Here is a 56,823-nt window from a genome sequence, read left to right as displayed (position 1 = left end):
GACCGTCACCGGCTGAACCGGGGCGTGAGGAAAGATAAAGCGCACGCCGATCTCACGAACCTTGGGGAGTTGATCGACAATCGGCACGAAATCGCTGCCGTCGGCTCCCAACCCGTGAAGCCAGATCACACTGGCGGTAACGGCCCCAGTTGCACTGGTCCGTTCGATATGCTCAAGAGGTTGCTCGCTCATAGTCTCTCCTTCAGCACTCTGTCAGTGCGTACACCCAACGCCAAAATGCGACCGGCCCCGGACCTCAGGCAGCATTTGCTCGCCTAGAGCCCCGGGGCCGACGCTGCGGCCGGTGCCGCTACCCTCTACACACCGAGCAGTGCGGAAGACACACTGCACAGGGCCGACCGTTAGGCGGCGTTTTGGTTCGGTGCGCGAAAGGGGACAAAGTTGCCGAGCTGATCGCGGACCGCCTTCTGCATCTCCTCGTTCATGGCTTGGCCCATCTCGGTCAACGTCCGGGCGTCCTTAACGAGACGATCACTGGTCTCACGCAGCAGCTCGCTGCTGTTGCGCATGTAGCTCTGCACCTGCTCCGGCGTTTGCAGCGTCGCCGCCTCACGCAGCTGCCCCACCGCGACGTCGGCGTAACGGCGCGCCATATCGATCTGGTACTCGGCCATCTTCTCCCAGTGCTCCAGGGCTTTGCCGTTGAGCTGGCGAGCCGGCTCCAGATAGTTGCCCCACTGGTTCGTCATCTGCTTCAGCATCTCTTCGTTCATCATGGCACGACTCCTCTGACTGCATATCCACTTGAATGTGTTGCGCTAGATCCTGTGCTCATCGAACACGAATCCTTTTGTGTTGCGGTGCATCATAGCAACCCGTATCGTGCAATGCAACATCGAGCGAAGAAAAAAAATTGTCGCATCCGGGTTCTTTTCGTCGCGGTTTGTGTCACTATGTCGGTGCGGGCTTGATGAGGCCCCTGAAGATGGGGATGAGCGCCGCACGTTAGCAAATGAAACATTAGAGGTTGTTCGAGATGTCAGAGCGTCAACAAGGTACGGTCAAGTGGTTCGATAACGCGAAAGGTTACGGCTTCATCAGCCGTGAGGGTGGTGAGGACGTCTTCGTCCACTTCCGTGCCATCCGGGGTGACGGCTTTCGCTCACTCGACGAGGGGCAAGCGGCCGAGTTCAGCGTAACCCGTAGTGCTAAAGGCCTGCAGGCCGAGGACGTCGCGGCCCTGTAGGTCGAAGTCGCCACGGCCAAATTCCGGACCATTCACCGAGTATGGTGAATGGTCCTTTTTTTTCCCCACCCCCCACCCAGATCAGCCCTCACCAGTCGACTGTGTTCCTGACTCCCTGTCGAACGGTCCCTACACCCTCGTAGAGCCACCCGCTCTCTCTTCCACAAGTGGCCAGTATACCGGTAAGCGGCGGCACACCTGCCGAGGTGAGGATAGCGCATGCTCACGCGTACCATGCATTTTTTCTTAATCTATGTTAGAATAAGCGCTACTTGTTGATTCTACTTCACCCCTTCTCATTCAAGCCACTGGACCCACCCGCTCCGTCCATGACCTTTGTCACCCACGTCCTATTTGGTGTTACCTGCTACATTCCGATCAGTGCACTCCTCGGCTACCCCCCCACCCTCAGCGGGGCCGCGCTCGCCGCGTTCGGTGCCCTGTTGCCGGATATCGATGAGCCGCGGTCGTGGATCGGCCGTCGCTTCCTCTTTCTGTCGCAACCATTGCGAACCTTCTTCGGCCACCGCGGCATCACCCACTCCTTGGCCTTCTGTATCTTGATCGGCGCGCTGCTGGGCTTATTAAGCCACAGCTACGCTCTCCCTGAAGGGTTGGCCTTGGCGATCCTCATCGGCTACGCCTCGCACCTGATCGCTGATGCCGTAACACCAGGCGGCATCCCCTTGATGTGGCCCTTTAAGGGGCGCTACTCAACACCCTGTACGGTGCGCACGGGTGGAGCCGGCGAGATGGTCATCTTCTTCGTGCTGCTCGTCGGCCTGGTTCTGGCGATCGCCGAGTTCACGGCCTTCAACCCAGACCAGTTCCAGCACTCCCTACGGTGATTGAGGCCTGGTGGCCATCGGCAGTTCCAGTCGTTTCAGCCCTCCTCTCGCCAGTCTACGACTGCAAGCGACCTAGCGCGTCAGGGCACGATCAAGGCGCGTCCACTCGAAGCTCGGTCCCGGATCGGCCTTACGCTGCGGAGCGATGTCACGATGCCCGACGACGCGCTCGCGCACGAGCAGCGGATAGATCGCGTAGAGCTTTTCAATCAGGCGGATCAGCGCCGCGTATTGAGCCTCTGTATACGGCAAGAAACCGTCGCCGACCAATTCGATACCGATAGAGAAAGCGTTGCACTCAAAACGCCCGCGAAACGAGGAACGACCTGCATGCCACGCTTGCCGATGCAGCGAGACATACTGCGTCAATGCGCCGGCACGATCGATTAGGAAGTGAGCGGAGACCCGCAGCTGAGCCGCGTTGACAAAGTAGGGGTGAACGGTGGAGTCGAGATGGTTGGTGAAAAGCCGATCAATCCAGAGGGTATCCAGGTGCCCTGGCGGCAAGCTGATGGCGTGGATGACCAGCAACTCGACCGCACCCTGGGCTGGGCGTTGACTGTGGTTCGGCGAGAAGACCTGCCGCAGCGGCCGCATCCAGCCGCTCGCCGCATCGAAATGGAGCGCGGCGGCGTGAGCCTCATCAAGGGGCCCGCCGCGAGGCCATACGAACGACTTACCCACACCGCTGCGCTCCGCGATCTGCGCCGCCCGCCACTCGGACCGAGACCTCCACAAAAAACGGTCACAGGGCGATCGGCTAGGGCGGCGTTACGACTCGCTAACGACCGATCGCCACTTCAAGCGGCGCACCAAAGGCCGATTGATAGCGCTGCTTGATCTCCTCACCGGTTACCGAGTGATTCTGCGTACCACTCTGTTCGACCTTGATCGCCCCCATCAAGGAGGCAATCCGCCCCGTCGTCTCCCAGTCGAGACCACGCAGCAGGCCGAAGAGCAGCCCGGCGCGGAAAGCATCGCCGCAGCCCGTTGGATCGGCAACTTGGCTGATCGGGGCCGCCGGAATATGCAGGGTTTTGCCCTGCGTATAGATCTGCGAGCCTTCGGCACCGCGGGTGACAATCAGCGCCTCAACCCGCTCGGCAATCTGCTCAAGCTCCAAGTTGGTCCGCTCCATGAGCATGCGCGACTCGTAGTCGTTGACCGCAACCCAAGCAGCTCCGTCGATGAACTCACGCAGCTGATCGCCATCGAACGCCGGCATCGCCTGACCCGGATCAAAGATATAAGGGATGCCGGCCTCGACCATTTGTCGGGCGTGCTTGACCATACCCTCGGGGCCGTTAGGCGCCACTACACCGATCTGTGCTCCGGCATCGGTCGGCACGTCGACCTTGTGGGCATCGCCCATCGCCCCCGGGTGGAACGCCGTGATCTGGTTATCGTCCATATCGGTGGTGATGTAGGCCTGCGCCGTATAGTGCTCATTGAGCGTATAGACGTACTTTTGGTCGATGCCTTGGCTGGTCATCCAATCGCTGTAGCTACCGATATCGGCACCCACGGTAGCGAGGGTCTTCGGCTCTTCGCCCAGCATCTTGAGGTTATAGGCGATATTGCCGGCGCAGCCGCCATACTCGCGGCGCAGCTGCGGCACCAGGAAGGAGACGTTCAGGATGTGTACTTGCTCGGGTAAGATGTGGTTCCGAAACCGATCCGGAAAGACCATGATCGTATCAAAGGCTACAGAACCGCTGATGATTGCGGACATAGAATCCTCCTTTATGAGTGTTCTTCCCAACGCAGATCGAGATCACGAGCGGCACGGACATCGTCGAGACGGCGGACCGGTAAACGATACGGGGCCCCCTTAACGGCGTCGGGATCCTCCTCGGCCTCTTTACGAATGCGCACCATCGCTTCGACGAAACCATCGAGTTCGCGTTTTGATTCGGTCTCCGTTGGCTCGATGAGCAGGGCCTCGGGAATCAGCAACGGGAAGTAAGTCGTCGGTGCGTGGTAGCCGAGATCGAGGAGGCGCTTGGCAAAATCCATCGCGTTGACACCGAGTTCCTTAGCCTCCTTCTTAAGACTGACGATGAACTCGTGACTCGCACGACGCTCTGGATAGGCGACCGTAAAGCCTTCGGCTTGGAGACGTTTCATCAGGTAGTTCGCGCTGAGCGTCGAGTAGTCGGCAACCCGCACCATACCGTCACGCCCCAACATCCGCAGATAAGCATAGGCACGCAGCAAGATGCCGATGTTGCCGCCGAACGTACCGAGACGCCCAATCGACTCTGGGCAATCGGCCTCGGTAAGCCAGCGGTAACGATCCCCCTTCTCCTGGCCGACGCGCGGCAACGGCAAATAGGGCAGCAAGCGCTGATTGACGCCGACAGCACCCGCCCCAGGACCACCACCGCCGTGCGGGGTGGAGAAGGTCTTGTGCAGATTAAGATGGATGACGTCGAAGCCCATATCGCCCGGGCGGGCCTTACCGAGGATGGCGTTCAGGTTGGCGCCGTCGTAGTAGAGCAGTCCACCAGCCTCGTGGACTCGCGCTGCAATCTCTTGGATGCGACGCTCGAAGACGCCCACGGTCGACGGATTGGTCAGCATGATTCCGGCCGTTTGCGGACCGAGTGCAGTATCGAGTGCCGCCATGTCGACATCGCCGTCGGCACCAGTCGGGATCTCACGCACCTTATAGCCACACATCGTCGCGGTCGCTGGATTGGTGCCGTGCGCCGCATCGGGCACAAGGATCTCGGTTCGCGCCGTGTCGCCCCGCGCCTCATGGTATGCGCGGATCATCGCCACGCCGGCCAACTCGCCTTGCGCACCGGCCATGACCGAGAGGGCGACCTCATCCATGCCAGTGACAACCGCCAGCTCTTGTTGCAACTCGTAGAGGCAGGCCAACACCCCCTGTCCATGAGTATCGGGCGCGAGCGGGTGGCGCCCGAGAAACTGCGGCAACATAGCCAGCTGATTGGCCCCGCGCGGGTTGTACTTCATGGTGCACGACCCGAGCGGATAGAAGTGCGTATCGATCGAGAAATTTTTCTGCGACAGACGCGTATAGTGCCGAACAACCTCCAGCTCAGAGACCTGCGGCAGGCGCGGCGGAGATTGGCGCCGAAACCGCCGCGGCAGGCTATCGGCGCTCGGCTCCCGGTAGGGCGCCTGCGCAAAGGCGCGCCGTCCGGGACGGCTGATATCGTATATAAGCACGGCTTCTGACTCCTTAGACATCGCAGAAGACCTGGAGCAATCACCCGATCTTGATCATCTGGTGGTAGCACGGGCACGGGCTGCCGGGGCGGCCTCGCGACACCGATCCCAGGCCACCCCACACGGGCGCGACCGCCCGTGCTCGCGTACAGACACGTCAGAGGTAACGCTAGCCCGAACTGCGCGCTACCGCAGCATCGCCATGAAGGATCTCTTGCAGGAGCGCTGCATAATGATCGATCTCGGCGCTGGTGCGCATCTCGGTGGCGCAGACCAGTAGCACCGACCCCAACTCGGCGTAGTCACGGCCGAGATCGTAACCACCCAGCACACCGTGTGCCGCTAGCTGCTTGAGCACTTCGGCAGCCGGCCGTGGCAGGCGCAACGGCACTTCGTGGAAAAACGGGCCGTCGTAAAGCCGCTCGACGCCATCAATGGCAGTGAGTCGCTGCACGAGTTCGCGCGTCCGCTCATGGCACATCGCGGCAACGCGCGCTAGACCCTCGCTACCGAGCAGCGCCATGTAGATGGTTGCCGCAGTCGCCATCAGGCCCTGGTTCGTACAGATGTTCGAGGTCGCCTTGGAGCGCCGGATATGTTGCTCGCGCGCCTGCAAGGTTAGCGTGAACCCGGTACGGCCATCGAGATCGACGGTGCGCCCCACCACCCGTCCCGGCAGCTGCCGGACGTGCTCTTTGCGGGTTGCCATGTAGCCGAAGTAGGGGCCTCCGGAGGCCAGCGGGATACCGAGCGGTTGTCCCTCGCCACAGACGATATCGACCCCGGCGCTGCCCCATTCGCCCGGCGGGCTCAGCACAGCGAGGGCAACCGGGTTGCACACGCCGATCGCCAAAGCGCCAAGCCCGTGCGCCCAGTCGGTCAGACGATCGACCTCTTCCAGAGCGCCAAAAAAGTTCGGCTGTGGGATCACCACAGCGGCAAAGGGCTGATCTTCGAAACGCCCCAGCGCTTCGGCATCGACGCGACCGACCGTATCATCGAGCGGTGCATCGATCAGCTCAATGCCCTGCGCGGTGACTACAGTCTCGACTACTTGCCGATAACGCGGGTGTACGCTACGCGGGATCAGCACCCGCTTACTCTTAACCTTGCGATTGGCGCGCACCGCCATCAGCACAGCCTCGGCCAGCGCCGTTGCCCCATCATACAAAGAGGCATTCGCGGCGTAGAGACCGGTCAGCTCCGAGATCATCGTCTGGAACTCGTAGATCTGCTGCAGCGTACCTTGCGAGGCCTCGGCCTGATACGGCGTATAGGCGCTGTAGAACTCGCCTCGGGTCGTCACCTCCCAAACGGCGGCGGGGATATGGTGCTCGTACGCTCCAGCGCCAGCGAAACAAGTCAGCGGTACATCTTGTGCCGCGCGCGCGCGCATCAGCTGAGCGACCTCCATCTCGCCCATCCCCTCGGGAATGGCGTCGAGCTGTGCACCCAGCAACGCGGACGGAATCTCATCGAAGAGCTCATCGAGTCGCTCGACACCGATGGTATCGAGCATCTCTTGAATCTCTTCCGGTGTATGCGGTACGAAAGGCATGGCAGGTGTCCCGTTGGGGTCAGTGACTCTTAACCCTCGTCAGCAATCAACTCCTGGTAGGCGGCAGCATCGAGCAGTGTATCGAGTTCGCTGGCATCGGCCAGTTGGATGCGCATGATCCAACCCTCCCCATAGGGGTCGGTGTTGATCAGCTCCGGGCTGTCGGCCAGCGTCTCATTGATCTCGACCACTTCCCCAGAGACCGGGGTATAGACGTCGGAGGCTGCCTTAACCGACTCGACCACCGCGCACGCCTCTTCAGCGCGAACGATCGCACCGGCCTCGGGCGGCTCGACAAAGACAAGATCGCCAAGGGACTCTTGCGCATGGTCGGTAACACCGATGGTGACTTGTCCATCCCCTTCGAGACGAACCCACTCGTGGTTTTGCGTATATTTCAGATCGTTAGGAACCTGGGTCATCAGAAGTGCTCCTCGCGGTTCAAAGTGGATGTCGGCTGGCCCTCAATACCCTCTGCAGCGCAGTGCGGGCATTCCGTCAGACACGCACCCTACCGTGGCGAACAAAAGGGGGACGAACAATGCGGGCACTCACCGGGCGGCCGCGGATCACGACTTGACACGTCTCCTCGTCAGCTTGACGCGGTATGCGGGCAAGCGCGATAGGACCACCGAGGGTGGGGGCGTAACCACCACTGGTCACCACCCCATCGCCGGCCTCGGTCTGCACGAGGTAACCAGCACGGGCCGGAGCACGCCCGTCGAGAACCAAGCCGACCAGACGGCATGCCAACCCCTGGGCCCGCTGCTGCTCCAGCGCTGCGCGTCCGGTAAAGTCGCGCTCGCTCGGCTCCCACGCCACGGTCCAGCCCAGACCGGCTTCGAGCGGAGAGATCGTCTCATCCATCTCGTTGCCGTTGAGGTTTAGCCCAGCCTCCAGTCGTAAACTGTCGCGCGCGCCCAAACCACACGGCGCAGCCCCCAGCTCTTGGAGGCGTTGCCACAGTTCGCTGGCCTGCTCCGCCGGCAAGGCGATCTCAAAACCGTCCTCTCCGGTGTAGCCGGTACGGCCACAAAAGAGCGCCCCGAGTTGGTGGCAACCGAAGGGTTTGAGGGCCAGCAGCGGAGCCGCCGCATCGCCGTAGCAGCGCTCAAGCAGACCGACCGCCTGCGGGCCTTGTACCGCGATCAGGGCTAGATCGTCGCGCACCTGACAGGCAATCCCCGCCCGCGCGGCCGCTACAGACAGTTGCTCGGCGACCGTCTCGCGCGTTGCCGCATTGGAGACGATCCGGTAGCCGCCCTCCTCACGGTGATAGACGATCAAATCGTCAATCACCCCGCCCTGCGGGTTGAGCAGGCAACTGTAGAGGGCATGCCCGGGGCGCTCGTCGAGCTTGGCTACATCGTTGGCCAGCAGAGTGCGCAGCATACCGCGCGCTGCCGCTGGCAGATCGGTGACCAGCATGTGCGAGACATCGAAGAGCCCACACCCGGTGCGCACGCGCTCATGCTCGGCGAGCTGCGAACCGTAGTGCAGCGGCATCGCCCAACCGGCGAAGTCGACCATGCGGGCACCGGCTGCTACGTGCTGGTCATAAAGTGGGGTCTTTTGCGACATGTGCAACTATGTAGCTAACAGGGGTAAGCGCGATACTATACGCACAAAGGGGCGCCGATCACAAATCGCCGCCGCCACCAGCCCCCTCTGCGAAGCCCGCGTGCGCGCACCGGGGCCTAACACCCCCTCGGCTTACTGCCCTCGCGCTGAGCCACGAACGAGCAAAATGACCGGCAACAGACCCACTGCTACCAGCGCGATCGCCGGCAGGGCAGCACGCTCCCACTGCCCCTCGACGGTCATCTCAAAGATACGGACCGCTAAGGTGTCCCAGCCGAACGGGCGCAGCAGGAGGGTCGCCGGCATCTCCTTCATAACATCGACACCGACGAGCAGCAATGCGGTCAACAGCCCCGGGGTGAGGATCGGCACATAGACGCGCCGAACGACTTCGCGCTCGCTCGCCCCGAGGCTGCGCGCCGCATCGCGCAGCGCTGGCCGAATACGCTCCAGGCTGCTATCGACCGTACCGTAGGCAACGGCCATGAAACGCACAATGTAGGCCATGATCAGAGCCACGACGCTGCCGGCAAGAAAGGTCGTGCCAAGCCCATCCCAAGCGGGCAGCCCAGCCGCCAGCGCATGATCGAGCCAGGTCAACGAAAGCATGATGCCGACCGCCAGCACGGAGCCGGGCAGGGCGTAACCGAGGGTCGCCGCCGTCACCGCACGCTGCGTCCAAGGATCGGTGTGCACGCGTCGCGCATACGCCAACAGCAACGCGATGGTCACCGTCAGCAGCGCCGCAATCCCCCCGAGTATCAGAGTATTGCGAATTAATCCGAAATAGGCCGAATCGATACTGGAGACGTCGCCAAAGGCCCAAATCAGCAGCTGAGCAACCGGCAGGATAAAGCCCAGCGCCAGCACCGTACCCGCCGCCGCGGTGGCGGCCCAACGCCGCCAACCGCGCAGCTGAATTCGTTCGAGGCGTCGCGCCGTCTCTTGCCCAAACCGCGCCCGACCGCGAGCACGTCGTTCCAGCCACAGCCCCAACAAGATAATCAACAAGAGGATGGAAGCCAGCTGAGCAGCCGCCTCAATACTGAAAAAGCCAAACCAAGCCCGGTAGATCGCGGTAGTGAAGGTCTGGAAACCGAAAACCGATACGGCACCGAAATCGGCCAGCGTCTCCATCAGTGCCAGGGCGGTCCCGGCGGCAATCGCCGGACGCGCCATCGGCAATCCCACCCGGAAAAAGGCCCGCCACGGCCCTAACCCATGGATGCGTGCCGCCTCTAAAGAAGTCCGCCCCTGGGTCAGAAAGGCGGCCCGTGTCAGCATGTAGACGTAGGGGTAAAAGACCAGCCCCATAACCAGCACGATACCGGGGGCCGAACGGATCGACGGCAGTTGGAAATCACCGCCGAAGAGATCGCGTAGAGAGGACTGCAACGGTCCGGCGTACTCGAAAAAGCCGACCACGACGAAGGCCAAGACGTAGGCCGGCATCGCCAGGGGAAGCATCAGCGCCCAGTCAAAGAAACGCCGCCCCGGGAAGTCACAGACCGCGGTCAGCCACGCCAAACCGACGCCAAGGCAGATGACCAGTGCGCCAACCCCGAGGATCAGGATCAGTGTATTGCGCAGGATCTCCACCAACAGGGTATCGACGAGATGCTGCCAGACCTCGTGATCAGGGCTCAACCAGCCGGCCAAAGTCACCAGGATGGGTGCAAAGAGCAAGCCCCCGGCGACCACTGCAAAGAGCCGCCAGGGACCGATCTGTTGCCAGATCCGAGCCATCGGGGGCCAGCGTAGCCGGGGGGGCAGCGTACGCAGACTCAAGATCAGCGCCTAACGATAGCCAGCCCGGTCCATCAACATACTGGCCTCACGCTGCAAACGGCCCGCCTCGCTAACATTGATGGTATCGGCCTTGAACGTCCCCCACTCCGCCACGATCGAATCGGGCTCCAACTCTTCGACGACTGGGTACTCCCGATTGAGTGCGGCAAACTGCTGCTGTGCCTCGTCACCCACTAGCCACTCGAGCAGCTGCTGCGCCTGTTCGGGATTATTGGCGTGGCGGGTAATCCCCGCTCCCGAGACGTTCACATGCGCCCCACGATCCTCCTGGTTGGGCCAGAAGACGGTGACTGGAAAGTCGGGCTTATCCGCCAGGATTCGTCCCAGATAGTAGGTGTTGGTAATGCCGACATCGCACTGCCCAGCGGCGATCGCCTCAAGCACCGCAGTATCGTTGGAGAAGGGCGCCGTTGCCAAATTGGCGACCCATCCTTCGACCACCTCGGTGGTCTGCTCCGTACCCAAATGGTAGAGCAGCATCGCGACAAGCGACTGATTGTAGACCATCTGCGAGGTGCGCAGACAAAGCCGCCCCTCCCACTTCTCATCAGCAAGCGCTTCGTAAGTCGACAGCTCCTCGGGATCGACCCGCTCGGTACTATAGAGAATGGGGCGTGCCCGCACTGAGAGACCGTACCAGTGCCCCTCTGGATCGCGGAGGTGCTCGGGGATACGCTCTTGCAATCTCGCCGACTCCAGCGGTGCGAGCAGCCCGTTGACCGTTGCTTGGTGAAGGTTGCCGGCATCGACCGTCATCAATACGTCTGCAGGCGTGCGCTCTCCTTCCGCCCTGAGCCGCTCCATCAGCGGTCCGGCCTGATCGGTGACGTAGCGCACCGAGATCCCGGTCTCTTCACTGAATCGCTCGAAGATAGGCTTGATCAGGTGCTCTTGGCGTGCCGAATAGACCGTAATCTCGTCCTCACGCTGTACTTCGGCACAGCCGAGCAGGCTACCCGCCGTGGCAACGGCGGCGCAGCAAACCAGTGCCACGCGTAAACCCTGGGTCATCGTCTTCGACCTCGTAGTGGCTATTTTTAAAAGGAGGAATGATGATAATGATTCTTGTTAGCTGCTGACAAGCCCTGCCACTCTGTTGCTCCCTTCAGACCGACCGTTCGTCAGCAGCCATCCACGCCTCGATCTCGGCAACCCCCTTCGGGGCCTCCGCCGTTAAGATTTGTGGGCCGCCATCGCCCATCCAGACATCATCTTCAATACGAACCCCAATACCGTGCCAACGTCGGTCGACGCCTTTGCTGCGCGGCGGGCAATAGAGGCCCGGTTCGACGGTCAACACCATACCGGGAGCCAATACACGCCACTGCTCGGCGCAGGCAGCCTGGCCGACGTCGTGAACATCCATACCCAGCCAATGTCCGGTGTGATGGGGATAGAAGCGTCGCTGCTCGCCTTGCTCGATCAAACCATCGACCTCGCCGTGCAACCACCCGAGATCGATCATGCCCTGCACCAACACCCGCGTAGCAGCGTCGTGGAAGGCCGTAAAGGGAGAGCCGACGTCAAGCTGCTCAAGCGCGGCTCGCTGAGCGGCCAGTACGATCTCGTAGACCGCTCGCTGCTCGCCGCTGAAGGCACCGTTGACTGGAAACGTTCGCGTAATGTCGGCAGCATAGCCGTTAAGCTCGGCGCCTGCATCAATCAGCAGCAGATCACCGTTGCGCAACACGCGCTGGTTGCTGACGTAGTGCAAGGTACAGGCGTTCGCTCCGCTGGCGACAATCGGTGGATAGGCCGCCTCACCGCCGCAGCGCTGAAACAGACCGAGCATCTCACCCGCGATGCGGTACTCCGGCACCCCCGCTGCAGCACTCTGCATCGCCTGGCGATGGGCCAGCGCCGAGACGCTCGCGGCGTGTTGGATGGCTTCAATTTCAGCGGGCTCTTTATGCAAGCGCAACTCGTGAAGGGTGCCATCGAGCAATTCAATTTGCTGCGGCTTACGGGCGGTACCGCGGGCCACGCGGCGCGCCGCGTGCAGCCAAGCGATCAAACGCTCATCCCAGAACCGATCGCGACCGAGGGGGGCGAGCAACCGTTCACGCCCAACCAACAGGTGCGGCAAACGGCGCTCGAGTTCGCTCAGCGGATAGGCCTCAGCGGCGGCGAATCGCTGCTTAGCGCCCCGGGTGCCGTAACGCGAACCGGCCCAACGCTCCTGCTCACGATCACGCTCGCGCACGAAAAGAACCAGCTCGCCATCCGCCCGCCCGGGCAGAAAGAGCGCGACTGCTTCAGGCTCTGGGAAGGCCGTAAGGTAGAGAAAATCGCTATCTTGCCGGAAAGGAAAAGTGGCATCGCCGTTGCGCGGCTGCTCACGAGCCGCCGGAAGCACCACTGCCGTGTAGGGGTCGAGTCGCTCAGCGAGCCGTTGACGGCGCACCGCGGCCTCGGCGATACGCGCATCCAAGTCGGCAAGCCGGGGAGGAGCACCAGTCTCGATCACTGTCACCTACTGAATGTCCACTGAAGTATCCGCACGACCGTCATCGATCCACATCGGCCGCAGCTGTTCACGGCAGAGTAGCACGGCAATCCGTACATACTCGACCAATTCGGTATAGGCCTCTTCCTCCTCCTCGTCGACTTCTACCGCGGCTGTCGGCTCACCGGTCAATCGGGCGATCTCTGCCATATCGCCTAAGGCCTCGTGCACTTCGCGCGGCCATACCGCCTCTTCTCGATCGGGGCGGTTACGCCCGAGACCAAAGAGAAAGCCGTTACACCAACTCGCCAATGCTTGCGTGCGGTCACTCAGTGGCGCCCCATCGGCGGGCAACACAAGCTGGAAATCGAAATCCTCCGCTGCCAACCCCGTAGCGGTCTCATCGTAGAGCAGCGTTAACGTCTCTAGGCAAGCACGCGCCTCCGTGCCGTGCGGCTGCGTATTGCGCAAGACTTCGGCAATCCAGTCAGCCTGAGTGACCTCTTTGCCAGTGGCCAGCATACCGCAGAGCATGCCGTGACTCTCGGCAGCACCCACACAGCCACCGACCGCCGTCAACACCTCCGTAGTGGCCTCATAACGCTCTTGCCAAGCCATTAGGGCTGGTTCTCCTGCTGCTGCGCTCTGTGCTTAACCTTACGATCAGCCGTTCGCCGCCCGCTTAGGACGACGACTTCGACGACGAAGAGGGTAGGGGCGACTCAGGGGCATCAACGACCTCGGCGATGCGTGCATCCAGCTTCGCTAAACGCTGACGCACATCGGCCATGCGTTGATTTTCGACATGCGCCTCGAACAACTCGTAGGCAATATTGAGCGCTGCCATGACCGCCACTCGATCGGTGCCAACCACCTTACCGCTATGGCGAACCTCGCGCATCCTGCGATCGACGTAGTCGGCCGACCTTAGCAGACCCTCCCTGGCCTCCTCTGGACACGCTATGGTGTAATCTTGATCGAGGATTCGTACCTTGACCGCTTCGGTCATCGCCCTATTGCTCCATTGCTTTGAGCCGGCTGATCATGGCCTCAATTTGCGCGCGCGCATGCTCGTTTTTCTCATGCAAGGTGGCCCGATCCGCAGCAAGCTGCTCTTGCGATTGACGTAACCGGTGATTCTCCTCGCGCAAACGCACGCACTCATGCACCAACCGGTCGATGCGTTGCTCCAAGCGCGCTAGTTCTTCAATCGAGTTATCAGACACTTGGAGAACCTCCTCGCCCCCACCGACTATAGACTGCTGCCCTCTTACGGTCAATCGAAGCCATCCCGCACGAAACTGGCTATTGCAATCTAGGCGCAACGGTTGCAAGCCGCCTCACCCTGAGTCATGATGTCTGTACGGCATCCCCTGCGGTGTACGAGCTCAGGCCGAGTCATCTTGAGCCTCAGAGCAACGCCCAAGGGACCAGGCGTGAGCCGACCGGTGTGCATGTCCGTCACGAACGGAAAGCCTAAGGCGGTTCCCCTCGTCCCTCATTGAACCCCAGGGTTCAAGGGCAGGCCTGTACGGCACCGCGGGGGGTGTCCTTCTCCGAAGCCCCGCGAATAGGGAGCTGAATCGACCGGTTAATCTGCATCCCCCTTTTTTTGAGCCATCCCTTGAGTGCTACCTCGGCAGCCGATAAGCAGTTATTGCGCCGCAAACTGCGGGCCACCCGGCGCGCCCTCTCGCCCGGTCTACGCAAGCGTGCCGCGAAGCGCATCTGCACAACCACCCTAACCACGCTGCGCCTACGCGGAGCCCGCCGTGTTGCGCTCTATCTCGCTGCCGACGGTGAAGTCCCCACCCGCTCACTCTTATTCCAGCTTCATAAAGACGGAATAGCGATCTATCTACCGGTCTTGAGAGACAGCGGGCGAGCGTTGCAGTTTCGCCGTTATACCCCCGAAGGTCCGCTGCAACGCAATCGCTACCATTTGCTTGAGCCTGCCACCACTCCGCTGTGCCCCCCTCCGGCACTCGATGTTGTCTTGCTGCCCTTAGTCGGATTCGACCGCCACGGCACCCGCCTCGGCATGGGCGGCGGGTATTACGACACCACCTTTGCTTTCCTCAAGCGCCATCCTTGGCGCCACCCACGTCTGATCGGGCTCGCCTTCGAGTGCCAGCGTCTATCACGCATCCCCTGCCAGCCTTGGGATCTCGCCCTTGATGAGATCATCACCGAGCGTGGCCGCTATCGTGCTCACAGGAGCGTCAAAGTGGATTGAAGCGACTGTGAGTATGCTGTGCACACCCCTCACAACAACCTGTGGACAACTGCAACCCCCCAAGAAGCCCACTTTTATCGACAGCTTTTCCACAGCCTGCCAACGCTTTACACACCTTTTCTTCAGCGGGCTAAACCTTTATATATCAATCGTGTAAGCGCGCTATCCCCAGAGTCCGACTGCACTAATAATAATAATATATTTAATAATCTACATATATTTTTATCTTCCGTCTCTGTGCTATAGCAACGGTATAGCGATCCGTCTTTATGATGATCACAAAAAAACAGCGCGTTGCAGCGAGGTGTCAGCCTCTCGCCGCGACGCGCTGGTGCCTAGACCGGCAGCTTGAACAGATTAGCAACTCGTCGAACAGTCGATGCTGCAGAGCTCCGGCTCTTCGCTATCTAGCCGTACCGCTGTTAGCTGATTGCCCCACTGACAACCCGTGTCGATACTGAGCAGTTCGGCATCTTGATACAACCCCAGGCGAGACCAGTGACCGGTTATTAGCTTGATCGGGTCACGGCTGACTCGTAGGCGGCGACGCGCGATAAACCACGGGACGTGGTTAGGCGGGGCGTCAGCAGGAGCACCCTTAAAGCGGAGCAGGAGCTGCCCGGCAGGATCGGTAAAGCGCATGCGCATAAACGCGTTGGTGATGAAGCGTAAGCGATCAAATCCCTCTAAGTCTTCAGACCACTGGGTTGGTAGGTTGCCGTAGATCTTATCCATAAACTCATCGAACGGGATGCCGCCGCGCAGTGCCTCTTCGAGTTCGCAGGCGCGCAGCTGTGCCTCAGCAACGCTCCACGCCGGGGGAAGACCAGCATGCACCATGGCGTAGCCAAGATCTTGATCAAGGTGCATGACCGGACGATGTCGCAACCAGTGAATCAGTTCATCGACATCGGCCGCGTTCAGGGTTGCGCGCAGCGTATCGGAACTCTTCAATCGTCCGTGGCCACTCCAGACCGACATGAGGTGGATATCGTGATTACCGAGGACCACCGTTGCCCGATCCTGCAACTGGTTGCGTATCAGACGCAATACGCCGAGCGAATCGGGACCGCGGTTCACCAGATCGCCGACGAACCAGATGCGATCGGCTGTCGGATCGAAACGCAGCTTATCTAGTAGGCGCTCGAGTGAAGCTCGGCATCCCTGAATGTCACCGACTGCGTATGTGGCCACTGCTCGCCTCCCCTCAACACGATTGCGGCTTAGCCAGCGGCGATGCGCTCGACCTTGGCCGCTAGATCTTGCAGCAACCCTTGATGAGCCTTGACGAAGGCCTCAATCCCTTGTTGCTCGAGTCTCTCCAAGACGGCTTCGGTGTCGATACCAGCCGCTTGCAGTTGCTCCCACTGCCGCGGAGCCGCCTCTAAATCTTCGAGTAGGCGCGGCTTCGGTACGCCCTCGATGCGATAGGCTTCGTAAGTCGCCGGGGGCAGCGTCGTCACGGTCTCGGGGGCGGCGAGGGCATCGACGTAGTAAGTCGGCGGATAGCGTTTATCTTTGACACCCGTACTGGCCCACAACAGTCTCTGCGATTGCCCGCCGTGGCGCTCAAGCGCAGCGCCGACGCCGCTATGGAAGAGTTCACGGTAGACACGGTAAGCGCAGCGCGCGTTAATGATGGCGGCTTGGCCGAGCAGTTCGTCGCAGCCCCGTTCCAGCAGCTGAGCATCGATCTGAGCATCGATCCGACTGATAAAGAGGCTTGCGACCGAGGCGATATGGTTGATCGGTTCACCGGCCTCGATCCGGCGCTGCAGGCCTTGCAGATAGGCCTCGGCGACGGCCCGATAGCGTTCGACGGAGAAGAGCAGCGTGGCGTTAACGGAGAGGCCCTGGGCAGTTAGCTCAGCAATCGCCTCGATCCCAGCGGATGTTGCCGGCACCTTGATCATGACGTTGTCGCGCCCGATCGCCGTGTTCAGCCGCAGGGCCTCGTTGATCGTACCGGCGGCATCGTGGGCCAATTGCGGGGCGACTTCGATACTGACGAAACCGTCGCGCCCCCCCGTCTCCAAATAGACCGGGGCCAGGACATCGGCAGCGCTGCGAATATCGGCTATGGCGAGGTGCTCATAGAGGGTCTCTGGCTCCCGTTCACCAGCGGCGATCCACTCTGCAAGCGCCGTGTCGTAGCTCGACCCGCCGCTTATAGCCTGTTGAAAAATAGAAGGATTTGAGGTTACCCCAGACAGCCGGTCACTGCCGACGAGCGCACGCAGCCCGTCGGGTAACAGGTCGCGATGGATGTTGTCGTACCAAACACTCTGGCCGAGCTCGGCTAAACCGATAAGAGGATTGTCTGTCATTACGCAGCGCCATATTTTGTTGATGGTTGGATCAGTATAACGATGGGTAACGATGGCTCAAAATGCGCCGCGCTGCTTGCGGGGCGCTGGCTGGGGCCGAGCGCTGGCGGTTATCGGACAGTAACCATACCGCTGTGGTCCAGCGCGTTCGAACTGTGACACCATACCGCTATAATGGGGTGGTATTTTAGCAGGAGTCGTTCAGGAGGCTAGGGTGGCGGGAGTTTGGCGCTGGTGGCTGGTGTCCGTGCCGTTTTTACTACTGCTCTGGAGCTGTGGTCAGAAGACGGATCTCTACTTGCCGGAGGAGCAGGCTGGAGGGGATCCCGATCCGGCCGCTGAGGAGGTGGCATGAGTGCGAGCATCGGCTATCGCCGTGACGATGAGGGCGAATTGTGGATCGAATCGGTGCCACTGCGCGATATCGCGCAGCGCTTCGGAACGCCTTGCTACGTCTACTCTCGCCACGCGATCGAGGTGCGCTGGGACGCCTATCGAGAGGCCCTACGCGGGCGTGGTAGCCTCTGCTACGCCGTTAAAGCGAACGGGACGTTGGCGATCTTGAGCCTACTCGCACAGCGCGGGGCAGGGTTCGATATCGTCTCTGGCGGTGAGCTAGCGCGGGTCTTGCGTGCCGGCGGCGATCCGGCGCGGATCGTCTTCTCCGGCGTGGGGAAGACGGTCAAGGAGATTCGCCGTGCGCTGCTCGCCGGGATCCGCTGTTTTAATGTCGAATCCGCTGCCGAGCTGGAGCGCATTGAGGGCATCGCTGCCGAGTCGGCAAACCCGGCGCCGATCGCACTGCGTATTAACCCCGATATCGATCCTCAGACCCACCCCTACATCGCTACCGGATTGGCGCAGAGTAAGTTCGGCATCGCCCTGGATGAGGCGGAGGCGCTCTATCAACACGCCGCTGCCAGTCCTCACCTGACGGTGGAGGGGGTGGCGTTTCACATCGGTTCGCAGTTGCTCTCGGTGGCTCCGCTGCGCGAGGCGGCTGAACGCACTGCAGCGTTGGTCCGTACGCTGCACGAACGCGGTATCACGATGGGTCATGTCGATGTAGGTGGCGGGCTCGGGGTGCGCTACGTCGATGAGGAGCCTCCCGATCCGCAAAACCACATCGCAGCGGTTGCGGCTCCTCTGAGCGATCTCGGTGTTGAACTGCTGGTCGAACCCGGGCGTGCCATCGTCGCCGAGGCCGGAGCGTTGCTGACCCGGGTGGAGTACCTTAAGCAGAGCGCTGGACGTGATCTGGTCATCGTCGATGCCGGGATGAACGACTATCTGCGACCGGCACTCTACGATGCCGCTCACCGCATCGAACCGCTTATCACCCGGGACGATGAGCCGATACGAGACCGGGAGGTGGTCGGACCGATCTGTGAATCGAGTGATCTCTTCGCCCGCCACTGCCCCTTGGCTGTTGCCCCTGGCGATGTCTTGGCGATTCGTTGCACGGGGGCCTACGGTGCGGCGATGGCCTCACAGTACAACGGCCGTCCCCGTGCCCCCGAGGTCCTGGTCGACGGTGCTCAGGCCCACCTGATCAGGCGGCGCGAGACAATCGACGATCTCATGCGTGGTGAATCCGTCCTGGTCGGTGGCTAGGGCGATCGGATCGCAACTACGGTGCGCCCGGAGTGATCATGGAATTTACCAAGATGGAGGCGTTGGGCAACGATTTTGTCGTGCTCAACGGCCTTACGCAGAGGCTCAACCTTGATCCGCAGAGCGTGCGCTCGTTAGCCGATCGGCGCCGGGGGGTGGGCTGTGATCAGGTGCTGGTGGCCGAAGCGGCGAACGACCCGCGAGCCGATGTGCGCTATCGGATCTACAACGCCGATGGCAGCGAGGCGGAGCACTGTGGCAACGGGGTGCGCTGCCTGGCGCGCTACCTGGTCGATCACGGTCTTTTTTCCGGGGTGTCTCTGCGCGTTGAGACTCCGGGGCGCCTGACTACCGTAGAGATCGGTACCGCAGAAACGATCCGGGTCGATATGGGCGTGCCTGAGCTTGACCCGGCTCGTATCCCCTTCATCGCCGAGCGCCAACAGAATCACTACACCCTGGCCACGTCTGTCGGCGAACACGACATCGGTGCTGTCTCGCTTGGCAATCCGCACGCGGTGCTGCGCGTAACCGATGTGAGCGAAGCGCCGGTCGCTGAGCTAGGCCGCTTGCTCGAAACGCATGAACGCTTTCCGAAACGGGTCAATGTTGGCTTTATGCAGATCTGCGCGCGCAATCGCATTCGGCTGCGCGTCTTCGAACGCGGAGCGGGGGAGACCCCAGCGTGCGGCACCGGTGCCTGTGCTGCTGTCGTTGTCGGCCGCTGCCGGGGGGAGCTGGATGCACAAGTTACGGTCGAGTTGCCAGGGGGGCAGCTCGTGATAGACTGGCCCGGCCCCGGGGAGCCGTTGTGGATGACTGGTCCCGCGCGCAGCGTCTTTAGTGGCGAGATTCGGCTGACCAGTGCGCATTGACCGGGCTACTCTCCGGATGGATCGCTGTCTACCCTAGAGTCGGGTTGATTGAATCAAGTTGAAGTGTTCAGGGCGTGTCGCTCGGGGGGGTAGAGATCGATAGCGTGAGTCAAGACGCACCGCACCACTCGCGGACCGAATTGAGCGAAGCGGAGGTGACGACTTACCTCGCGATGCATCCCGATCTCCTATTGCGCTATCCGCAGCTGCTGGCGCAATTGGAGTTGCGCCACCGCTGTGGCGATGCCAGTTCGCTGATCGAACGACAGGTCTCTGTACTGCGAAGCGAGAATAGCGATCTGCGGCATAACCTGGATGAATTGTTACGCATCGCCCGCTACAACGACAGGACCGCAGAGCGGTTGCACGAGTTGACCTTAGAGCTGTTGCGTGCTGCCGATTTGCAGGCTGCTATCGAGTGCTTGCGAGCCGGGTTGCGCGAGGGGTTCCAGGCCGACGGAGTGGGTCTACTACTGATTGCGGAGCCAGGCGAGTGTCCGCCGCAGTGTGCTGCCGAGTCGGCCATGGGCGAGTTGTGCAGTGGCCCCGCGGATGCTGCCCTTGAGCCGTTCCGAGCGTTGCTCAGCGACGGTAGGCCGGTTTGCGGTCCGCCCTCCACGGCGCAAGCCGAGCGTCTCTTCCCGGAGATTGCATCAACAATCGCTAGTGCGGCTGTGGTTCCGCTCTATGAGGATCGACCACTTGGTGTCTTGGGGATTGGTAGCAGTGATGCGCAGCGCTACCACCCGGAGCAGGGAACGGTCTTTCTGCGCCGCTTGGGAGCCATCGTTGCACGCACCTTACAGCGGCTGCTGACGCCAGCTTCCGCGGGGGGCCGGACAGGGGCATGAGCAGCGTGGATCGGGCGGATCCACCGGTAACAGCGTGCGGTGCAGTCGATGCGCCGGCCTATGATGGGCCGTTGCAGCGTTTTATGGCCTATTTGGCAAATGAGCGACGCATGAGCGCGCGTACCCGCTACAATTACGGACTCGATTTAACGGCTTTTGGCCGCTTCTGCTGGGAACGCGGTCTGGCCGACTGGGGACAAGTAGACGATACGACAGTACGCGCCTTTGTCGCCCTGGGGCGCCGGCAAGGACGTTCGGCTACGACTCTAGCACGCCGCTTATCGGCGATTCGCACCCTCTTTCGCTTCTTACAGCGCGAAGGGATCTGTACCGTCAATCCGGCCGTCGATGTCAGTGTGCCGCGCACGGGAAAAGAGTTGCCACATACGCTCGATCCCGACGAAGTCGCCGCGCTCTTTGATGGCGAAGGGCAGCGAGTGGTTCGGCAAGGCGCGCCCAGAGCGGTGGCAGACGCGCGCGATGAAGCAGAACGGATGGCCGCGATCCTCGATGAGCGCGATCTGGCAATCTTCGAGCTGATCTACTCCAGTGGACTGCGTTTGAGTGAGGCGGTCGGTCTCGATTTGGCGGACATCGATCTGACCTCTGGTACAGTACGGGTGTGCGGCAAAGGTGATAAGGAGCGGGTGCTGCCGGTCGGGCGGATTGCTCGGGAGGCTGTGAGGCGGTGGCTGCGCCAGCGGCCCGGTGTCGCCCACGCCGATGAGGCGGCCCTCTTCGTCAGTCGCCGCGGCCGTCGACTCGGTGCCCGCAGTGTGCAACTGCGGCTGCAGCGATTCGCCAGCCATAGCGGTGTAGCACGGCATTTGCACCCGCATATGCTGCGCCACTCCTTTGCGACTCATCTGCTGGAGTCGAGCGGCAACCTGCGTGCCGTCCAAGAACTGCTCGGCCACGTTGCGCTGTCGACGACGCAGATCTACACCCATCTCGATTTTCAATACCTTGCTCAGGTCTACGATCGTGCCCACCCTCGGGCTCGTCGGCACCGCCCCGATACCGAGACACGGAAAGATGACTGAGCGTTTGACTGATAGTGTGGAGAGAGGCCTTGGAACAGCTACACGGAACCACCATCTTAGCCGTACAGCGCGCCGGGTCTGTTGCCCTCGGTGGCGACGGGCAGGTCACCCTTGGTCACACCGTGCTCAAGGGCAATGCGCGCAAGGTGCGGCGGCTCTATCACGGGCAAGTGCTGGCTGGATTTGCCGGTGCTACGGCTGACGCCTTTACCCTCTTTGAGCGCTTCGAGGGTCAGCTCGAAAAACACCACGGCCAACTGGCACGGGCCGCCGTCGAATTGGCCAAGGAGTGGCGCTCCGATCGTGTGCTGCGGCGCCTTGAAGCGTTACTGGTGGTCGCCGACAACAGCACCATCTTGACGCTTTCCGGTACGGGCGATGTCATCGAGCCGGAGGATCAGTTAATGGCCGTTGGTTCTGGTGGGCCTTACGCACAGGCGGCCGCGCGGGCACTGGTTAGCAGCACCGAACTCTCAGCGGCGGCCATTACCCGACGCGCCCTTGAGATTGCCGGCGATATCTGCGTCTACACCAATCACCATATCACCATCGAAACCCTGCCCGATGCGGCGGTCGAGGAGCAGTAAGCATGTCTGAAGCCACGATGACCCCTCGGGAGATTGTCCAGGAGCTCGATAAGCACATCGTCGGCCAAGCGGACGCCAAGCGGGCGGTTGCCATTGCGTTGCGCAACCGTTGGCGGCGTATGCAAGTCGATGAGCCTCTGCGCAACGAAATTACCCCGAAGAACATCTTAATGATCGGGCCGACCGGGGTCGGCAAGACCGAGATTGCGCGGCGGTTGGCGCGCTTAGCACGTGCTCCCTTTATTAAGGTTGAGGCAACCAAATTTACTGAGGTCGGCTACGTCGGCCGTGATGTCGAATCGATTGTGCGCGATTTGGCCGATTTGGCGCTGAAGTTGGTCCGCGAAGAGGCGATACAGCGGATGCGTCAGCAGGCTGAGTACGCCGCTGAGGAACGCCTCTTGGATGCACTGCTGCCGAGGCCTAGCAGCAGTGGTGAATCAGAGCGCGTCGAAAATGCCACGCGCGAAAAGTTCCGCCGCAAGATCCGTAGCGGTGATCTCGATGACCGGGAGATCGAGATCGAGGTGCAGGCGGGTGGCCCCGGTGTCGAGATCATGGCTCCTCCCGGAATGGAGGAGATGTCGAACCAACTGCAGGGCCTCTTCCGCAACCTCGGCCAAGAGCGCACCAAGCGCCGCAAACTGCCGCTTCGCGAGGCGCGTCGCGTACTTCGCGATGAAGAGGCAGCCAAACTCGTCAACGACGAAGAGATCAAGGCCGAGGCCGTACAGCGGGTTGAGCAGCAGGGCATCGTCTTTCTCGATGAGATCGACAAGGTCACCAAACGTGCCGAACACAGCGGCGGAGGCGATGTCTCACGGGAGGGGGTGCAGCGCGATCTGCTCCCGCTTGTCGAGGGGGCGACCGTCTCGACCAAGCACGGCATGGTGCGCACCGATCATATTCTCTTTATCGCCTCGGGGGCGTTTCATGTTGCTAAACCCTCCGATCTGATTCCGGAGTTGCAGGGCCGGTTGCCGATCCGGGTCGAGCTCAGTGCGTTGGGCGCCGAGGAGTTTGTGCGCATTCTGACGGAACCGGATAGCTCACTAGTGGCGCAATACCAGGCGTTGATGGCGGCCGAAGGGGTTGAGTTGACGATCACGGATGATGGGGTGCGGCGCATCGCTGAGGTGGCCCGTCAGGTCAACGAGACGACAGAGAATATCGGTGCCCGACGTCTGCATACGGTCATGGAGCGGCTACTTGAGCAGCTCTCCTTCGAGGCGGCCGACCTGAGTGGGCGGAAGTTCACCGTCGATGCGGCCTATGTCGATGAACACCTAGCCGGGTTGGCAGCCAACGAAGATTTAAGCCGCTACATCCTGTAGCACGGGCCGACGATTCAACGCAGGTTGAGGGAGAGAGTGTGAGCGAAGAAAAGACCACCCATTTTGGTTATCGCGAGGTTCCGGTCAACGAGAAGGCCCGACACGTCGGGTCCGTCTTCGATTCCGTGGCCGATCGCTACGACTTGATGAACGATCTGATGTCGGCCGGGCTCCACCGGCTATGGAAACGTCAGGCGATCGCCCAGACTTTTCTTCGTCCCGGTCATCAAGTCCTTGATCTCGCTGGTGGCACCGGTGATCTGGCGCGCTTGGCGTTGGATCGCATCGGGGCCGACGGCCGCGTCGTCCTCAGTGATATCAATGCAGCGATGTTGCGTCGTGGGCGCGATCGATTCATTAATGAGGGGGTCGATGAGCGGGCCGCTTACGCGCTCTGTAACGCCGAGTCGCTGCCCTTTCCCGACGCCTCTTTCGACCGGGTTACGATCGGTTTTGGCTTGCGCAACGTCACCCATAAGGAGCAGGCGCTGCGCGAGATGCGCCGCATCCTACGGCCCGGCGGTCGGGCGATGATTCTGGAATTCTCCCACGTCTACATCCCGGCACTGCGTCCGGCTTACGATTTTTACTCCTTCAAGGTGATGCCGTTCATGGGCCGGCTGATCGTTAGCGACGCCGATAGCTACCGCTACTTGGCTGAATCGATCCGAGTCCACCCGGATGCACCGACCCTGGCTGGTATGATGGGCGAAGCCGGTTTTGAGGATTGTGAGTACAAATTGCTCTCTGCCGGGGTGGTCGCTATCCACACCGGCTGGGTCTATTGACCGCTAGCGCCGTCGCTTTATGATCGGCCCTCGACAACTCTTTCGGCTGACGCGCATTCAGCTGGCAATGCTGCGCCACGGCGTCGACGAGGTGGTGCTGGCGATCCCGCTGCTCAGCCCAGTGCGCTTTCTCGGCCCGTTGATGCCGTGGCGGTGGGCGCGGCGCCACCGCGTGCCGCGCGGCGTGCGACTGCGCTGTGCGCTCGAAGAGCTCGGGCCGATCTTCGTCAAGCTCGGGCAAATCCTCTCGACGCGCCGCGATTTACTGCCAAGTGATATCGCCGATGAGCTCGCACTGCTGCAAAATCGGGTGCCTCCCTTTCCTTGCGAGGATGCTCGGCGCATCATCGAGCGCAGTTGCGGTGCTCCGCTAGCGACTCTCTTTGCGGAGTTTGATGATACACCGATCGCCTCAGCATCGATTGCCCAAGTCCACAGTGCGCGTCTGCACGACGGCACCGCGGTCGTCGTCAAGGTAGTACGGCCCGGCATTCGGGCGGTAATCGGCCACGATCTTGAGCTCCTCTACGCCGCTGCACGGATGACCGAGCGCTACGTACCTGATGCTAAGCGCTTGCATCCGGTCGAGATCATCGCTGAACTTGAGAAGAACCTCTACGACGAGCTCGACCTGATGCGGGAGGCGGCGAACGCCTCGCAGCTGCGGCGCAACTTTCTCGACTCCGATCTGCTCTACGTACCGGCGATCCATTGGCGCTATACCAGCCGGGATGTTCTGGTCATGGAGCGAGTACACGGCATCCCGGTCAGCGATATTCCGGCATTGCGGGCGCACGGCATCGATCTGCGGCGTCTCGCCGAGCGGGGCACCGAGATCTTTTTCACGCAAGTCTTCCGGCACAGTTTTTTTCACGCCGATATGCATCCGGGCAATATCTTCGTCGATCCGGAGCGTAAACAGGAACCGCGCTATATCGCCATCGACTTCGGCATCATGGGCTCTTTAGCACCGGTCGATCACCACTACTTAGCCGGTAACTTTTTAGCCTTCTTTAACCGCGATTACCGCCGCGTGGCCGAGCTGCACGTCGAATCGGGCTGGGTCGCCGAGACGACCCGTGTCGATGAACTTGAGGCGGCGATTCGCACCGTCTGTGAGCCGATCTTCGAGCGCCCGCTGCACGAGATCTCGCTCGCCCAGCTCTTGATCCGTCTCTTTCAGACCGGGCGGCGTTTCGATATGGAGGTCCAACCGCAGCTGGTGCTGCTACAAAAGACGTTGCTCAACGTCGAAGGTTTGGGCCGCACGCTCTATCCCGATCTAGATCTGTGGACGACCGCTAAGCCCTTCCTCGAAGGCTGGATGCGCGATGAGCTCGGGCCACAGGCGGTCTGGCGTAGGGTGCAGCGGCAATTGCCAGAGTGGGGCGAAAAACTCCCCGAGTTGCCAAATCGGCTTGAGCGGGGGCTGAACGATCTGCACACCATGCGTTGTGAACTTCAGCACCACGGCGACGAAATGGAACAGCTGCGCGGAGAGCTCGAACGCAGCCAGCGCCGTGTCTACGCGGCCATCCTTGGTGGGGCTTTGATCATCGCCGCCGTCTTAACCCAGCAGGGCGAGCCGGTGAGCGGATGGGACGAGCTCTCGACACTGACTTGGGTGCTCGGCCTCTGCGGGGTCGTTAGCTTGCTGTGGGCACTTCCGCGGCGCAGTCGGCAGCGATGCTGAAAGGGTAAGGAGGGTAAGGACTGCTGAAGAGCGCTCCCCCGACACCACGGCGACGGCGTAATGCTTAAGCAGTAGGTAGCTCCGAGACGTCGGCGACCGCCGCAAAGGCGGCCCGCACTCCGTCGAGCAGCTCAAGACGTCGCCGGCGCACTTCGGCATCCTCATCCATAACCAGCACCTCGTCGAAGAATCGGTCGACCGGTTCGTGCAACGCGGCTAAGTGGTGCAGTGCCGATTCGTACTCGCCAGCGGCGATATGTGGCTCCGCTTGCCGCCAGCACGCCGCAAGTGCCCCCGCTAGTTGCTGCTCGGCTGCCTCGGAGCCGCCGCCTTGCGGTGGCTGTGCGGGATCGCCAGAGACCGCCATCTCTGTACGCCGGAGGATGTTGCGGATGCGCTTGTTAGCGGCCGCTAAGTGCTCAGCCTCGGGCCGCTGCCAAAAGGCGGCGACCGCGGTCAAGCGGCGGTGGAAGTCGAGCGGCGAGTTCGGCGCGATCGCCGCAACGGCCTCGAACAGCTCACTGCGAAAACCCTGCTCGGCGTAGTAGCCGCGCAACCGCTCCAGAGCGAAGCGCTTGACCGCCTCGACGACCGCGGCGGTATCGACCGCAATGGGCAGCTGACCGGCGGCGAATTCGAGCAGTTCGCCTAAATCGAGATCGTGCCCCCCCTCGACCAGACCGCGCAGCAGGCCGATGGCGGCGCGGCGCAGCGCAAAGGGGTCTTTATCGGCGCTCGGTGGGCCATCCGTTGCAAAGATCCCGACCAAGGTGTCGATGCGCTCGGCGAGACTAACGATTTGTCCGAGTTGGGTTGTCGGGAGGGCATCACCGGCAAAGGCGGGGCGGTAGTGCTCGCGAATGGCGGTTGCCACCGCCGCCTCTTCGCCGTCGGCCTCGGCATAGTAACCGCCCATGATCCCCTGCAATTCCGGGAACTCACCGACCATCTCGGTGACCAGATCGCACTTACACAGCAGCCCGGCGCGATAGGCAGTAATCGGCTCAGCACCCGTTTGGCGGGCGAGGCGGGCGGCCAATTCGGCGATCCGTTCGCTGCGGGCGCGCAAATCGCCAAGCTGGCGATGGAAGGTCACAGCGGCCAAGTCGTCGAGTCGGTCGGCGAGTGGGCGTCGCCGATCTTGCAGCCAGAAGAACTCCGCATCGGCGAGTCGCGGCCGGATGACCCGCTCATTGCCGCGCCGGACCTCTTCCGGTTGCCGGCTGGCGATATTGGCCACCGCGATAAAGTGCGGCTGCAACGCCCCGCTGGCATCACGAATCGGCAGGCAGCGTTGATGGCCCTGCATGCTCGAGATCAGGGCCTCTTCGGGGACGGCGAGGAAGCGCGGATCGAAGCCACCGGTCAGGGCGACCGGCCACTCGACAAGAGCGGTGATCTCATCGAGCAGCGCCTCATCGAGTACGGCTTCACCGCCGAGCTGCTCGGCCTGCTGCGCGACGGCCGCGGCGATCTGCTCTCGACGCTCATCAAAGTCGGCAATTACGCTGCCTTCACGATGGAGGGTCGCTGCGTACTCCGCGGCGTGCGCCAGCTCGATCGCCTCTCGGCCGCGGCCGTGAAAGCGGTGCCCGTAGGTCGTGCGCCCACAGGGAATCTCCATGACGCAACCGGGGACGACGTCGCTGCCGAGCAGGGCGACCACCCAGTGCACCGGGCGGACAAACTCAACCGTGCCAGCGCCCCAGCGCATACGCTTAGGGATCGGCAACCGACCCAGGGCCGCGGCGACCGCATCGGGGATGATCGCGACAGCGGCCTGCCCGGGTTGCACCCCGCGCCACGCTAAGCGGCGTCCCTTATCGGTATCGACCACAGTCAGCGCCTCGACGCCGACCCCGCATGAACGAGCAAACCCCTCCGCCGCTTGACTCCAACCGCCATCCTGGGTGCGTGCGCTGGCCTCTTTCGGGCCCAATCGCTCGACCTGCTCATCGGCCTGTGCCGTAGCGAGTTGGTCAATAAAGACGGCCAGACGGCGCGGTGTGGCGTACGCCTGAACCCCCTCCGGGGCGAGCCGTGCCTCCTTTAGCTCGGCGACGAGCTCATCACGAAAGGCCGCCATAAGGGGCCGTAGGGCGCGCGGCGGCAGCTCTTCGGTGCCAATCTCGATCAGCAGGGGAATCCGTTCACTCATGCGTGCCACTCTCCTCCTGCCGCGACTGCGTATCATGCTGCGGCAGCATCGGGAAACCGAGCTCGGCGCGCGCATCGTAGTAGGCCTGGGCAACGGCGCGGGCTAGGTTACGCACCCGCAAGATGTAGCCTTGCCGCTCTGTCACCGATATTGCACCGCGGGCATCGAGCAGGTTAAAGGTGTGTGAGGCCTTGAGGACTTGTTCGTAGGCGGGGAGCGGGAGGCCGTGTTCGACCAAGCGCCGACACTCGCTCTCAAGATGGGTAAAACGCTCACGCAACGCCTCAACCGGGGCGTGTTCAAAGTTGTAAGCGGACTGTTCGCGCTCGTTCTGTAAAAAGACATCGCCGTACGTTACCGGGCCACGCTCGGTCTCGGCCCAAAGCAGATCGAAGACGCTCTCGACGTCCTGAATATACATGGCGATGCGTTCTAAGCCGTAGGTGATCTCGCCCATCACGGGGCGGCAGTCGAGGCCTCCGACCTGCTGAAAGTACGTGAACTGGGCGATCTCCATCCCATTGAGCCAGATCTCCCAGCCGAGCCCCCACGCCCCGAGGGTCGGCGACTCCCAGTCGTCCTCAACGAAGCGGATATCGTGGACCAGCGGATCGATGCCGATGTGCTCTAGTGAACCGAGAAAGCGTTCCTGAAAATCGATCGGGGAGGGCTTCAGCACCACCTGATATTGGTAGTAGTGTTGCAGTCGGTTCGGGTTATCGCCGTAGCGCCCATCGGTCGGTCGCCGCGAGGGCTGCACATAGGCGGCGTACCACGGCTCGGGGCCGATGGCGCGTAGAAAGGTGGCCGGATGGAAGGTGCCGGCGCCGACCTCCATATCGAGAGGTTGCACGATGACACACCCCTGGCGCGCCCAATACTGCTCAAGGGCCAGGATCAGCGTCTGGAAGTCCCGTGGTCGTTGCTCCGCCAAGCTGCGCCTCCCTTCCTTTTTCATCTTGGGGCCTATCGTGGTGCCTGCCGCACTGTCGGCTGCGCAGTATACTATTGATCTCTATAAAAGTAAGGGTTAGCGCTCACCGACGCGGATGCGCAGACGGATCTCGCGCCCCTCCTCTGCGGTCTCTAGCAGGTCGTGACCGTGGACCCGACACCAGGCCGGGATATCGTGCAACGCCCCGGGGTCGGTGGCGATGACCTCCAGCACCTCTCCAGGCTGCATTCGCGCAATTCGTGCCTGGGTGCGGATCACCGGCATCGGACAAAGGAGGTTGCGACAATCGAGTTCGTTACGATCCATTGGGGTTTGCGGGACCTTGGTCTGTAGGTTGGTCGATCTGCGCCATCTGTGTCTCAATCCACGTTTCGACCTCGGCCATAACCGCGCTCGGGCTGCGCCCCTGCGCCTCGATCGGCGGGCCAAAGACTACCGTGATCTCGCCGGGATAACGCAACAGGCTGCGCCGTGGCCAGCACCGTCCGGCGTTGTGAGCGACTGGGATGATCGGTCGTCCGGTGTGGATCGCCAGATGGGCACCGCCGCTGCGGTAACGCCCGCGCTCACCGGGAGCTACCCGCGTCCCTTCGGGGAAGACGATCACCCAGCGCTCCTCGTCGAGCTGCCGTTCTCCTTGCGCCAAGATCTGTTGCCACGCCTCCTTGCCCGCTGCCCGGTCGATTGCGATCGGCCGGAGTATCTTCAGCCCCCAGCCGAAAAAGGGAATCCGTAACAGCGAACGTTTCAGCACCCAACTCGCCGGATCGAGCCAATAGGGCAAGGCCAAGGTCTCCCACGCCGATTGGTGCTTGGCCATGACGACGCAGGCTTGTTGCGGCAGGTTTTCTAGGCCGTAGACGCGCGTGTGTATGCCGCATAACGGACGCAAGGCGGCGATTACCATCCACGCCCAGCTCATCAAGATCCGGTAGCGCCAGCGATAGGGCAGCAGCAATGTAGCCATCCCAGCGATGGCCCATAGCGGGGCGGTTACGGCCATCAGCATTAGGTGACCGATACTGCCCAACCAGACTCGGGTCTGTACGCCTCGACTCAATTCACACTCTCCTATGTGATAGCTACCGCCTTGTCAGGACGGGCAGCTACGCAATCGACCGCCCCAGCAAATGTTCAGCGACCTCGCGCAGATCGCTAAAGACTTCCGTCTGCGCCGGCACTTCGCCTGCGGCCAAGGTGGTTGCCCCTTTACCGGTCTCTACCAACAGCGGGCGGGCAGCGACCGCAACGGCGGCCACCAGATCGCGCGCCGAATCCCCGACCACCGGCGTTCCGGGCAACGACTCACCCAATTTGTGGGCCAAATCCTCGTAGAGCCCCGGCTGTGGTTTGCGGCAGCGGCAACCGTCGTCAGGGCCGTGCGGACAGTAAGCGATCGCCTCAATCTGACCGCCAGCGGCTGCAATCTCGGCCTGCATGCGACGGTGGATTCCGCGTAGATCGTCTTCGTTGAGCAGCCCCCGCGCCAACCCGGATTGATTGGTCGCCACCGCCACCCGCCAACCGGCAGCACTCAGGGCAGCGATCGCTTCAATGCTACCGGGGATCGGTGTCCACTGCGCTGCACACCGGATAAAGTGCTCAGAGTCGTAATTGATCACGCCGTCACGATCGAGGATGATCCAGGCCACTGCCCACTCCCGCTTCAGAGCTCTGGTTTCGGCGCGCGCTCCATCAGCTCGCGCACCGCCAAACCGGGATCGATCTCGCCTTGCAGCAGCCGATGGACCGCAGCGCTGATCGGCATTTCGACTTCGTACGTCGCCGCTAAGCTGTAGAGCTCGCCAGCGGTGCGTGCCCCCTCCACGGTGCTGCCGACCGACTCCAAGGCCTCGGCAATCGTCGCCCCGCGACCCAAGGCCAAGCCGAAACGGCGGTTGCGCGATTGATCGTCGGTGCAGGTCAGCAGCAGATCGCCCATCCCGGCCAGCCCGATCAAGGTGCGTGGATCGGCACCGAGGCGATCGCCGAGGCGTGAGATCTCCGCCAATCCGCGGGTCACCAGGGCGGCTCGGGCGTTGGCCCCCAGCCCCAAGCCATCGCTGACACCAGTGGCCACCGCAAGCACATTCTTGACCGCACCGCCGAGCTGGACGCCGATCATATCGGGGTTGGTGTAGAGGCGGAAGCGCTCGCTATGGAAGGCCGCCACCATATCGGCAGCGAACCTCTCACAGGTCGAAGCGACCGTCATTGCGGCCGGCAGACCGCGACCGATCTCGGCTGCGAAGGTCGGACCGGAGAGGACGGCCATGGCAGGGGGGGGCGAAAGCAGCTTATCGACTACGCCGTGCAAAAAGCCCCCAGACTCGGCCTCCAGGCCTTTGGTTGCCCAGGCGAGGCGCGGCGGGGCGTACGGTGCCAAGCGTGCAACGATCTCGCGAAAGGCTGCACTCGGTACGGCGAGTAGGATCCAGTCGCTGTCACCGACCGCCTCTTCCAGGTCTGCCGTAGCGCGCAGCGTAGCAGGCAACGAACAGCCGGGGAGGTGGCGGCGATTTTCGCCGCTACGGTTGATCGCCTCAACATGCTCGCTGTCGCGGCTCCACAGCCAAACCGCATGGGCGTTATCACCAAGCACCTTAGCCAGCGCCGTACCCCACGCCCCGGCACCGAGGACCGCGATCGTGCTCACGCCATCTCCCTCCTAGCGGCGCCCCTCGCCATTGCTGTTCTGCGCGCTGCCAACAGCCTCGCCGTTACCGGAGGCGGCGTTTTGCTGCTGCTGTCGCTGCTGTCGTTGCTGCAGATAGAGACTTTCGAAGTTGACCGGCGAGAGCAGCAGTTGCGGAAAACCGCCGCGTACGACGAGGTCGTTAACCGCCTCGCGGGCAAAGGGAAAGAGCTGCGCTGGACAGTAGGCGCCGAGAATCCGATCCAAATCGGCGCTCGGAAAGCCCTCCAGGCGAAAGACGCCGCCCTGTTTGACCTCGCATAGAAAGGCCGTCTGATCGTCGTTTTTGGCGGTGACCGTGACGATCAGGATTACATCGTACGTATTCGCTTCTAACTCGCGGATGCGCGAGCCGAGTTCGACATCAATCTGCGGCCGCCACTCGCCGCGGAAGGCCTCCGGCACTCCGGGGGCCTCGAAGGAGACATCGCTCAGGTAGACCTTGGCGATCTGAAAGCTCTGCTTCGCCTCACCTTGCGCACCCGCCGCCGCGCTGCCATTGCCGTGTTCGTCAGCCATGCTCTACTTACCTTTCGTCTTTTTCGCATCTTCCAGCGGATACCCAGCATCGCGCCAAGCGTTCATACCGCGCTTGAGCCGGTAGACACGGCTAAACCCCTGTTTTCGAAGTTTACGTGCCATACGGCCCGCCTCCTTACCCGCCTCGTCGTAGACGATCAGCGGTGGATCTTCAGCACCGCTCTGCTTGCGCAAGCGGGTCATGAGCTGCTCGATTTCGGCCTCTGGCATATGAAATGCGCTCGGCAGATGGCCGCTATCGAACTCGCGGCGCGAGCGCATATCGATAAAGAGCGCCGACTCGCGATTGAATAGACGCGTGGCACTCTCAGCATCGACTGGCTTAACACCACTGTACCAGTGGAACAGCTCACCTCCGATCCACCACAGCAAGATGATGGTAAAGGCCAGTACCAGACCCCAATTGGTGCGGGCAAACTCTAAAAACTCTTCCATCGGCTTCTCGTGCCTCGTCCTCACTCTTAAACTGCTGGGCATGATACCAGCAGGCTCGCCGCCCTGCAGCGGGGTTGCTGGTGGCTTGTGCGCGCAGCGCTTGCCGACTATGTCCCCGTCGGTGTCCCGGGTTAGCGGGCGTTGGGTGATCCTATGATCCGATGACACGCCCCATGTGCGCACTCCGCGCCGAGAGGCACGCCAAGAGGCTTGTTCGCAGTGAGAGCGAAGTCTCTAGTTGACTCCGACGTACCAAGAGGCTGGAATCTCATCCGCGCACAGCGGGGCGACGTCAATGTGCCGTATCTCCTCCTCCTCCGGCAGGCTGGCGGCGATCTCAACCGAGTCGGCCGTACGCCCTGAGGAGAAACGGGCCACCAGGCTCGCCGCTAACTGCCACTCCTCCTCTGTCTCAGGGGTTCCATCGACCAGGGCCAGAGGGCCGGTGCAACTGACGGTACGCAGGTGCGGGAAGCGGTAGCGGTATCCCTCCAAGAAGTGGTTCTCGCCCTCTTCGCGGGCGATGATCAACTTAAAGTGTGGACGCGGGCGCAAGTGCCGCCCCACCTTGAGCAGCATGATATCGTCCATGTCGTAGTTCTTTGCACCACGCGCTTGCCACAGATCGACCAGCTTAGCGGAGTAGTGTGCATCGGTTAAGAAGCAGCAGCCACCAGCCGGCTGTGCCCACTCGGCGATGCCTAAACGCTGAGCTAGAGCCATCTGTGGTTTACGCGATCGCCCCTGGAAATCGAACAACTGTTCACGATCGACCCAGCCCGCGCGCTCGGGCAGGGTAGGTGGCAGTCGTTTGGCTGAGAGGGGGCGCAGCAGGCGCTCCTCTGCCCCTGATTCACGCTCGACGATCGGCAACAGTCGACGTTTTTGTGACTTCGGCCGCTGTCCGACGACCTCGCCGGTCACGATGAAGTCGAAGCCGTTCGCCTCGATCCACTCGCGCGCCTTACGCACCATAAAGATTTTACAGTCTAGACACGGGTTGAGATTCGCCCCGTAGCCATAGCGCGGGTCGGTCAAGACTGTTTGATACTCGGCGACCACATCTTCGATGTGCAGTTTGATCCCAAGCTGCTCGGCGACCCATAAGGCGTTATTGCGCTTTGGGCGTTGCCGATCCTTAGCTCGAATCGCATGCGTGTGGCCCTCGACACAGAAACCGGTAAAGAAGTTCACGCCTTCGACGTGGACCCCTTGCGTCTGCACGATGCGCGCGGCAAGCATCGAATCAAGCCCCCCGGAGATCAGGGCCAGCGCTTTGGGTTGTTCAGACATAACGACTCGCGCGTTGCTCAATCAAGGGCGCTAGTGTAACCAGCATTTCGGGCCCATTGCCACGCTGTACGCCGGATTGTGTGTTGGACCGCTCGCCGAAATGCCCCACAATAAGGCACCGCCGCGGAGCCGTTGCACTAGCATGAGGCACAGCGCTCCGCATCCTTGGTCACACAGACAATAGAGGCAGAGAGCACGATGCCGCGAACCGCACAAGACGTTTTGAAGATGATCGCCGATGAAGAGATCAAGTTCGTCGATCTGCGCTTTACCGACACCCGCGGTAAGGAGATGCACGTCACCCTGCCCGCCGATCAGGTCGATGAGGAGCTCTTCGAGGATGGCTCGATGTTCGATGGCTCTTCGATCCAAGGCTGGAAGGGCATTCAGGAGTCGGACATGATCATGCGGCCCGATCCCGACTCCGCAACGATCGATCCCTTCTACGACGAACCAACTGTGAATCTCGTTTGCGACATCCTGGAGCCCAGCACTTTGCAGGGCTACGATCGCGATCCGCGGTCCGTTGCCCGGCGGGCCGAGGCCTACTTAGCGGCCAGCGGCATCGGTGATACCGCCCTCTTTGGGCCGGAACCGGAATTCTTTGTCTTCGACGATGTGCGCTGGGGTGCCGACATGAGCGGCTGTTTCTACCACGTCGACTCCGAAGAGGCCGGGTGGAACTCGGAGCGCGTCTATAAGGACGGCAACATCGGCCACCGTCCTAGTGTCAAGGGGGGGTACTTTCCGGTGCCACCGGTCGACTCGCTCCACGACATTCGCACCGCGATGTGCCAAGCGATGGCCGATATGGGCTTAGAGCCGGAGGTCCACCACCATGAGGTCGCCACCGCCGGGCAGTGTGAGATCGGGGTCGCTGCGCGCACCCTGGTCAAAAAGGCCGACGAGTTGCAGATCCTCAAGTATTGCGTGCACAACGTCGCTCACGCTTACGGCAAGACGGCGACTTTCATGCCCAAGCCGCTCGTCGGTGATAACGGCAACGGCATGCACGTGCACCAGTCGATCTCCAAGGGTGGGCGCAACATCTTCAGCGGTGATCAGTACGGCGGGCTCTCCGAGGAGGCGCTCTTCTATATCGGCGGGATCATCAAGCATGCGAAGGCGATCAACGCCTTTGCCAACGCCTCAACAAACAGTTACAAGCGCTTGGTACCCGGCTTCGAAGCCCCGGTGCTGCTTGCCTACTCGGCGCGCAACCGCTCCGCTTCGGTGCGGGTGCCGTATGTGACCAATCCAAAGGCACGACGTATCGAAGTCCGCTTCCCGGACCCGACCGGCAATCCCTACCTGGCCTTCTCCGCCATGCTGATGGCTGGCCTCGATGGGATCCGTAACAAGATCCACCCGGGCGAGGCGATGGATAAGGACCTCTACGATCTGCCTCCTGAGGAGGAGAAAAACATCCCGCGCGTTGCCGTCCAACTCGACGAGGCGCTTGCGGCACTCGATGCCGATCGCGAGTTCCTGAAGGAGGGCGGAGTCTTCTCAGACGATCTTATCGATTCGTATATCGAGCTCAAGATGGAGGATGTGACCCGTCTGCGCATGACGACGCATCCGATCGAGTTCGATATGTACTATAGCGTATAGGCCTGAGTGCTTCGTGCGGCGCTGCGCGCATCCTTCGGCTACGGGCGGAGGGGGCGCGCAGCGGGCTTGAAGCTTGTCGTTCGTCGACCGATCTTTCGCTGACCGGATCGGGGCGCGCAGTGGACGTACGGCCGCTGTTCGCGCGCGCCATTCTCGCTGTGGCTTCGGGTATTGGCCTAACACTTGCAAAGAGCTGTAACATGAGCCCGAGCGAAGCCATCAAGAGTCAGATTCTCGACGAGCTGACGACTGCCGTACTCGTAGTCGATGAGCACCTACGCGTGTTGGCCCTCAACCACGCCGCGGAGCTGTTGCTGCGGCTGAGCATCCGTCAAGCCCACGGGCAGTCGCTGCAGAGTTTGGTACGCTGCCCGGAGTTGCTAGAGTCGCTAGTCGTCACCGCGTTGCAAAGTGGTGGCAGCTACACACAGCGCGAGCGCCGCTTGGCTATCGCAGAACACCGGGTTGTGACGATCGACTGCACCGTCACTCCGCTCTCCAATCAGCGGACCCTAATCGAGATTGCCGAAGTCGATCGCCATGCGAGAATCACCCGTGAACAGCACCTCATTGCGCAGAATCAAGCGGTCGGTGAGCTGGTGCGCGGCTTGGCCCACGAGATCAAAAACCCCTTGGGCGGATTGCGCGGTGCTGCGCAGCTGCTTGAGGCTGAGCTCGATTCCCCAGAACAGCGCGAATACACCCAGGTGATCATCGGTGAGGCGGACCGCCTGCAGCAGCTTGTCGACTCACTGCTCGGTCCACGCGCCCCGGCTCGTGCCGAATGGCTCAACATCCATGAAGTGCTAGAACGAGTGCGGGCACTGGTCGAGGCCGAAGCGGTGGAAGAGGGCAGTCACGAAGCCTCGCTGCGGATTGTACGGGACTACGACCCAAGCTTGCCGCAGCTGTGTGGCGAACGCAGCCATCTGATCCAGGCGGTATTGAATTTGGTGCGCAATGCCCGGCAGGCGGCTGGGCCGCGGGGAGAGATTACGTTACGCACACGCGCACAGCGGCAAATGACCATCGCCGATATCCAGCACCGTTTAGTAGCCCGCATCGATGTTATCGATAATGGCCCTGGGATTCCCGCCCATCAGCAAGAGCAGATCTTCTATCCGATGGTGACCACGCGCGCCGAGGGCAGCGGCCTGGGGTTGCCGATCGCCCAGAACCTGATCGGCCGTTTGGGGGGGTTAATCGAGTGCACCAGCGAACCGGGCCATACCGTCTTTACCGTCTGGTTGCCGATGGAGAGTGAGCGCAATCATGAATCAGGTCTCTAGCGAACCATCCCAAGGGGGGCTGAGTGTCTGGGTCGTCGATGATGATCGCTCGATTCGCTGGGTGCTTGAAAAAGCGCTGCAGCGCGCTGGGTATCAAGTCGCTTGCTTCACTGATGCTGATGCGGCACTCACGGCGCTAACCGCCGACGAACCGCCCCGGCCGCTGCCAGCAGTCCTCGTCACCGACATCCGCATGCCAGGGATGGATGGCCACACCTTGCTTGCCCGCGTCCATGACCACGATCCTGAGCTGCCGGTCATCGTGATCACCGCATACTCCGACCTAGATGCTGCCGTCACGGCTTATGAGGGGGGGGCATTTGAGTATTTGCCCAAACCGTTCGACGTCGATGACGCCGTTGAGCTGATCCAGCGCGCAGCCATGAGCCGACAGCCACAGGTTGTAGCGCCGCCCCACCTCCCGAGTGGTTCAGCCGAAATCCTCGGCGAGGCGCCGGCTCTACAAGAAGTGTTTCGCGCGATCGGTCGCCTGTCACGATCGAGCGTGACCGTGCTCATTACGGGCGAGTCGGGCACCGGTAAAGAGCTCGTTGCACGAGCGCTCCATCGCCACAGCCCGCGCGGCGAAGGCCCCTTTGTGGCGCTGAATATGGCTGCCATTCCGCACGATCTGATGGAATCGGAGCTCTTCGGCCATGAGAAGGGGGCCTTTACCGGCGCGCAGCAGATGCGCCGTGGACGCTTCGAGCAAGCGCACGGCGGTTCGCTCTTTCTCGATGAGATCGGTGACATGCCGGCCGAGTTGCAGACTCGTCTCCTGCGTGTATTGGCCGACGGTCAGTTTTATCGTGTCGGTGCCCATACCGCGATGCAAGTCGATGTGCGCATCATTGCCGCGACTCATCAGGATATGGATCATCGGGTTGCCGAAGGGGCCTTTCGCGAAGACCTCTATCATCGACTGAATGTCATCCGCATTCGTCTCCCGGCACTGCGTGAACGCAGTGAGGATATCCCGCTCCTCGCCCGCCATTTCTTAGCGAGTGCTGCTAAAGAACTAGCCGTTGAGCCCAAGGTGCTGCATCCTGATGTCGAGCAACATCTAATGGGGCTGGCGTGGCCGGGCAACGTGCGGCAACTTGAGAACACTTGCCGTTGGCTAACCGTCATGGCAAGCGGCCAGCAAGTCGTCCTCGAAGACCTCCCGGCCGAACTCAAAAGCGACAAACCTCGCCGGCAAGAGAGAGAGCCCCCCCCTGTAGAGTGCGTTGATCGCGATCCACGCCAACGCGGCGACGACTGGCTCGGCCCCTTAGCCACCTGGGCTGAAGAGGCCTTGCGGGCCGGTCAACACCACCTGCTCGATGAGGCGTTGCCGGCCTTCGAGAGCACCTTGATCCGTGCCGCTCTCGAACACAGCCACGGCCACCGCCAGGAGGCCGCCCGACTGCTAGGCTGGGGTCGAAACACCCTGACACGAAAGATCAAGGAGCTCGATATGGAAGCCGACCGCAGCTACCCATAGCGCTGTTGAGCGAGCGGGCGCTGCAAGGCCTGCTCAACCTCTGCAGCCTGGTCCTGGCCGAGGAGTTCTTCGATGAGCACCAGACCGAAATCCATCGCTGTCCCCGGACCGCGCGACGTGATCACGTTGCGATCCACGACCACGCTCTCGGCAACCGGCTCGACTCCCTTCGCCTCCAGCTGGGTCGGGTAGGCCGTCAACCGCCGCCCCTTGTGTAGGCCGGCAGCAACCAGTACACGTGGTGCCGCACAGATCGCTGCAATCCAGGCGCCGCGCTCATCTTGTTGCTGCAGTAGTTGCAGCACTCGCTCGTCGCTCTCAAAGCGCTCCGTGCCGCCCAACCCTCCTGGCAAGACGATCAGATCGAAGGCTTCCGTCAAAACGGTATCCAGTGTTGTCTCCGGCTCAAAAACCATGCCTCGGCTACAGCGCACCGGACCTGCTGCCAAACCAGCCACAACGGTATCTATGGTGGCGCGCCGCAGCAAATCGACGATGGTGACCAATTCCAGTTCCTCGCTGCCCTCTGCACACAGCACCAGTGCTCTCATGGCTCCATCTCCTCAACCGGATCTTTTGGAGGGTAATCGACCAAGGCGCTCGCCGGCACCAACTCGATCCCCTTCTGTGCCAACTTAGGTAAGATGCGCTCTAGGCGCTCCAGCGTCTCAGGGTAGGGGTGACCAATTGCAATAACACCCTCTTCGCGCTGAGCCGCGGCAATAAACTGTTGAATTTGAAGATCAATGACCTCGCCGTCACGCACCGGATCGAGGAAGTAGGCGCGCGCGCTGTTTTTCAACCGCTGCTCGGCAGCGATTCGTTGGGCCACGGTGCGCGCCGAAGTGCGGCTGTCAATAAAGTATAAATCGCCGGCGGCCGCTAACTCCTCCATCACCCACTGCATATGGCCGGGATGCCGCGTTACCAAACTGCCCATGTGGTTATTGACCCCACGCACGTGCGGCACGTCAGCGAGTGCAGCGCGTACAGCAGCGCGTACCTCCTCCTCATCCATATCGAGGAGTACCGCACCCGGGCCAGGATTGGCACGATTTTTCGCCTCCATCGGCAGATGCAGCATCACTTCGCGGCCACGCTGTTGCGCCCGCTCGGCCAACTCGCGTCCATAGGGAGTATGGGGCAGTACCGCGATCGTAACCTCGCCCGGTAAGTCGACCGCCCGTCGACCGTTGTGGAGGGTCTCGCCGACATCGTCGATGATGAGCGCCGCGCGGTGTAACACGCCATTGTATGCGCTCGCCTCGCCCCCCTCCTGCAATGCGCTGGCAGCAATCCCAGGAACGGGGAGAGCGGCCAAGAGCACCCCCATTACGAGCAGCCGCGCTGCCCACCAATACTCGCCCCTATGCTCAACACGGAGTCCAAGCAGCATCCGCAAGGTCAGTAGAGGGCTATAAAGACGATGGTGAAACAACTTCAGCGCCCTTCAACAATTTTCAATCCTTTTAATAGATTCAGCGCTTCATAGAGCATGTAGTCCTCTCGAGCAAGCCTGTGCAGGGCCTCTCGTTGTTCGTCGCGCTCCTCCTCGGTAGAGGGGGTACGCCCTTTGAGCTCCGCCTCTGCGCTGATCTCTTGCCCCTCGCTCTCGGTCAGCCGCAGCGGCTCGACAGTGATATCGGGGGTCACCCCCCTCTTATCGATGGAGTGGCCAGAGGGGGTATAGTAGCGAGCCGTTGTCAGTTTGATCGCCGGTCCGCCAAGTGGCACGACACTCTGTACCGAGCCCTTGCCGAAACTCGGTTGTCCCATGATGATTGCACGACCTCGGTCTTGCAGGGAGCCGGCAACGATCTCCGATCCGGAGGCCGAGCCACGGTTAATCAGGACGATCAGCGGTACACCGTCGATCCGATCACGCCCGCTCGCCGAAAACTCCATGCTGGCCTGGCGCACGCGCCCCTCGGTATAGACAATCAAGCCGTCGCTGAGGAAAGCGTCGGCTACTGCGATCGCCGAGTTCAGCACCCCTCCGGGGTTGTTACGCAAATCGAGAACCAGGCCCGCGAGTCGATCCTCGGCCTCATCTTTTAAGCCTTCCAGGGCTCGATGCAAATCGCGCGCGGTGCGCTCTTGAAACTGACTAATCCGAACGTAACCGAACTCCGCGGTTAGCAGGCGCGAACGTACGCTCTCAACTTGGATGATGGCCCGTTCAAGTTCGAAGGTTAGCGGCTCGCCTTCGCCGTCGCGCACAACGGTCATCTCAACACGGCTACCAGGCTCGCCCCGCAACTTTCTGACCACTTCGCCGAGCTCAAGCCCGCGGATCGACTCGCCGTCGACGCGGGTGATGATATCGCCCGATTTGAGGCCTGCGCGACTGGCCGGGGTGTCGTCGATCGGAGCGACGACCTCGACGAAGCCACCCTCGCTAACCAACTCCAGGCCGATGCCGCCAAACTCGCCGCGTGTTCCCTGTTGCAGCCGTTTAAGCTCTTCATCTTCCAGGTAGCTGCTGTGGGCGTCGAGTTCAGCGAGCATGCCACGGATGGCGGCACGAAAAAGCCGTTCGTCGTCGACCTCATCGACGTAATCACGCTTAATGCGGCCGTAGATCTCGGTCAATAACTCGATCTCGGCGATTGGCAGCTCTTCAGACGTCGCCGTATCCGCGATCTGCTCTTTGGCCGAGACGGCGGGCGCACCGGTGATGGCCCCCCAGGCGATCGCCAACGCCAAGAAGAGGGCGCAGCCCATTGGTTTGGCGGCTAACGGACGCATGATTGCTCCTTACAGACTGCCAAGCTTAAGCCCAACTCAACGCAGCCAGGCCAAAGGATCCTCGGGTTCATCACCGTGACGGATTTCGAAATAGAGGCCCGGTTCTCGCCGGGCACCGCTGGTACCCACCGTGGCCACCCGATCACCTGCCGCGACCCGTTCGCCGAGATCGACATACAACGCTTCGTTATGGCCGTAGAGGGTTAGATAACCCTCGCCATGGTCAATGATGACGAGCAAGCCGAGTCCACGCAACCAGTCGCTGAAGACGACTCGGCCTGGCGCAACCGCACTCACTGACTCGCCGGCGGCAGCGGCGATCACGATGCCGGTGCGCGTAAGCCCGCCGCCGCGCGCCTCACCAAAGCTCTCCTCCAACTCACCGGAGACGGGCCACGGCAACTCACCGCGAGCGGAGCGCAAATGGTCGATATCGCCCCCCGCTGTGGGGGCCCGGGCGATGCGCCGCCGCAGCTCGGCGAGGAGAGACTCCTGCTCGGCGACCTCGCCTTCGAGTTCGCTCACCGTTTGATCTCGGTCCGCGATGCGTTGTTCTAAGGTGGCGCGGTACTCATCGCGGCGGGCGCGCCGATGCGCTAAGCGCTTTCTCTCTTGTGCTGCCTCGCGCTCCAGAGTTGCCAGGCGTTCGGCCTCAGCATGGTGTCGGCGGCGCAGTTCGCTAAGCTCTGCGAGTTCGTCGAGCAGCCCCTCCATGCGCTCCACGCGCGCCTTTTGGAAGTAATCATAGTAGACGAGTAGGCGCTGAGTTGTCGCGGGATCTTGCTCGCTGAGCAGCAGCCGCAGACGTTCATGGCGACCGGCTGCATAACGGGCAACTATCTGCTCGCGTAGGTGCTCTCGCTGCGTGCGCAATCGCTGCGCCTCTTCTTCGTAAGCTCGTTCGAGTTGACCGAGACGTTGCATAGTCGCGCGGCGCTCGCTGCGCAGCGCATCGAGTCGCCCCGCGGTCTCGGCGACTTGCCGATCGAGCGTAGCGAGCTCGGCGGCCACGCTATCGTGCTCACTACGGTCGCTCGCCAGCTGTTGCTCAAGCGCTGCAAGCTCCTCTTCGAGACGTTCAAGGCGGTCACGCTCTTGCTGATACTCCTCGGCGGCGATTGTCGCCGGGAGCAGGAGGCCACCTCCGATCAGTGCGGCTGTAACAGTCCGCAGTAGTCGCTGTAGTAGTGGGCACCGCACCGCTGGCGCCGGCGCCGTGCCACCGTTGCCTCCTGCAGCAAGGGCATCTGGGCGCCGCATTTACACGTCGAGATTGGCTACGGCGAGGGCGTTGCGTTCGATAAACTCGCGACGCGGCTCCACATGGTCACCCATCAGCGTAGTGAAGATCTCATCGGCAGCCACCGCATCGTCAATCGTAACCCGCAACAGTCGGCGGGTCTCCGGGTTCATGGTTGTCTCCCAGAGCTGCTCCGGATTCATCTCACCGAGGCCCTTGTAGCGCTGGATGCTCTGCCCCCGTTTCGCCTCTTCCATCAGCCAATCGACCGCCTCGCGCAGAGTCGCAATCGACTCCCGACGTTCGCCGCGGATGATCTCGGCTTGCCCCGGCTGCAGCAGCCCTTCGAGTAGCTGCGCTAGAGCCTTGAGGGTTTCGTACTCGGCTGAGAGGAAGAACTGCGGGTTGAAGGGGTAGGGCTGATAGATGCCGTGGCGCCGCCGCACCACCACTGCTTCTTGGAAGCCACCGTCAGGACCGCGCTGAATATCGTAACGATAGTGGGTCCCGGCATCGGTTGCCTCATTGAGTCGTTCAACCAGGCGCGTAAACCACGCCTGCATGGCGTCAGCATCGGTGATGTTGTCCTCGTTGCGCGGCGACATGGCGGTCATCTGCTCAAGAATCAGCGGATCCCACACCCGGGCAACGTGGCTGATCAGCTCCATCGCCTCGAAGTAGCGCCGCGCCAGACGGGCTAGGGCATCCCCGGCGATTGGGGGAGCTCCGCCGCCCGGATAGAGTGCGGCGCCGTCGAGCGCCTGCTCCAGCAAATAGTCGGTCAGCTCCTGCTCGTCCTTGACATAGTGCTCCTGTTTGCCGCGTTTGATCTTGTAGAGCGGGGGCTGGGCGATGTAGACATGACCACGAGCAATCAACTCGTGCATCTGCCGATAAAAGAAGGTTAGCAACAGCGTCCGAATATGCGACCCATCGACGTCGGCGTCGGTCATGATGATGATGCGATGGTAGCGAAGTTTATCCGGGGCAAAGTCGTCTCGTCCGATACCGCAGCCGAGCGCGGTAATCAACGTGCCGACTTCGGCGGAGGAGAGCATCTTGTCAAAACGCGCCTTTTCAACATTGAGAATCTTTCCTTTGAGCGGCAGGATCGCCTGCGTCCGGCGATCACGGCCCTGTTTGGCCGAACCCCCGGCGGAGTCGCCCTCGACGAGGTAGATCTCGGAGTGGGCAGGATCGCGTTCTTGGCAATCAGCCAACTTGCCAGGCAAGCCGGCGATATCGAGTGCGTCTTTACGGCGAGTCATCTCGCGGGCCCGGCGGGCAGCCTCGCGGGCCCGGCAAGCCTCAATCACGCGATCAGCGATGGCACGTGCCTCGACCGGCTGTTCGGCAAGAAAGGTCTGGAGTGATTCCGCTAGCAGTGACTCGACAACCGCCTTGACCTCGGAGGAGACGAGCTTATCTTTCGTCTGCGATGAGAACTTCGGATCGGGGGCCTTCACCGAAATAACGGCGGTTAAGCCCTCGCGCACATCATCCCCGGTCGGCGAGGCCTTCAGGCGCTTAAGATAGCCCTCCGCTTCAAGATAGTGGTTGACGGTGCGGGTCAGGGCGCTGCGAAAACCGGCTAGGTGGGTGCCACCATCACGCTGCGGGATGTTGTTGGTAAAGCAAAATATATTCTCTTGATAAGAGTCGTTCCACTGCATAGCGATGTCGACCCCAACATCGTCGCGCCAAGCGCTGAGATAGAATACCGTCGGATGCAGTGGAGTCTTGTTGCGATTTAGGTGCTCGACAAAAGCACGAATCCCTCCGGTATACTCAAAGACATCTTCTTTTTCGCTGCGCTCATCTTTAAGTAGGATGCGCACTCCCGGATTAAGGAAAGAGAGCTCGCGAAAGCGCTTAGCCAAAATTTCATAACTAAGCTGAATATCGGAAAAGACATTTTGTGAGGGCTTAAAAGTGATTCGCGTCCCGGAACGGGCTGTCTCACCAGCGATTTTAAGCGGCGTAACAGGTTCGCCGTCACGGTACTCCTGAACATGAACTTTTCCATCGCGTTCAATGACCAGCCGCAGCCGCTCCGACAGGGCGTTGACCACCGAAACACCAACGCCGTGCAGCCCCCCAGAGACCTTATACGAGTTATCATCGAACTTGCCACCTGCGTGCAGTACCGTCATGATGACTTGCGCCGCTGGGATACCCTCTTCGGCGTGAATATCGACCGGTATGCCGCGGCCGTTATCACCCACCGTAACCGAGCCGTCGGCGTGCAGGGTGATGGCAATCTCGCTGCAAAAGCCCGCTAATGCCTCGTCGATCGAGTTATCCAACACCTCGAAGACCATGTGGTGAAGGCCAGTGCCGTCATCCGTATCGCCGATATACATTCCCGGACGCTTACGTACGGCATCGAGCCCGCGCAGCACCTGTATGCTTTCGGAATCGTACTGCGGCGTGATCTCCGTACTCATCGAAACTCCTCACCCATTAGCGGTTCAGTGCCTAAAATCGTAGACTCGCGGCGGCAGCTGCGCTGCAACCACGGCTTACCCAGGTGCTCATTGTACCATCGCAAGCGCCCTGCCGGCCTGCAATTTCAGGTGTTCGCTGGTGCTGCAGCACGCAACGAGCGGTGCTGCTTCGATCGCCGTAATGAAGGTCTGCACCGGGGTCCGCTGGAGCGTATCAAGAACACCAGCAAGGCGATCTGCATCGAGTTCAGCGGACAGATCGTCGATCAGCAACAGTGGTTGCAGACCGCGCTCGGCCCACAAACGCACCTCGGCGAGCAGCATGGCAACGATCAGCAGCTTTTGCTGGCCACGTGAGAGGGCTTCGCTTGCTAGCTCTTTGCCGTAGGTGAGTCGCAAATCAGCACGGTGCGGCCCCTGTCGAGTATAGCCACACTCGCGATCCGACTCCCGACGACTGGTCAATAGCCGCAGCCAATCGCCATCCTCAGGGGCACCCCCCGCGTAGTGTAGGCCCAGTCGGTCGTTGTTCAGCCAGTGCTCGGCGAGCTTTTGCCAATTCGGACGCAGCGCATCGACGAAGGCACGGCGCTCACGATCAATGCCTTCGGCATAGCGCGCTAAAATCTGAGTCCACGCGGTCTCTTGCCGACGGTCACCGCTGCGTAGAGCGGCGTTGCGCTGGCGAAGCGCCTCTGCATAGCCGCTGGCAAGGCGCCGATAGTCGGTGTTGAGGTGGAAGGCGCCCCAGTCCAGAAATTGCCGTCTGACTTGTGGGCCATCCAACAGCAGCCGCTGATGCTCCGTATTGATCAGCTGCACCGGCAGTTGCGTTGCGAGCATCGCACGATTGCGCAGTGTCTCGCCGTTGTAGCGTAACTGGGTGCGCTGCCGCTGCCGCGCTGCACCGAGACCTTGGCCGTTACGCAGTGCAAAGACTTGACAGACCTCCTCTCCCCATTGAATCAATCGGTCTAACCGGTGCGTACGAAAAGAGCGCGCGCGAGCTAGAAAGTAGATGGCCTCCAAGAGACTTGTCTTGCCTGCGGCATTCTCGCCGCTAATGATGTTGAACTTAGCATGCGGTAGCCAGCGCAACGGAGCCAAATTACGAAACCCCGTGATTTCGATTTTTTCCATCGCCAATTAAATTTGCATTGGCATAATGACGTAACGAGTCCTCTCATCTCCTTCGGGTCTAAAGAGGCCGCTGCTTTTTGAGTCGTTTAATGAGATGACCACATGCTCGGTCTCCATGGCGCCCAAAGCATCGAGTAAGTAGTTGGCATTGAAACCGATCTCCACTTCCTCTCCTGAGTAATCGACTTCTAGCTCTTCTTCCGCCTCTTCCTGCTCGTAGTTATGTGAGCCGATGCTTAAAAGATGCGGGCGCAATTGGAAGCGCACTCCGCGTGACTTTTCATTCGATAAAATAGCCACACGGGAAACCGCTTGACGCAACGCCTCCCTGGCGAGGGTGAGGTGTTTTTCGTTTTTTTCTGGAAGGACGTGGTAGTAATCGGGATAGAGTCCATCGATCAGCTTAGAGGTGATACGCACATCACCGACTTCGACACGGATGTGGTTACTGTCGAGCTGCAGCTGCAGTGGGGTAGAATCGGTGCCAAGGATGCGCAGCAACTCGTGAACCCCTTTGCGCGGGACAATAACCTGGCGGGGTTGGGTCACCTCGATCTCCCCTACGCCTTCGGCTAGGGCAAGGCGATGGCCATCTGTGGCTACGGCACGTATCCCGCGGCCCGTAAGCTCAATTAACAGACCATTGAGAGCGTAGCGCACATCCTGGCTGGCCATAGAAAAGTGGCTGCGCTCGATCACGCCCCGTAGTTCGTCTTGTGGCAAAACAACGGTCTCGACCTCAGAAGAGAGCTCGACCTCTGGAAATTCATCAGCCTCCAACGTTGCTAACGCGAAACGCCCCCGGCCGCAACGTAACTGTGCTCGGTTCCCCTCCAAGAAGATCTCTAGCGTCGACTGATCTGGCAAATTCCGGCATATATCAAGCCACTTGCGCGCAGGCAGAGTCGTAATGCCGGGTTTTTCCACGACCCCGTTTAGCTTTGCAACGAGTTCCACTTCCATATCAGAGGAGGTCAGATAGACCGCCTGCTCAGCGGTGGCTTCAAGACGAATATTTGCTAGCAGCGCATCGGTTTGCTTGCGCTCAACGATGCTCACTAGTTGTTGCAGTAGGGGCAAGAGCGTGTTGCGTTCGAGCTGTAGTTTCATAAGCTATATCCTATAAAATATGTATTTATATAATCTTTTGTTGTTATGATTACGCGTCTCTGTTGCTGTGGGTAACGTATATAGCATGCTGATGGCAAAGGACTTTATGCGGCGGACAGCAGGGTTTATACGCTGTTTATAGGCTGTGGATAAACTGTTTCCTCCCTCTAGCTGTGCGGGGGTCCTCGGTTTATCCACAGGTTGTTCGGCTACGTACTCAAGGTTCGCAGCAAGTTGTCATAGTCCTCTGCGATTCGTGGATCACTTTCCATGAGCTCCTGGGTCTTGCGGTGGGCGTGCAGAACTGTTGTATGGTCACGGCCCCCAAAGGCGTCACCGATCTCGGGGAGTGAGTGGCTGGTCAGCTCCTTGGCTAGTGACATGGCGAGTTGGCGTGGCCGGGTCACCGAGCGGCTGCGACGCTTGGAGAGCAGGTCAGCAACGCGAATCTTATAGTAGGCGGCTACGGTCTTCTGGATATTGTCGATGGTGACCATTTTGTCGTGAAGTGCCAGGAGATCGCGCAAGGCCTCCTTGGCAAAATCGACATCAATCGTGCTGCGCCCGGTGAATTGGGCGTTAGCAGTTACGCGCCGTAGCGCCCCTTCGAGTTCGCGAACGTTGGAGCGTACGCGCTTGGCGATGAAGAAGGCCACCTCGTCGGGCAGGTCGACACCATCGCGGATCGCCTTGCTCTTCAGGATGGCCACTCGAGTCTCCAGTTCCGGGGGCTCAATGGCGACCGTTAACCCCCAGCCAAAGCGCGATTTCAGCCGCTCTTCAAGGCCATCGACCTCTTTCGGGTAACGATCACACGTCATGATGACCTGTTGCTCTCCTTCGAGCAACGCGTTGAAAGTATGGAAGAACTCCTCCTGTGATCGTTCCTTGCCAGCGAAGAATTGAATATCATCAATTAGCAGTGCGTCCAGGGAGCGGTAGTGACGTTTAAAGTCGTTGATTGTGTTGTGTTGCAGCGCTCTAACCATCTCTGCAACGAACCGTTCCGAGTGGAGGTAGACGACTTGTGCCTGTGGACGTGCGGTACGCATGGCGTGGCCGACGGCGTGCATCAGGTGGGTCTTACCTAGGCCAACGCCGCCGTATAAGAATAAGGGGTTGTAGGCCTGACCTGGATTTTCAGCTACTTGGCTGCTAGCGGCACGAGCGAGCTGGTTCGATTTGCCCTCCACGAAGGTATCGAAGGTAAAGCTAGGATTCAGGTTGGACTCAACCGCACGTGGGCGCGATCGTGGGGCTGCGTAACTCGTCGGTGTACCGCTGGCTACGGTTGCCGCAGGTGTATCAATAGAGCCGATTTCGAGCGTGACCACAGGCGGATCAGTAGGCTCGAAAAGAGCTATCAGCTCTTTGATTCTTATAAAGAAATTGTCTTTTACCCAGTCGTGTACGAAACGGTTGGGGGCGTACAAGCGCAACGTTCCGTCCTCGATGTGGGGCTGTAGGGGACGGATCCAGGTGTTGAGCTGTTGCTCGGGGATCTCCTGCTCGAGCTGCTGGAGGCAGGCGCTCCAAAGTGAGTCTTGCATGGGTGTAATTACCAACCGGATGTTGCGAAGAGCGGCGGCCACCAGGCGGCCGGTCGCCTCGCGGACAGCGAACGGGTCTAGGCCGGTACGCTAGCAGTCCACTGCTGCTGGTACGATGGGCCGAGGCATAGTCTAGCGAGATCGGCCGTCGGTTATCCACCGAGCCGCGCCGGCAGAGAGCCGCCACGCGACTGCAATCGTCCGAGCCAATCAGCTGCGCACCTTGTCAACTACCTCCGCCTAATTATGCTGAAGATTGACAGGCGCTCGACGGGCAAGTAGATTCGCGGCTCACTGGGCGCTGGTCGCGGCGTGGTGTCTTTGTGTCCATTCACTTTACGAGCGGTGACCGTCCGCTAGGCTGGTCGGTGCAACCCGGAGCCGGGGGCGTCGAAGACAGACCGTTGGTTGGACGTTCCGCACTCGTTGATCGATGGTCGGCCGTGCATCGTAGTCACCATCTCCCCGCAGCTGTGGCGCGGGTTTCCTAGCGGAGGATCTATGAAACGAACTTATCAACCCAGTCGAATCAAACGCGTTCGCACCCACGGCTTTCGCGCCCGGATGGCGACGAAGGCCGGGCGGCAGGTGTTGAGCCGACGGCGCGCGAAGGGGCGCAAACGCTTGAGCGTCTCCGATCAGTAATGCGGTGGTTGCGTTTTTGCCTGGATCGCAGATTCGATCACAAAGCTTTCCACGCAGTGCGCGGCTGCTAACCCGCCGCGAGTTCGATCGGGTGTTGCGCTACGGCGAGCTGCGTGCGGTTTGCGACGGACTGCGCCTATCGGCGAGGCGCAACGGTGGGCGTGGTGTTCGTCTCGGCATCGTGGTGCCGAAGCGACAAGTCAGGAGAGCGGTCGCGCGAAATCGCATCAAGCGCTTGATACGTGAGAGTTTTCGCTTGAGGCAGTGGCGTCGTGATGGGGTCGATGTTGTGGTCGGTGTGCGTGGTGATGTTCAGCCGATGCGCAATGATGAGATCTTCTTGGCTCTGGAGTCTCTGTGGCGACGGCTTGAGAAGTGGCGATGCGCACGATCGTGATTGTTTTGATTCGCCTCTATCAGTATGCGATCAGTCCGCTGCTCGGACCGCGTTGCCGGTTTCTCCCTACGTGTTCGGAGTACACTGCCGAAGCGATCATGCGATATGGGGTCATACAGGGTGGTTGGCTGGGTCTGCGACGCCTGCTGAAGTGTCACCCTTGGCATCCCGGTGGTTTCGATCCAGTGCCTGATCGTGAAAGAAGCTTACGAGAGTAGACCCGATGGAAAATCAGCGCTACATCCTTTTGATCGCTTTGATCGTGCTCGGCGCCCTCCTTTTTTTCACATGGCAGGACGCGCAGCGAGGACTTGACGAGCCGGAACGGGTCACCCGAGAAGAGCGCGATGATCCGCAACCGCGAGAGGCGGATCCCGAAGCTCCGGGCGATTCTGGAGTCGAGCCGGATGCTCCGGGCGAGGATCGTCCATCTGCTGAGCACGTTCCGGAACACGATCGGGAGGCCGGGCCCCGGGTTACGGTGCGCACCGATTTAGTGGAAGCGGTGATCAGCACCGACGGTGGAGATATTCGGCGTGTTGATCTGCTGCAGCACTTTGAGGATGCCGATCGCGGGCAGCCGTTTCGTTTAATGCGCGATGATGGTGAGCCTTTTTTCATTGCCCGTACCGGGTTAGGGCATGATGGTCCAGGCCGCGATACGCGCTACGAGGTCGAGGCGACCGAGTTTGAGCTGGCCGAGGGTCAAGATTATCTGGAAGTGCCTTTGGTATGGCGCGAAGGCGGTATCGAGATTCGCAAGATCTACACCTTCCGCCGAGACAGCTATGTCGTCGACGTCCGCCATGAGGTCCGAAACGAAAGCGCTGAGCGCTGGCGCGGTTTCCAATACGTCGAGCTGCTGCGTGAGCCGGATCCCCGCGGTGCCACGCCTTGGTACGTCCATAGCTTTACGGGGGGAGCGATCTACACCCCGGAGGACCGTTATAAGCGGATCTCTTTCGGTGATATGGAGGATGAGAATCTGCGCCGCGACGTTGTCGGGGGGTGGATCTCGATGTTGCAGCACTACTTCGTTGCTGTTGTGTTGCCTAATCAGGAACAGACCTTCCGGTTTTATTCACGCGCGCTTTCCAGTGATGTCTTCCTGATCGGCATGTCTTCGCCGTGGGTCACGGTGGAGGCAGGGCAAAGTGGCAGTGTCGAGAATCGAATCTTTATTGGACCTAAGGAGCAGTCCCGTCTGACGGCGATTCCGGATGTAGAGAATCTCCGTCTCACGGTTGATTACGGTTTTCTGACGATTCTGGCCAACCCGCTCTTTTGGGCGCTGGATCATATCCAGAATGTCGTCAAAAACTGGGGCGTTGCTATCATCCTGCTGACCTTGGTCATCAAGCTGGTCTTTTACAAGCTCTCGGCCATTAGTTATCGGTCGATGGCGCGAATGCGCAAAGTACAGCCGAAGATGCAGCAGATTCGTGAGCGCTACGCTGACGACCGGCAGCAGATGAACCAAGCCCTGATGGAGCTGTACAAGAAGGAAAAGATCAACCCGCTCGGTGGCTGTCTACCGATGTTGGTGCAGATCCCAGTCTTCATTGCTCTGTATTGGGTCTTGATCGAGAGCGTAGAGATTCGACACGCGCCCTTTATGCTTTGGATACAAGATCTTTCCAGCCGGGATCCTTTCTTCATCTTGCCGCTGTTGATGGGCGTTAGCATGATCGTGCAGATGAAGCTCAATCCGCCGCCCATGGACCCCATCCAGAAGCGGGTTATGCAGGCGTTGCCGTTTATCTTTACGGCCTTCTTCATGCTCTTCCCGGCTGGGTTGGTGCTCTATTGGCTCTCGAATAACGTCTTATCGATAGCGCAACAATGGTACATCATGCGGCAGTATCTCGGACCGGAGCAGCGCAAGTAGATACGATCTATGCCTTGGCGACTCCGGAGGGGCGGGGGGCCGTAGCTGTGGTACGGCTTTCCGGCCCTGAAGCCTTCGAGTTGGCCGGGCAAATCGTCGGTGACCTACCCGAGGCCCGCTATGCCGGGCTTCGGGTTTTTCGTGGTGCGACCGGTGAAGTCATCGATCAGGGGATCGTCATTTGCTTTCCAGCTCCTCACTCCTATACGGGTGAGAATGTCGTGGAGTTGCAGGGGCATGGTGGGCGCGCGGTCACTCGAGCGCTGCTTGATGCCCTTCGTGCAGTCGGGGCACGCCCGGCTGAACGCGGCGAATTTACCCAGCGCGCTTTTCTGCATGGACAGATGGACCTGGCTCAGGCTGAAGCCGTGGCGGCATTGATCGATGCCGACTCACAGGTGGCTCGGCGCGCAGCTTTGCGCTCGTTGCAGGGTGCGCTGGGCGAGTGGGTCGATGAGGTCGCTAGTGCTATACAGCAGATACGGGCTCAGATTGAGGCTGAGCTCGACTTCTCTGATGATTTACACGAAGCCGGCGAGGAGACGGATGATATCGGTCCGCCGCTGGAGTCGGTTCGCACGCGCATTCGCTCTATCCGTCAGCGCACAGTGGCCGGGACGCACCTGCGTCATGGTTTAAAGGTGGCATTGATCGGGGTGCCTAACGCCGGTAAATCGAGCTTAATGAATGCTCTGGTCGGCAGTGATGTCTCGATCGTAAACGAACTGCCTGGGACAACCCGCGATGTCATGCGTGAGCGCATCGGTTTGGGCGAGCGTGAAATTGAACTCCAGGATACGGCTGGTATTCGTGCGGGTGATGAAGTCGGTGCGGTTGAGCACGAGGGGGTGCGCCGTGCACTGCATGCGATGGATCATGCCGATGTCGTCGTGTTGGTGACCGATGCCAACACACCGTTAACCCAATGGGAGCGGCATGTCTTAGCTCAACTCGATCCTACCCGCTCTGTTGTGGTGCGGAATAAGATCGATTTGGATGGTGCGTTGCCGTTGAGCGCGCGCCCTACAGAATCTTTGACCCGCTTTATGGTCTGCGACGTCAGTGCGCTGACCGGAAGCGGCCTGGATGAGTTGCGGGAGCGCTTACACGAACTGGTTGCCGAGCGAGATGACGTAGAGCCTTTAGCGGGAGAACAAAGGCACTTAGAGGCGCTTGATCGTGCAGATGAAGCATTGGCCGAGGCTGTCCGTGTCGAGAGACTGCAGCTTGGACGCGAAATCACCGCCGAGCAGCTTAGAGAAGCCCAACTGGTACTACTAGGCATCACCCGGCGAGATGATAACGAAGCGCTTCTAGATCAGATCTTTCGCTCTTTTTGCATCGGTAAATGAAGTAGCCCCTTCCTGAGCACTTTTCGTTCCACAATGCCTCGTTGCCTGAGATGTTCCACGTGGAACATTAGTCGCCACGCTACAAGTTGGTGACCGCAGAGCGAGTTAGGTCGTACCGATGTTCCACGTGGAACATCGGTACAGAGGTTGGCAAGGTGTCCTTGCATGGTGCGTGTCGAATAGGTTGCAGCCAGCATGTTGTCGCTGAATGTTCCACGTGGAACATGGCTATGTTGTATGTCGCTACCCATGCTTCCTATAGGTTGTCGGCGGGATGTCGATGTTCCACGTGGAACATCAAAAAAAGGTCCAAGTCATGAGTGGCAGTTACTTTGAAGTCATCGTGGTCGGTGGCGGCCACGCCGGGGTTGAGGCTGCAGGAGCAGCCGCCCGGATGGGGTGTCGGACCCTATTGGTTACCCATCAGCTCGATGCAATCGGTGCGCTCTCGTGCAATCCGGCTATTGGCGGGATTGGCAAAGGGCACATCGTTCGTGAGATCGAAGCAATGGGCGGTCTTATGGGGCGAGCTGCGGACGCCGCTGCGATACAGTCGCGGACATTGAATCAAAGCAAAGGACCCGCAGTTCAAGCCGTGCGGATCCAGGCCGATCGCCCACAATATGCTCGTCAGATTCGTTTACAACTGGATGCCCACAGCAACCTACAGTTGTTTCAAGATGCGGTTGTCGACTTGTTGGTGGAAGGAGGGCGTTGTGTCGGTGTTATGGGCCGATCAGCGGGGGTGCTGCGTGCGCAAGCGGTCGTCCTGGCTACGGGAACCTTTTTAGCCGGACGCGTCCACATCGGTGGTGTGAACTACGAGTCCGGACGCGCGGGGGAGCCGGCCGCCAACCAGCTCGCGAACGTCTTGCGGCATCATCAATTGCCAGTCGGGCGCTTAAAGACGGGCACACCGCCTCGGATCGACCGACGCAGCATCAATGAAGAAACGTTGGCCAAGCAGTACGGCGACAAGCCGCGGCCACGCTTTGCCCCCTTCGCTGTCGGTGCGGAGTGGCAGAAGGCGTTGCCCGAGCGTCCGTGTCTAGTCAGTTATACCTCGGTTCAGGCGCACGATTTGATCCGCAGTGCGTTGAATGAGTCGCCTATGTACAGCGGCGCAGTGACTGGAGTTGGACCGCGCTACTGTCCCTCTATCGAGGATAAGGTCGTTCGCTTCGCCGACCGGGAGAAGCATCAGATATTCCTAGAGCCCGAGGGGCTCGATTCAAATGAACTCTATCCGAATGGCATCTCGACCGGTTTGCCACTGCGCATCCAGCAGGAAGTGTTGCACCTGTGCGAGGGCTTAGAGCGAGCGCACATTACTCGGCCTGGCTATGCGATCGAGTACGACTATGTCGATCCGCGCAGCCTTCGCAGGAATCTTGAGTTGGAAGCGTTGCCCGGGCTCTATCTAGCGGGGCAGATTAATGGTACGACCGGTTATGAGGAGGCTGCCGGTCAAGGTCTGATCGCCGGGGTCAATGCAGCACTCCAAATCCGCGGTGATGCTGTTTGGGTACCACAGCGGGATGAAGCCTACATCGGTGTCATGATCGACGATCTAGTCACAACGGGAGTGACCGAGCCCTACCGAATGTTTACGAGTCGAGCCGAACACCGACTGCAGTTGCGTGGCGATAATGCTGAGCAACGTCTGCTGCCGATGGCCTACGAACTCGGTTTGGTGAGTGACGCACGGTGGCGGCAGTATGCGGATTATCAGGAGCAGCTAGATCAGGAGCGTGCCCGTTTGCAGGCGACTCGGGTGAGCCCGCAGACTTTGACGCCGCGGCAACAAGCATTGTTGGGGCAGGGATTACGGCGGGATCAGACGCTCTACGACTTGCTGCGGCGGCCGGAGTTGGACTACGAAGCGGTTCTCGCGATCGGTGACTTGGAGCCGTCGACGGAGAGGGCGCTTGCCCTCGGGCGACAGCTGGAAATTGAGGCGCGTTACGACGGCTACCTGGTGCGACAGGCGCATGAGAACCGGCGCTATCAACACTACGCACGTGCTCCCCTCCCGCAGGCGCTCGATTATCAAGCCATCGAGGGGCTCTCGACCGAGGTCAAAGAACGGCTTAGGCGGACACAGCCACCGACGGTCGGCGATGCGGCGCAACTGCCGGGGGTTACCCCGGCCGCAATCTCGCTGCTCTTGGTCCATTTGCGGCGCAATGGTTGGCTGCGACTACCGAAAGAAGAGGGTGCTGGTGACTGAGCAACAGATCGAAGAGGCAGCACAACGGTTGGGTATCGCACTCACAGGGAGTGAGCTGACGCACTTGGCCGGTTATGTCAACCTGTTGTCCCACTGGAATCGCGCCTACAATTTGACCGCGGCAAAGACGAGCACTGCAATCATTGAGCGGCACGTCGTCGATAGCCTGACGGTGCGTGCCTATTTGCCGGCTGGCCAACTGTTGGATGTCGGCAGCGGCGCCGGATTGCCGGGTATACCGCTGGCGATTGTCGAGCCGCAACGCTCTGTAACCCTGGTCGACAGCAATGGCAAAAAGGCCCGATTTTTGCGCCAGTGCAAGCTCTCCTTGGGACTGGTCAACGTGGCAGTCATGCAGACGAGGATGGAGCAGTTAGCGCCGGCATGTTGCGATATCGTCACGGCCCGTGCGGTCGCCCCGTTGGGACAACTGCTGACACTGCTTGTGCCACTGCTGCGCCCAGGAGGATCGTTATTGGCCTTGAAGGGGGCTCGGGCTGTTGCCGAAGTGGCGGCTTTACCAGAGGAGTGGCGGCGAGCTGTTGCGGTGCATGATCTGCCGTCGCTAGAAGAGGAGGGGTGTGCCAAGTTGGTCATCTATCGGCGCTCAGCAGAAGAGTAGAGCCGGGATCAACGCCGCCTCCGAGGTGTCGGACCTACCGTTTGGGAGATTTCAATGGGTCGTATTATCGCGGTGGCGAACCAGAAAGGGGGGGTTGGCAAGACAACGAGTTGTGTGAATCTAGCGGCCTCCCTGAGCGCTAATGGCCATAATGTTTTACTGATCGATCTCGATCCACAAGGGAATGCGACGGTCGGTTCGGGGGTGGAGAAAAACGGCCTGACTCATACGGCCTACGATGTCTTAACGGAGCGTTGCACGCTCGAACAAGCGCTGATCACTTCGCCGAGTGGCGGCTTCGCGGTTCTGCCGGCGAATGGCGATCTTACGGCCGCCGAGGTGGAGTTGCTTGATGCGCATGCAAGAGAACAGCGACTGCGTGGCGCGTTGCGGGAGCAAGCCGAAGCCTATGCCTTTGTCTTAATCGATTGCCCCCCGTCGCTCAACATTTTGACGCTCAATGCGTTGGTCGCCGCACACGGTGTCCTGATCCCTATACAGTGTGAATACTTCGCCCTAGAGGGGCTAACGGCTCTGCTTGAGACGATTCGTGGTGTGCAGGCGAGTGCCAACCGATCGCTCAAGATTGAGGGTTTGCTGCGAACGATGTTCGATGCTCGCAATAACCTAGCCAACCAAGTCGGTGAGCAGTTGCATGCCCATTTCGGCGAGAGCCTTTATGAGACGGTCATCCCACGTAACGTCCGATTGGCGGAGGCGCCCAGTCACGGGTTGCCGGTGCTGGTGTATGATCGCGCCTCGCGCGGTGCGCTTGCCTATATGGCGTTGGCCGGCGAGGTAGAGCGTCGACACCACCTGAGCGCCGGTATCGACAACGTGTTACCTGCGCAATGAGGGGCGTTTTGAGAAGCGCCCGAGGTGGGAGGCGAAGCGCGAGTGAACCGAATGGGCCATGGGAACTGAGGAGTCGATCTTGATGGGAGGCAAAAAGCGGGGGCTGGGACGGGGCCTTGATGCCCTGCTAGGAAGCGAT

Annotated in this window: 56 protein-coding genes and 1 other RNA gene (1 of these 57 only partly in view); 24 read left to right on the top strand and 33 right to left on the bottom strand. The window is 60.8% G+C overall.

Translation table 11 applies throughout. The features are described 5' to 3' along the window. Together CKO15_RS00285 and CKO15_RS00280 are read right to left on the bottom strand one after the other, a co-directional pair. Nucleotides 1–192: the start of an alpha/beta hydrolase gene (locus CKO15_RS00285; RefSeq protein ID WP_200191324.1), read on the bottom strand. The gene continues 489 nt to the left of window position 1, outside the view; the window shows 192 of its 681 coding nt (coding positions 1–192); it begins with the start codon at nt 190–192; the stop codon falls past the left edge of the window. Between the two features lie 170 nt (nt 193–362). Beyond that, entirely contained in the window at nt 363–737 is a 375-nt protein-coding gene (locus CKO15_RS00280; protein WP_200191322.1) for a phasin family protein, read from the bottom strand. A gap of 260 nt (nt 738–997) precedes the next feature. Between CKO15_RS00280 and CKO15_RS00275 the strand changes: the two genes are divergently transcribed. Together CKO15_RS00275 and CKO15_RS00270 are read left to right on the top strand one after the other, a co-directional pair. Beyond that, on the top strand, nt 998–1,207 hold the full coding sequence (locus tag CKO15_RS00275; protein ID WP_200191321.1) for a cold-shock protein: 210 nt from the start codon (nt 998–1,000) through the stop codon (nt 1,205–1,207). A gap of 329 nt (nt 1,208–1,536) precedes the next feature. Then, on the top strand, nt 1,537–2,055 hold the full coding sequence (locus CKO15_RS00270) for a metal-dependent hydrolase (RefSeq protein WP_200191319.1): 519 nt from the start codon (nt 1,537–1,539) through the stop codon (nt 2,053–2,055). A gap of 72 nt (nt 2,056–2,127) precedes the next feature. Here the strand turns inward: CKO15_RS00270 and ampD are convergent, their stop codons facing one another. The 12 genes from ampD to CKO15_RS00210 all read right to left on the bottom strand — a co-directional run bounded on the left by ampD (nt 2,128) and on the right by CKO15_RS00210 (nt 13,873). Then, complete coding sequence (gene ampD, locus CKO15_RS00265; protein WP_338035958.1) at nt 2,128–2,739, bottom strand: 1,6-anhydro-N-acetylmuramyl-L-alanine amidase AmpD; 612 nt, start codon at nt 2,737–2,739, stop codon at nt 2,128–2,130. A 97-nt stretch (nt 2,740–2,836) separates the two neighbouring features. After that, nucleotides 2,837–3,787 (bottom strand): carbohydrate kinase family protein, encoded by a 951-nt coding sequence (locus CKO15_RS00260; RefSeq protein WP_200191317.1) that lies wholly within the window; start codon nt 3,785–3,787, stop codon nt 2,837–2,839. Between the two features lie 11 nt (nt 3,788–3,798). Beyond that, the gene (gene gcvPB / locus CKO15_RS00255) at nt 3,799–5,274 is read right to left on the bottom strand and encodes an aminomethyl-transferring glycine dehydrogenase subunit GcvPB (RefSeq protein ID WP_207123697.1); all 1,476 of its coding nucleotides are present in this window, start codon (nt 5,272–5,274) and stop codon (nt 3,799–3,801) included. A gap of 148 nt (nt 5,275–5,422) precedes the next feature. Then, nucleotides 5,423–6,811, bottom strand: coding sequence for an aminomethyl-transferring glycine dehydrogenase subunit GcvPA (gcvPA, locus tag CKO15_RS00250; protein ID WP_200191313.1), 1,389 nt, complete (start codon nt 6,809–6,811; stop codon nt 5,423–5,425). A 29-nt stretch (nt 6,812–6,840) separates the two neighbouring features. Further along, nucleotides 6,841–7,233, bottom strand: coding sequence for a glycine cleavage system protein GcvH (gcvH, locus tag CKO15_RS00245; protein WP_200191311.1), 393 nt, complete (start codon nt 7,231–7,233; stop codon nt 6,841–6,843). A gap of 76 nt (nt 7,234–7,309) precedes the next feature. Beyond that, on the bottom strand, nt 7,310–8,392 hold the full coding sequence (gcvT, locus tag CKO15_RS00240) for a glycine cleavage system aminomethyltransferase GcvT (RefSeq protein WP_200191309.1): 1,083 nt from the start codon (nt 8,390–8,392) through the stop codon (nt 7,310–7,312). A gap of 132 nt (nt 8,393–8,524) precedes the next feature. After that, nucleotides 8,525–10,138 (bottom strand): ABC transporter permease, encoded by a 1,614-nt coding sequence (locus tag CKO15_RS00235; protein ID WP_242464437.1) that lies wholly within the window; start codon nt 10,136–10,138, stop codon nt 8,525–8,527. A gap of 51 nt (nt 10,139–10,189) precedes the next feature. Beyond that, nucleotides 10,190–11,212: a Fe(3+) ABC transporter substrate-binding protein gene (locus CKO15_RS00230; RefSeq protein ID WP_200191307.1), complete on the bottom strand. Its 1,023-nt coding sequence runs from the start codon at nt 11,210–11,212 to the stop codon at nt 10,190–10,192. A gap of 94 nt (nt 11,213–11,306) precedes the next feature. Continuing rightward, nucleotides 11,307–12,668, bottom strand: a complete 1,362-nt coding sequence (locus CKO15_RS00225) for an aminopeptidase P N-terminal domain-containing protein (RefSeq protein ID WP_338035962.1) — start codon at nt 12,666–12,668, stop codon at nt 11,307–11,309. Nucleotides 12,669–12,674: 6 nt separating this feature from the next. Continuing rightward, a complete protein-coding gene (locus tag CKO15_RS00220; RefSeq protein ID WP_200191305.1) occupies nt 12,675–13,265 on the bottom strand; it encodes a UPF0149 family protein in 591 nt (196 codons plus the stop codon). Nucleotides 13,266–13,329: 64 nt separating this feature from the next. Then, nucleotides 13,330–13,656 carry a cell division protein ZapA gene (locus tag CKO15_RS00215; protein WP_200191303.1) on the bottom strand — a complete coding sequence of 109 codons (327 nt, stop codon included), beginning with the start codon at nt 13,654–13,656 and terminating at the stop codon, nt 13,330–13,332. Between the two features lie 4 nt (nt 13,657–13,660). Next, nucleotides 13,661–13,873 (bottom strand): TIGR02449 family protein, encoded by a 213-nt coding sequence (locus CKO15_RS00210; protein WP_200191301.1) that lies wholly within the window; start codon nt 13,871–13,873, stop codon nt 13,661–13,663. Nucleotides 13,874–14,014: 141 nt separating this feature from the next. Here CKO15_RS00210 and ssrS point away from each other — a divergent pair. After that, a non-coding RNA gene (ssrS, locus tag CKO15_RS00205) (6S RNA) lies at nt 14,015–14,197 on the top strand. 74 nt (nt 14,198–14,271) lie between these two features. Next, entirely contained in the window at nt 14,272–14,883 is a 612-nt protein-coding gene (locus CKO15_RS00200; protein WP_242464436.1) for a 5-formyltetrahydrofolate cyclo-ligase, read from the top strand. A gap of 357 nt (nt 14,884–15,240) precedes the next feature. Here CKO15_RS00200 and CKO15_RS00195 read toward each other — a convergent pair whose 3' ends face one another. After that, nucleotides 15,241–16,077, bottom strand: coding sequence for a symmetrical bis(5'-nucleosyl)-tetraphosphatase (locus tag CKO15_RS00195; protein ID WP_200191299.1), 837 nt, complete (start codon nt 16,075–16,077; stop codon nt 15,241–15,243). A gap of 29 nt (nt 16,078–16,106) precedes the next feature. Then, the gene (tal, locus tag CKO15_RS00190) at nt 16,107–17,210 is read right to left on the bottom strand and encodes a transaldolase (protein ID WP_200191297.1); all 1,104 of its coding nucleotides are present in this window, start codon (nt 17,208–17,210) and stop codon (nt 16,107–16,109) included. 214 nt (nt 17,211–17,424) lie between these two features. On the opposite strand from tal, the gene CKO15_RS00185 reads away from it, so the two are divergent. The 9 genes from CKO15_RS00185 to ubiB all read left to right on the top strand — a co-directional run bounded on the left by CKO15_RS00185 (nt 17,425) and on the right by ubiB (nt 25,995). Continuing rightward, nucleotides 17,425–17,565: a lipoprotein gene (locus tag CKO15_RS00185; protein ID WP_200191295.1), complete on the top strand. Its 141-nt coding sequence runs from the start codon at nt 17,425–17,427 to the stop codon at nt 17,563–17,565. Continuing rightward, nucleotides 17,562–18,824, top strand: a complete 1,263-nt coding sequence (lysA, locus tag CKO15_RS00180) for a diaminopimelate decarboxylase (protein ID WP_200191293.1) — start codon at nt 17,562–17,564, stop codon at nt 18,822–18,824. The genes CKO15_RS00185 and lysA overlap by 4 nt, the downstream gene beginning before the upstream one ends. Nucleotides 18,825–18,856: 32 nt before the next feature. Continuing rightward, nucleotides 18,857–19,699: a diaminopimelate epimerase gene (gene dapF / locus CKO15_RS00175; protein ID WP_200191291.1), complete on the top strand. Its 843-nt coding sequence runs from the start codon at nt 18,857–18,859 to the stop codon at nt 19,697–19,699. 104 nt (nt 19,700–19,803) lie between these two features. Beyond that, nucleotides 19,804–20,550 (top strand): DUF484 family protein, encoded by a 747-nt coding sequence (locus CKO15_RS00170; protein ID WP_200191289.1) that lies wholly within the window; start codon nt 19,804–19,806, stop codon nt 20,548–20,550. Continuing rightward, entirely contained in the window at nt 20,547–21,593 is a 1,047-nt protein-coding gene (locus CKO15_RS00165) for a tyrosine recombinase XerC (protein WP_200191287.1), read from the top strand. Before CKO15_RS00170 ends, CKO15_RS00165 begins: the two co-directional genes overlap by 4 nt. 29 nt (nt 21,594–21,622) lie before the next feature. After that, nucleotides 21,623–22,180, top strand: coding sequence for an ATP-dependent protease subunit HslV (gene hslV / locus CKO15_RS00160; protein WP_200191285.1), 558 nt, complete (start codon nt 21,623–21,625; stop codon nt 22,178–22,180). Nucleotides 22,181–22,182: 2 nt separating this feature from the next. Next, nucleotides 22,183–23,514, top strand: coding sequence for an ATP-dependent protease ATPase subunit HslU (gene hslU, locus CKO15_RS00155; protein WP_200191283.1), 1,332 nt, complete (start codon nt 22,183–22,185; stop codon nt 23,512–23,514). A 38-nt stretch (nt 23,515–23,552) separates the two neighbouring features. Beyond that, a complete protein-coding gene (locus tag CKO15_RS00150; protein WP_200191281.1) occupies nt 23,553–24,302 on the top strand; it encodes a ubiquinone/menaquinone biosynthesis methyltransferase in 750 nt (249 codons plus the stop codon). A gap of 19 nt (nt 24,303–24,321) precedes the next feature. Then, on the top strand, nt 24,322–25,995 hold the full coding sequence (gene ubiB / locus CKO15_RS00145) for a ubiquinone biosynthesis regulatory protein kinase UbiB (RefSeq protein WP_200191279.1): 1,674 nt from the start codon (nt 24,322–24,324) through the stop codon (nt 25,993–25,995). A gap of 64 nt (nt 25,996–26,059) precedes the next feature. On the opposite strand, the gene glyS is transcribed toward ubiB, so the two are convergent. The 9 genes from glyS to CKO15_RS00100 all read right to left on the bottom strand — a co-directional run bounded on the left by glyS (nt 26,060) and on the right by CKO15_RS00100 (nt 34,071). Then, on the bottom strand, nt 26,060–28,153 hold the full coding sequence (glyS, locus tag CKO15_RS00140) for a glycine--tRNA ligase subunit beta (protein ID WP_200191277.1): 2,094 nt from the start codon (nt 28,151–28,153) through the stop codon (nt 26,060–26,062). After that, the gene (gene glyQ / locus CKO15_RS00135) at nt 28,146–29,087 is read right to left on the bottom strand and encodes a glycine--tRNA ligase subunit alpha (RefSeq protein WP_242464435.1); all 942 of its coding nucleotides are present in this window, start codon (nt 29,085–29,087) and stop codon (nt 28,146–28,148) included. The genes glyS and glyQ overlap by 8 nt, the downstream gene beginning before the upstream one ends. A gap of 96 nt (nt 29,088–29,183) precedes the next feature. Continuing rightward, the gene (locus tag CKO15_RS00130) at nt 29,184–29,414 is read right to left on the bottom strand and encodes a sulfurtransferase TusA family protein (RefSeq protein WP_200191273.1); all 231 of its coding nucleotides are present in this window, start codon (nt 29,412–29,414) and stop codon (nt 29,184–29,186) included. Further along, nucleotides 29,404–30,168, bottom strand: coding sequence for a lysophospholipid acyltransferase family protein (locus tag CKO15_RS00125; RefSeq protein WP_242464434.1), 765 nt, complete (start codon nt 30,166–30,168; stop codon nt 29,404–29,406). Before CKO15_RS00125 ends, CKO15_RS00130 begins: the two co-directional genes overlap by 11 nt. Nucleotides 30,169–30,214: 46 nt before the next feature. After that, nucleotides 30,215–30,760: a D-glycero-beta-D-manno-heptose 1,7-bisphosphate 7-phosphatase gene (gmhB, locus tag CKO15_RS00120; RefSeq protein ID WP_200191271.1), complete on the bottom strand. Its 546-nt coding sequence runs from the start codon at nt 30,758–30,760 to the stop codon at nt 30,215–30,217. 14 nt (nt 30,761–30,774) lie between these two features. After that, nucleotides 30,775–31,764 carry an NAD(P)H-dependent glycerol-3-phosphate dehydrogenase gene (locus tag CKO15_RS00115; protein ID WP_200191270.1) on the bottom strand — a complete coding sequence of 330 codons (990 nt, stop codon included), beginning with the start codon at nt 31,762–31,764 and terminating at the stop codon, nt 30,775–30,777. 12 nt (nt 31,765–31,776) lie between these two features. Beyond that, nucleotides 31,777–32,322, bottom strand: coding sequence for a protein-export chaperone SecB (secB, locus tag CKO15_RS00110; RefSeq protein ID WP_200191268.1), 546 nt, complete (start codon nt 32,320–32,322; stop codon nt 31,777–31,779). Between the two features lie 3 nt (nt 32,323–32,325). After that, the gene (locus CKO15_RS00105; protein ID WP_200191266.1) at nt 32,326–32,778 is read right to left on the bottom strand and encodes a rhodanese-like domain-containing protein; all 453 of its coding nucleotides are present in this window, start codon (nt 32,776–32,778) and stop codon (nt 32,326–32,328) included. A gap of 234 nt (nt 32,779–33,012) precedes the next feature. Continuing rightward, nucleotides 33,013–34,071, bottom strand: coding sequence for a tRNA (5-methylaminomethyl-2-thiouridylate)-methyltransferase (locus CKO15_RS00100; protein ID WP_200191264.1), 1,059 nt, complete (start codon nt 34,069–34,071; stop codon nt 33,013–33,015). Nucleotides 34,072–34,269: 198 nt separating this feature from the next. Between CKO15_RS00100 and glnA the strand changes: the two genes are divergently transcribed. From glnA to glnG, 3 genes are all read left to right on the top strand, one after another. Then, nucleotides 34,270–35,685: a glutamate--ammonia ligase gene (gene glnA, locus CKO15_RS00095; protein ID WP_200191262.1), complete on the top strand. Its 1,416-nt coding sequence runs from the start codon at nt 34,270–34,272 to the stop codon at nt 35,683–35,685. Nucleotides 35,686–35,885: 200 nt separating this feature from the next. Then, a complete protein-coding gene (glnL, locus tag CKO15_RS00090) occupies nt 35,886–36,974 on the top strand; it encodes a nitrogen regulation protein NR(II) (RefSeq protein ID WP_200191260.1) in 1,089 nt (362 codons plus the stop codon). Beyond that, complete coding sequence (gene glnG, locus CKO15_RS00085) at nt 36,958–38,460, top strand: nitrogen regulation protein NR(I) (RefSeq protein ID WP_200191258.1); 1,503 nt, start codon at nt 36,958–36,960, stop codon at nt 38,458–38,460. The genes glnL and glnG overlap by 17 nt, the downstream gene beginning before the upstream one ends. Here glnG and CKO15_RS00080 read toward each other — a convergent pair. The 8 genes from CKO15_RS00080 to dnaA form a co-directional block, all read right to left on the bottom strand. Beyond that, nucleotides 38,451–39,011, bottom strand: coding sequence for a DJ-1 family glyoxalase III (locus tag CKO15_RS00080; RefSeq protein ID WP_200191256.1), 561 nt, complete (start codon nt 39,009–39,011; stop codon nt 38,451–38,453). The genes glnG and CKO15_RS00080 overlap by 10 nt on opposite strands. Beyond that, entirely contained in the window at nt 39,008–39,856 is an 849-nt protein-coding gene (locus CKO15_RS00075) for a divergent polysaccharide deacetylase family protein (RefSeq protein ID WP_242464433.1), read from the bottom strand. Before CKO15_RS00075 ends, CKO15_RS00080 begins: the two co-directional genes overlap by 4 nt. Before the next feature lie 44 nt (nt 39,857–39,900). After that, entirely contained in the window at nt 39,901–41,208 is a 1,308-nt protein-coding gene (locus CKO15_RS00070; RefSeq protein ID WP_242464432.1) for a S41 family peptidase, read from the bottom strand. Nucleotides 41,209–41,244: 36 nt separating this feature from the next. Next, the gene (locus tag CKO15_RS00065; protein WP_200191254.1) at nt 41,245–42,468 is read right to left on the bottom strand and encodes a murein hydrolase activator EnvC family protein; all 1,224 of its coding nucleotides are present in this window, start codon (nt 42,466–42,468) and stop codon (nt 41,245–41,247) included. Beyond that, nucleotides 42,469–44,895, bottom strand: coding sequence for a DNA topoisomerase (ATP-hydrolyzing) subunit B (gene gyrB, locus CKO15_RS00060; RefSeq protein ID WP_200191252.1), 2,427 nt, complete (start codon nt 44,893–44,895; stop codon nt 42,469–42,471). 87 nt (nt 44,896–44,982) lie between these two features. Continuing rightward, a complete protein-coding gene (gene recF / locus CKO15_RS00055; protein WP_200191250.1) occupies nt 44,983–46,035 on the bottom strand; it encodes a DNA replication/repair protein RecF in 1,053 nt (350 codons plus the stop codon). Nucleotides 46,036–46,041: 6 nt separating this feature from the next. After that, nucleotides 46,042–47,145, bottom strand: a complete 1,104-nt coding sequence (dnaN, locus tag CKO15_RS00050) for a DNA polymerase III subunit beta (RefSeq protein ID WP_200191248.1) — start codon at nt 47,143–47,145, stop codon at nt 46,042–46,044. A 209-nt stretch (nt 47,146–47,354) separates the two neighbouring features. Continuing rightward, a complete protein-coding gene (dnaA, locus tag CKO15_RS00045; RefSeq protein WP_200191246.1) occupies nt 47,355–48,695 on the bottom strand; it encodes a chromosomal replication initiator protein DnaA in 1,341 nt (446 codons plus the stop codon). 501 nt (nt 48,696–49,196) lie between these two features. On the opposite strand from dnaA, the gene rpmH reads away from it, so the two are divergent. From rpmH to CKO15_RS00005, 8 genes are all read left to right on the top strand, one after another. Then, nucleotides 49,197–49,340 carry a 50S ribosomal protein L34 gene (rpmH, locus tag CKO15_RS00040; RefSeq protein WP_200191244.1) on the top strand — a complete coding sequence of 48 codons (144 nt, stop codon included), beginning with the start codon at nt 49,197–49,199 and terminating at the stop codon, nt 49,338–49,340. A 4-nt stretch (nt 49,341–49,344) separates the two neighbouring features. After that, entirely contained in the window at nt 49,345–49,737 is a 393-nt protein-coding gene (rnpA, locus tag CKO15_RS00035; RefSeq protein ID WP_200191242.1) for a ribonuclease P protein component, read from the top strand. Further along, nucleotides 49,722–49,955, top strand: a complete 234-nt coding sequence (gene yidD, locus CKO15_RS00030) for a membrane protein insertion efficiency factor YidD (RefSeq protein WP_200191240.1) — start codon at nt 49,722–49,724, stop codon at nt 49,953–49,955. Before rnpA ends, yidD begins: the two co-directional genes overlap by 16 nt. A 5-nt stretch (nt 49,956–49,960) precedes the next feature. After that, the gene (gene yidC / locus CKO15_RS00025; protein WP_200191238.1) at nt 49,961–51,625 is read left to right on the top strand and encodes a membrane protein insertase YidC; all 1,665 of its coding nucleotides are present in this window, start codon (nt 49,961–49,963) and stop codon (nt 51,623–51,625) included. After that, nucleotides 51,580–52,977, top strand: coding sequence for a tRNA uridine-5-carboxymethylaminomethyl(34) synthesis GTPase MnmE (gene mnmE / locus CKO15_RS00020; RefSeq protein ID WP_200191236.1), 1,398 nt, complete (start codon nt 51,580–51,582; stop codon nt 52,975–52,977). The genes yidC and mnmE overlap by 46 nt, the downstream gene beginning before the upstream one ends. Before the next feature lie 316 nt (nt 52,978–53,293). Further along, the gene (gene mnmG / locus CKO15_RS00015) at nt 53,294–55,207 is read left to right on the top strand and encodes a tRNA uridine-5-carboxymethylaminomethyl(34) synthesis enzyme MnmG (RefSeq protein WP_200191432.1); all 1,914 of its coding nucleotides are present in this window, start codon (nt 53,294–53,296) and stop codon (nt 55,205–55,207) included. Next, nucleotides 55,200–55,829 carry a 16S rRNA (guanine(527)-N(7))-methyltransferase RsmG gene (rsmG, locus tag CKO15_RS00010; protein WP_200191234.1) on the top strand — a complete coding sequence of 210 codons (630 nt, stop codon included), beginning with the start codon at nt 55,200–55,202 and terminating at the stop codon, nt 55,827–55,829. Before mnmG ends, rsmG begins: the two co-directional genes overlap by 8 nt. Before the next feature lie 54 nt (nt 55,830–55,883). Next, nucleotides 55,884–56,684: a ParA family protein gene (locus CKO15_RS00005; RefSeq protein WP_200191232.1), complete on the top strand. Its 801-nt coding sequence runs from the start codon at nt 55,884–55,886 to the stop codon at nt 56,682–56,684. The last annotated feature ends 139 nt before the right edge of the window (nt 56,685–56,823 follow it).

Source organism: Halorhodospira abdelmalekii (assembly GCF_016583625.1).
Classification (GTDB): domain Bacteria; phylum Pseudomonadota; class Gammaproteobacteria; order Nitrococcales; family Halorhodospiraceae; genus Halorhodospira; species Halorhodospira abdelmalekii.
The sequence above is the reverse complement of the archived record's forward strand: the minus strand, read 5'-3'. Positions and strand labels throughout refer to the sequence as shown.

What these genes read in the sequence shown, in the direction of transcription:
- CKO15_RS00280 (WP_200191322.1), bottom strand. Translation starts at nt 737, where the DNA reads ATGATGAACGAAGAGATGCTGAAGCAGATGACGAACCAGTGGGGCAAC.
- CKO15_RS00275 (WP_200191321.1), top strand. Translation starts at nt 998, where the DNA reads ATGTCAGAGCGTCAACAAGGTACGGTCAAGTGGTTCGATAACGCGAAA.
- CKO15_RS00270 (WP_200191319.1), top strand. Translation starts at nt 1,537, where the DNA reads ATGACCTTTGTCACCCACGTCCTATTTGGTGTTACCTGCTACATTCCG.
- CKO15_RS00260 (WP_200191317.1), bottom strand. Translation starts at nt 3,787, where the DNA reads ATGTCCGCAATCATCAGCGGTTCTGTAGCCTTTGATACGATCATGGTC.
- gcvPB (WP_207123697.1), bottom strand. Translation starts at nt 5,274, where the DNA reads ATGTCTAAGGAGTCAGAAGCCGTGCTTATATACGATATCAGCCGTCCC.
- gcvPA (WP_200191313.1), bottom strand. Translation starts at nt 6,811, where the DNA reads ATGCCTTTCGTACCGCATACACCGGAAGAGATTCAAGAGATGCTCGAT.
- gcvH (WP_200191311.1), bottom strand. Translation starts at nt 7,233, where the DNA reads ATGACCCAGGTTCCTAACGATCTGAAATATACGCAAAACCACGAGTGG.
- gcvT (WP_200191309.1), bottom strand. Translation starts at nt 8,392, where the DNA reads ATGTCGCAAAAGACCCCACTTTATGACCAGCACGTAGCAGCCGGTGCC.
- CKO15_RS00235 (WP_242464437.1), bottom strand. Translation starts at nt 10,138, where the DNA reads ATGGCTCGGATCTGGCAACAGATCGGTCCCTGGCGGCTCTTTGCAGTG.
- CKO15_RS00230 (WP_200191307.1), bottom strand. Translation starts at nt 11,212, where the DNA reads ATGACCCAGGGTTTACGCGTGGCACTGGTTTGCTGCGCCGCCGTTGCC.
- CKO15_RS00220 (WP_200191305.1), bottom strand. Translation starts at nt 13,265, where the DNA reads ATGGCTTGGCAAGAGCGTTATGAGGCCACTACGGAGGTGTTGACGGCG.
- CKO15_RS00215 (WP_200191303.1), bottom strand. Translation starts at nt 13,656, where the DNA reads ATGACCGAAGCGGTCAAGGTACGAATCCTCGATCAAGATTACACCATA.
- tal (WP_200191297.1), bottom strand. Translation starts at nt 17,210, where the DNA reads ATGACAGACAATCCTCTTATCGGTTTAGCCGAGCTCGGCCAGAGTGTT.
- lysA (WP_200191293.1), top strand. Translation starts at nt 17,562, where the DNA reads ATGAGTGCGAGCATCGGCTATCGCCGTGACGATGAGGGCGAATTGTGG.
- CKO15_RS00165 (WP_200191287.1), top strand. Translation starts at nt 20,547, where the DNA reads ATGAGCAGCGTGGATCGGGCGGATCCACCGGTAACAGCGTGCGGTGCA.
- hslU (WP_200191283.1), top strand. Translation starts at nt 22,183, where the DNA reads ATGTCTGAAGCCACGATGACCCCTCGGGAGATTGTCCAGGAGCTCGAT.
- ubiB (WP_200191279.1), top strand. Translation starts at nt 24,322, where the DNA reads ATGATCGGCCCTCGACAACTCTTTCGGCTGACGCGCATTCAGCTGGCA.
- glyS (WP_200191277.1), bottom strand. Translation starts at nt 28,153, where the DNA reads ATGAGTGAACGGATTCCCCTGCTGATCGAGATTGGCACCGAAGAGCTG.
- CKO15_RS00130 (WP_200191273.1), bottom strand. Translation starts at nt 29,414, where the DNA reads ATGGATCGTAACGAACTCGATTGTCGCAACCTCCTTTGTCCGATGCCG.
- secB (WP_200191268.1), bottom strand. Translation starts at nt 32,322, where the DNA reads ATGGCTGACGAACACGGCAATGGCAGCGCGGCGGCGGGTGCGCAAGGT.
- CKO15_RS00105 (WP_200191266.1), bottom strand. Translation starts at nt 32,778, where the DNA reads ATGGAAGAGTTTTTAGAGTTTGCCCGCACCAATTGGGGTCTGGTACTG.
- CKO15_RS00100 (WP_200191264.1), bottom strand. Translation starts at nt 34,071, where the DNA reads ATGTCTGAACAACCCAAAGCGCTGGCCCTGATCTCCGGGGGGCTTGAT.
- glnA (WP_200191262.1), top strand. Translation starts at nt 34,270, where the DNA reads ATGCCGCGAACCGCACAAGACGTTTTGAAGATGATCGCCGATGAAGAG.
- glnL (WP_200191260.1), top strand. Translation starts at nt 35,886, where the DNA reads ATGAGCCCGAGCGAAGCCATCAAGAGTCAGATTCTCGACGAGCTGACG.
- glnG (WP_200191258.1), top strand. Translation starts at nt 36,958, where the DNA reads ATGAATCAGGTCTCTAGCGAACCATCCCAAGGGGGGCTGAGTGTCTGG.
- CKO15_RS00080 (WP_200191256.1), bottom strand. Translation starts at nt 39,011, where the DNA reads ATGAGAGCACTGGTGCTGTGTGCAGAGGGCAGCGAGGAACTGGAATTG.
- CKO15_RS00075 (WP_242464433.1), bottom strand. Translation starts at nt 39,856, where the DNA reads ATGCTGCTTGGACTCCGTGTTGAGCATAGGGGCGAGTATTGGTGGGCA.
- CKO15_RS00070 (WP_242464432.1), bottom strand. Translation starts at nt 41,208, where the DNA reads ATGCGTCCGTTAGCCGCCAAACCAATGGGCTGCGCCCTCTTCTTGGCG.
- CKO15_RS00065 (WP_200191254.1), bottom strand. Translation starts at nt 42,468, where the DNA reads ATGCGGCGCCCAGATGCCCTTGCTGCAGGAGGCAACGGTGGCACGGCG.
- gyrB (WP_200191252.1), bottom strand. Translation starts at nt 44,895, where the DNA reads ATGAGTACGGAGATCACGCCGCAGTACGATTCCGAAAGCATACAGGTG.
- recF (WP_200191250.1), bottom strand. Translation starts at nt 46,035, where the DNA reads ATGGAAAAAATCGAAATCACGGGGTTTCGTAATTTGGCTCCGTTGCGC.
- dnaN (WP_200191248.1), bottom strand. Translation starts at nt 47,145, where the DNA reads ATGAAACTACAGCTCGAACGCAACACGCTCTTGCCCCTACTGCAACAA.
- dnaA (WP_200191246.1), bottom strand. Translation starts at nt 48,695, where the DNA reads ATGCAAGACTCACTTTGGAGCGCCTGCCTCCAGCAGCTCGAGCAGGAG.
- rpmH (WP_200191244.1), top strand. Translation starts at nt 49,197, where the DNA reads ATGAAACGAACTTATCAACCCAGTCGAATCAAACGCGTTCGCACCCAC.
- yidD (WP_200191240.1), top strand. Translation starts at nt 49,722, where the DNA reads ATGCGCACGATCGTGATTGTTTTGATTCGCCTCTATCAGTATGCGATC.
- yidC (WP_200191238.1), top strand. Translation starts at nt 49,961, where the DNA reads ATGGAAAATCAGCGCTACATCCTTTTGATCGCTTTGATCGTGCTCGGC.
- mnmE (WP_200191236.1), top strand. Translation starts at nt 51,580, where the DNA reads ATGGTACATCATGCGGCAGTATCTCGGACCGGAGCAGCGCAAGTAGAT.
- mnmG (WP_200191432.1), top strand. Translation starts at nt 53,294, where the DNA reads ATGAGTGGCAGTTACTTTGAAGTCATCGTGGTCGGTGGCGGCCACGCC.
- CKO15_RS00005 (WP_200191232.1), top strand. Translation starts at nt 55,884, where the DNA reads ATGGGTCGTATTATCGCGGTGGCGAACCAGAAAGGGGGGGTTGGCAAG.